This is a genomic window from Pseudomonas sp. 2835 (assembly GCF_050435905.1).
Classification (GTDB): Bacteria; Pseudomonadota; Gammaproteobacteria; order Pseudomonadales; family Pseudomonadaceae; genus Aquipseudomonas.
In genome coordinates, this window is sequence record NZ_JBNDLE010000019.1 from 55,501 (window position 1) to 110,891 (window position 55,391).

Consider the following 55,391-nt stretch of genomic DNA (forward strand, 5'->3'; position numbering starts at 1 on the left):
GAACTGGGTGTAGCCCAGGCCGCCGCGGCTGCTGAACAGGTCGTCCGGGGCGGCGTTTGCGGCCAGGGGGATATCCGGCATTGGCAAGTCATCCTCCCCCGGTGGCAGCGACTTCAGGTAGCTGGCGATGGCCACCAGGTCGGCGTCACTGAAGTGCTGGGTACTGTGATGAATGACGTCGGCCATGTTGCCCGACACCGTGGCAAAGCGGTTCTGCCCGGTCTTGAGCAATTGTACGGTGTCTTCCACGGTCCACAGGTTACGCAGGCTCAGGGCCTGCCAGTGCTCTACGGTTTCACCGGCGAGGAAGTGCTTGCCGCTGCGGCCGGCATCGCTCATGGCCTTCTCCTGGAAGGCGATACCGCGCGGGGTATGGCAGGCACCACAATGGCCCAGGCCCTGCACCAGGTAGGCACCACGATTGAGCACGTCGTCCTTGGCGGCATCGGGCTCGAAGGGCTCGGTGTCGACAAAGGCGAAGTTCCACAGCGACAGGCCCCAGCGCATGTTGAACGGCCAGCTCATGTCCGCTTCCTGGTTGGACTGGCTGATCGGCGTCACGCCCTGCATCAGGTAGGCGTACAGGGCGCGCATGTCCGCTTCGGTCATTTTCGCGTAGGAGGGGTAAGGCATCGCCGGGTACAGGTTGGTGCCGTCCGGGGTAACCCCTTCGCGCATGGCCTTGTCGAACTGCTCGAAGCTGTAGCGGCCGATGCCGGTATCCGGGTCGGGGGTGATGTTGCTCGAGTAGATGGTGCCCATCGGCGTTTTCAGTTGCAGGCCACCGGCCATTTCCGGCGCTTGCGGTGCGGTGTGGCAAGCAATGCAGTCGCCCAGCTGAGCGATGTATTTGCCTCGGGCCAGCAGTTCGCTGTCGGCCGCCACTGCCGGGGGCGGCTCGCTGGCGAGTACGGAGAACGAGAACACGGTCGTGGCCACCAGGGCCAGACGGGAGAAGGCAGATGCCATTGCATTATTCCTTTAGTCACCTGGCCTGGGGTGGTCCCCTGGGCACAGGGCTGCAATCGTTTTTATGGTTCATCAGGCAGAGGCGGGAAACGAAACTTGCCTCAGTTTCGTTGTAAGGGATTTGGCGGTGGGGGCCGTTGATATGGATCAGCGCAGCCGGCTTTGCACCGGCTGCGCGTGCGGATGGCGCGGCGTTACTTGCCCGGCACCAGGGTCAGGCGCTTGTTGCCGTAGGCGCGGTCGAAGTTTTGCGGTTGCAGCGGCAGGCTCATGTAGCGGCCCTTGAACCAGGCATCCAGGCCATCGGTAAAGTGCGGGCTGGCCGGGTTGCCGGACTGGCCGCTGCTGCTTTGCAGTTGCAGAGGTTCGATTTGACCGAAGTCCACTACCATGCGCAGCGACGGTGGTAGTTGCGCATTGAAGTTCTGTCCCCAGGCATAGGGTGCCAGGTTCAGGGTGCTGTGGTCGCCGCCTGTGGCCAGCGGGCCGCGACTGACGGCATCACCCAGGCCATGGAAGGTCGGCACCGGCCAGCGGTACTGGTGCAGCTTGCCCCATTGCCAGGCGCGGTGATCAGTGCCCAGTTGCGCTTCGCCGGCATTGACCGCCGCAGCCAGGCTGCGGGCGAGAATGGCCGGTTTGTCTTCTTTTTGCGCAGTTTTCTGATCGTCCCAGAACGGGCTGTCTTCGCGGCCGAGCAAGTGGTCGGCCTGGGCTGAATAGGACAACCGTGCGTTACCGACGAAGGCCTGCCAGGTCGGGCTGGATTCGGGGCCCAGCTCGTCGAGGAAGGTCAGTTTTGCACTTTCCTGCAGGAACAGTTCATACAGGGCGGCGTCTGCCGAGGTGGTGCTCAGCCGGCCGTCGAAGGCCATCAAACGGGTGTAAGCCTCGCGGGCCTTGGTCCGTTGCTCGGCTGGCAGGGCGTCGATCGCCTGCTTGAGCGGTTGGGCCATGCCGGGGGCTTGGAACATCTTTTTCAGCTTGTCGGCAAACAGCGTGGTCTGGTCGCTCTGCATCATCATCAGGCTACGGCTGTCGTGCTTGCCGTTGCCAGCCAGTTGCGCCAGGCGCTCGGCGCGCTCGGGGTAGTACCAGCTATTGGACAACTGCATGCCGTAGCCTTTGGGTACGCTGCGCTGGTTGGCATTGCCGATCCAGCCCTGGGGCGGGTCCTGGTCGTAGGGGTGGAGCATCGGGTCGGCGTATCCGTCCCAGTCGTAGCGACCGTCCCAGCCTGGCGAAGGCAGCAGGCCCTGGCCTTCACGACGGTTGGGGAAGCGCCCGCTGACCTGCCAGCCGATGTTGCTGGCGTCGGCAAACACGAAGTTCAGCGCCGCAGCGCCAATCTCACGGGTGTTGTCGAAGGCGCGCTCGACATTCTGCGCCCGCGACAGGTTGAAGAACGCATCCAGGCTCTGGTCGCCCTTGAGCTCGGGCATGCGCAGGGCCAGGCCCAGGCTGGCGTTGTGCGGCTGGCCGAGCAGGGTGCCGTGGCGGGTGTCGTACAGGGTTTCACGCAGCGGGCGCTGGCCCTTGATGAAGAAGGTTTCGTTGCGGGCCTGGGCTGGCAGCCATTTGCCGTCGGCCTGGTACATCAGGCGGCTGCCTTCCTTGCGCAGTTTTTCCAGGAACAGGTCCTGGTTGTCGGCCATCACCGCGCTGGCGCTCCAGGCCAGCTTGCCGTTGTAGCCCGAAAGCACCAACGGCAGGCCGGCAATCGACACGCCGGCGACCTGGTATTTGGGCGAACGGATCTGCACCGGGCTCATCGCCCAGGCGCCGAGGCTATCGCTGGCCATCAGGCTCTTGCCGCTGCGGCTGCGCTGCGGGGCAATCGCCCAGTTGCTGGAACCGGCGGTGCCAAGCAGGTTGAGTGCAGCCAGCTGCTCGCTGACTGCCGTTAGTGGCGCCAGGCCCGCAAGCTGGGTGTTCAGGTTCAGGCCTTTGAGCTTGTCGGTTTCGCCCAGCGCCAGCGGTTCGTCAGGGTAGCTTGGCAGCAGCCAGGCCAGTTTGTCGGTACCGACTTTTTGCGCCAGGCCCAGGGCTGCGAGTTCTTCCTGCAGGTTGACCGACTGGCTGAAGTTGTACAGGCAGAAGATCAGCGCCGAGTCTTCGGGCTTCCAGTATTCCGGGCGGTAGCCGCTTTGCGCCAGTGGCGCCGGCAGCTTGTCGCGGTAGCGGAACATGTAAGCGTTGACGCCACGGGCATACACCTCGAAGAAGCGTTTGAGGCGCGGCGAGGCATCGGCATACAGCTGGTTGGCGCTGGCCTTGAGGTTGGCCGCGCGCATCAGGCGGTCGACTTCCAGCACATCGGCACCGGCCATTTCCGCCAGGCGGCCTTGAGCCAGCAGGCGCATGCCGACCATCTGCCCGATACGGTCACCGGCGTGGATATAGCCCAGGGCGAACAGTGCGTCGTGGAAGTTGCTCGATTCGATCAGGGGCATGCCCAGGGCGTTGCGACGCACCGAAACATTCTGCGCCAGGCCTTTGAGCGGCTGCACGCCGGTGCTGGGCAGCACGCTGTCGCGCTGGCCGGCCATTTGGCAGCCGCCCAGGCTGAGCAGCCCGAGCATCGCAGCGGCTACGCCGAACCGGGGGGTAAAAGGGGGAAGGGCTGGCGCGGCCATGATCAGGCTCCTGCAGGGCGTGGCGGTAAAAGGCGCTACGTTAGTGAGCGCGATCACACCATGCAAGCGGGGCGCAGCCTTTATTTTCACCAGCTGACGAGGCGTCGCGCCGGCAGGGGAGCTAGCGGTCGCACCTGCGCGCTGCGCAAGCGCCGACCACTAGCAAAAGGCCGCGATCAGGCGCCGTGGCACTTCTTGAACTTCTTGCTGCTGCCGCATGGGCACGGATCGTTGCGGCCGACGTCCTTCAGGGCGTTGCGCACCGGCTCCTGGTGGCCGTGGTTGCAGTGCGGGCCGTGTACATGGCCATGGTCATGGTCGTGATGATCATGATCGTGGTTGCAGTCAGGGCCATGGACATGGGGTTGCTGGGTCATCTTGGGTTACTCCGGAATAAGATCGCCGGGAATTATCTCACCACTGCGCGACAAGTGCAGGTCGCGGGCGAAGAATAATCCGCTGCTCAGTTCACCTTCCAGGCGATAACGCAACGGGCCTTCGCTGCCTTTGAGCAGTTTGGCCAGGGGTTTGACCTGCTGCCAGAGGTTGGTGCGCACCGGGATCTTGAAGGTGCGCCGCGCGTGCGGGCCGACACTGCGCCACAGACTGGCCTCGCCTTCGGTCAACGGCAGGTCGTTGATCAGCACCTTGTAGCCCAGGTAACGGATGAACAGGCGGCTGTCGTTGGGGTTGTCGACCTGCACATGGAGCACAAACTCCTGCTGCAGCAGGCGCATCTTCACCGGCTCAACCTTGAGCAGGTGCACCTGCGGGTCCTGGTAGTCACTGTCCAGCCAGCTGGCGCAGCCCGCCAGATGCAAGAGCAGAGCGCCGATCAGCAGCAGGCGGGCCATCAGGCTCAGCTACCCAGGTAACTGGAGCAGCACTTCTTGAACTTCTGCCCGCTGTTGCATGGGCAGGGATCGTTGCGCGTGGCCTTGAGGCCGACGGTCGGGTCGATGAAGTACCAGCGGCCGTGGTTCTGGACGAAGGCCGAGCGTTCGCGGTGGCAATGTTCACCGTCGTTGTCGTGCCAGCGGGCGGTAAAGGTCACGAAGGCATGTTCAGGCTTGCCGCCGAACACTTCGGCACCTTCGACCTCAAGGCCCAGCCAGGTGCTCTGCTGGCTCCAGGCTTTGATCGCCTCGCGGTCGAGCCCCGCTTGCTGGACCGGCAGGGTAGTGGCCACCAGGTAGTCGACCAGCCCCAGCACATAGGCGCTGTAGCGCGAACGCATCAGCGTCTGCGCGTCGGGGGCGGGGAGCCCAGCATGATAATGCCCGCAGCAGGTATCGAGCTGATCGCCGCTACCGCAGGGGCAAACCGAGACACTCATTGCTTCACCACCAGTACTTGCCAAAATTTTCCGGGTTGGCCCAGAACTTGGCGTTGAGCCAGTCCGGGACCTGTTTGTATTCACGTAGATCATAGGTGAACAGGTTCAAAACCTGCTCATCCCGTTGGAATTTTTCGCTGGCTTGCAGGGCCAGGGCGAAGAAGTCGGTTTCTTGCCAGCCACAGGCGTTCAGGTCGGCCAGCACGGCCACGCGGCTGGCGTTGAGGTTGCGAATGCCACCGAGCAATTGCAGGCCATCGCGTTTGGGCAGGTGCTCGAGGCAATCGACCAGCAGCGCCAGGTCGAAGCGCTGCGCCGCAAGCTCGGCCGGCAGCGGGCCGGGGCTGGCCACGTCGATCTGCGCCTGCGGATGCGCCTGGGCGAAAGCCTCCAGGGCCGGAAAGCGCTCGCCTATCAATAGCAGGCGCTGCGGCGCATAGCGATCAAGCAGGGCGGCCAGGGCCTGTTGCGGGGTGCGCTGGGAAAAACCGTCAATCATCGGGAATCCTCGGTCAGATAGCTCAAGACTAACGGTCTGGCGGCACTTGGCATAGTGCCGCGGCGCCGCATCATGGCCTATTGCTGGCGGATATCAATGAGGCGGTCTTTACTCCCAGAGCATCGGTTTTGCACCGATTCCCCCCAGGAGATGCAACAAAATGAGCATAGTACGCACAGCATTACCTCTGGTTCTGCTAACCAGCGTGTTGACTGGTTGTGCAGGTTTGCAAAAAACCGACTGGCCGAAGTGTGCTGCCGTCGGGGGCGTAGGCGGCGCAGCCTTGGGCGCTATCGAGAGCTCCAGCTGGGCAGGCTGGGGCGCGCTGCTCGGCGCGGGCATGGCCGCCGGTTATTGCTGGGCCCATGGCGATGGCGATGAAGACGGCGATGGCGTGCCAGACAGCCGCGACAAATGTCCGGGCACACCGCGCGGCGTGCAGGTCGATGCCAACGGCTGCCCACCAGAGCCGGTGGCCGTGGTCGAAGAAGTGGCCGTGGTCAAGGAAGAAGTCATTGTCATCCGCGATGTTCACTTCGAGTTCGATTCGGCCAAGCTGACCGCCGCCGACAAGGAACGCCTCAATACCATCGCCACACGCCTGAAAAACGAAGCGGCGAGCGCGCGTTTGAGCGTCACCGGCCATACCGACAGCAAAGGCTCCGATGCCTATAACCAGAAGCTTTCGGAGCGCCGCGCCCACTCGGTCACCGAATACCTGATCGAGAGCGGCGTGCCACGCGCCAGCTTTGTCTCGGTGCGCGGTGCGGGTGAGACCCAGCCGGTTGCCGATAACGCCACTGCCGATGGCCGGGCACAGAACCGCCGTACGGAAATTCGCATCGAGCGCTGAAGCGCCAGCGGCCTGCGGCTTGAGAAGTACCGCAGGCCGGTCTTTACTCCTGTGTGACCGGTAGAGGCCGGTGACACAGGAGCAATTCTCATGAGTGTTCTCTTCAAGGCCACGCTGCCGGTGCTTCTGGCCGCAAGCCTGCTCTCCGGTTGCGCGACCCACAGCGATGGCAGCGCCCCACTCAATCAAAGGACCTGGCCTATCTGCAGCCTGCTTGGCGGTCTGGTCGGTGGTGGTCTTGGCGCCATCGAAAGCTCAGCCTGGGCAGCCGGTGCCGGTGCTGCCGGCGCAATTGCCGGCGGCCTGATCTGTTATGCCCAGGACGGTGACGAAGATGAAGACGGCGTGTTCGACCGCCGTGACCGTTGCCCTGACACGCCGGCCAACACCCCGGTCAGCCATACCGGTTGCCCGCTGCCGCAATACCCGGTGAGCCAGAAGGCCCCGGAACCTGCACCGACCTCGGAAGTGATCACCCTCAGCGACCAGGGCGCGGTAATGTTCGCCTTTGACTCGGCGCAGTTGACCAGCGCGGCCCAACAACAGCTGCAGGCGCTGACCAGCAAGCTCAATGGTGCCAATGTGGTCAGCGTCAAAGTCATCGGCCATACCGACAGCCAGGGCTCGGATGCCTACAACCAGGCGTTGTCCGAACGGCGGGCGAGCAGTGTTGCCGAGTACCTGATCAGCCAGGGCCTGTCGCCAGCCAAGGTCACCAGCCAGGGCAAGGGTGAAAGCCAGCCTGTCGCCGATAACGACACCGATGCCGGGCGGGCGCAGAACCGCAGGGTGGAACTGCACCTTAATTGACCGAGCCTCTGGCACAAGGAGTGTGTCAGCCGTTACTGTTGCAGGCGATGCCGGGGGGACCTGGCATCGCCACCGAAAAATAACAACGGGGGGCGCCTATGCAAGGTTTACTGGGGCTGGCCAAGGCCCTGACCGTGGTGTTCTGGTGGGTGGTACTGGTGAATCTGCTGATACCGCTGGAGCACCCCTTCCACCTGCTGATCAATGCCGCCGGTGCCGCCCTGCTTGGCCTGCACTTGCTGGAAGTATTGATGTTCAATGGTTGCCTGCGTGAGCGCAGCCATCGTTGGTTCGATCGCTTGCAGATCCTGCTGGTCGGTATTTTTCATGTTCTTTCAATTCCGGCACCCCGCAAGGAAGCTGCTCATGCGTAAATTGATCATTCTGGCTGCGTTGTTCAGCCCCCTGGCCCTGGCCGATGCCATCAGCGTGGCTGCCCATTCAGTGTTGCGCCTGCCAAACAAGGCCAGCGTCGTGCATTTGCAACGCCTGGAGGTTGCTGATTCCGCCACTCTGGTGCTGCCCGCCAGCCTGGTCGATCTCAGGGTCGATGAGTTGCACCTGGGCCGGGAGGCGCGGATTGCCATCGTGCCGGCCGAATCCACCCTGCAGATCGAAGTGAGCCGGGCCCAATTCGCCGAGGGCAGCCAGATTGTTGCCCATGGTGCGCCGGGTACTTATGAGAAAGCGGCAAAGGCTGGGCGCAACCTGGAGTTGCAGCTGCATGAGCTGCAGGCCACGACGTTGGCCATCGATGCCCGCGGTGGTGCGGGTGCGCCGGGTTACGTCGGGCTCGATGGCGCCAACGGCAAGCCGGGGGGCTGCACTTGGGGCCAGGCCAGCCGCGGCGCCAATGGCGATAACGGTGGCAATGGCCATGACGGCGCGCCGGGTGGCCGGGTGCGGCTGGCGTTACCGGCAGGTTTCCCTGCCGAGCGCATCGTGGTCCAGCTTGATGGCGGTGCGCCAGGCGTGGCGGGTGCAGCCGGCAAGCCGGGCGCCGGTGGCGCGAGCAAGGGCTGTCTGGTGTACAGCACCGCAGGTGGCGCGGCAGGCAAACCTGGAGCTGCGGGTCAGCCGGGAGCGGCGGGTGCAGCTGGGGAGTTGATTTTGCAGCGCCTGTAAAAGCACGCGCCGGCCCCTATGGGAGCCGGCCTTGAAGGCGATGGGCTGCAAAGCAGCCCCTTGGCCTGGTTCACCACAGCACCCCACCCGACAACACCACTGCAATCCCCAGCACCAGGTTGATCCCGACCATCCGCCGAATCTTCGCCATTGCCGCCGCACCCGCCGGCCAGTCTTCGGCCTGCACCGCCTGGCGCAGTTCCGGGTACAGCAACGACTGGACACGAAAAAACACGGCAAACATTGCGATCGCACCGCCGATCATCACCTGCACGTGCCGTGGCGTGGTCTCGAAGCTGGCAAAACGCGTGTTGACCATGAACATGCCGCTGATCGCCAGTAACGCGATCGCAATCCATACCCACAGGAAAAAACGCTGAAACACTTCCACCCACAGGCGCAGCCGAGCGGGGCCCTCCAGGGCTGCAACCGCCGCAGGGCGCAGGATCAGCCAGGCAAAGAACATCCCCCCGACCCACACCAGGGCGGCCAGAACATGCAGGCTGTAAGACAGGGCAAAGACGGGCATCGGGATCTCCATTCGGCGCAAAGGGCAATAGCGGGGTATGATAGCGACCCAATCGAAACACTGAAAATTTATCCAGCCCTTCGGGCGCCCGACACCATGATCAGCAACGAACTCAAAACCACGATTCAGGGCGCCTATTCGCGTTTTCTCGAAGCCAAGAGCCTCAAGCCGCGCTACGGCCAGCGCCTGATGATTGCCGAAGTGGCCAAGGTGCTCGGCGATATCGACTGCGACGACGAAGGCCGGCGCGTCGGCGAACCGGCTGTTGTCGCGGTCGAGGCCGGCACCGGTACCGGCAAGACGGTAGCCTACAGCCTGGCGTCGATTCCGGCGGCCAAGGCGGCCGGCAAGCGCCTGGTGATCGCCACCGCCACGGTTGCCCTGCAGGAGCAGATTGTCTTCAAGGACCTGCCCGACCTGATGCGCAACAGCGGTCTGAATTTCAGCTTCGCCCTGGCCAAAGGCCGTGGCCGTTACCTGTGCCTGTCGAAACTCGATGTGCTGCTGCAGGAAGGCCAGGCGCAATCGGCCACTGCCCAGCTGTTCGAGGAAGAAGGCTTCCGGATCGAGGTCGACGAGGCCAGCCAGAAGCTGTTCACCAGCATGATCGAAAAGCTCGCCGGCAATCGCTGGGATGGCGACCGCGACAGCTGGCCCCAGGCTTTGGAAGACCAGGACTGGGCGCGCCTGACCACCGATCACAGCCAGTGCACCGGGCGCCATTGCCCGAACTTCGGCCAATGCACCTTCTACAAGGCCCGTGAAGGCATGGGCAAGGTCGATGTGATCGTCACCAACCACGACATGGTCCTCGCCGACCTGGCCCTGGGCGGCGGCGCCGTGCTGCCGGATCCGCGCGACACCATTTATGTATTCGACGAAGGCCACCACCTGCCCGACAAGGCCATCGGCCACTTCGCCCATTACACCCGTCTGCGTTCGACCGCCGACTGGCTCGAGCAAACCGCCAAGAACCTGACCAAACTGCTGGCCCAGCATCCGTTGCCGGGCGATCTGGGCAAGTTTATCGAGCAGGTGCCGGAGCTGGCTCGCGAAATCAAGGCCCAGCAGCAGTTCATGTTCAGCGCCTGCGAGCAGGTTGCCGATTTCCGCCCGGGCGAAGACATGGAAGGCCGTGAGCGGCCCCGTCATCGTTTCGAAGGCGGGGTGGTGCCCGAGCACATGCGCGAGATGGGCATCGAGCTTAAAAAGGGCTTTTCGCGCCTCAGCGACCTGTTCACCCGCCTGACCGAGCTGCTTAAGGAAGGCATGGATGGCGAGGTCAATATCGGCATCGCCAGCCATCAGGCCGAGGAGTGGTACCCGCTGTTCGGCAGCCTGCTGATGCGCGCCCAGGGCAACTGGGAACTGTGGACCGCCTTCACCGCCGAAGATCCCGAAGACAGCCCGCCCATGGCCCGCTGGCTAACCCTGGCCGAAAGCGGGGCATTGTTCGATATCGAGGTCAATGCCAGCCCGATCCTCGCCGCCGAAATGCTCCGGCGCAACCTGTGGAACGTCGCCCACGGCGCCCTGGTGACCTCGGCGACGCTGACGGCACTGGGCAAGTTCGATCGCTTTCGCATGCGTGCCGGGCTGCCCAAGACCGCGGTCACCAGCGTTGTACCAAGCCCCTTCCATCACGTTGACGCCGGCGTGCTGCGGGTGCCGGACCTGCGCGCGGACCCGCGCGATGCCGCCGCCCACACCGCAGCGATCATTCGCGACCTGCCGGAGCTGGTGGAAGGCTCGCGCGGTTCGCTGGTGCTGTTTTCCTCGCGCAAGCAGATGCAGGACGTGTTCGACGGCCTGGACCGCGACTGGCGCAAGCAGGTGTTCATCCAGGGCAACCTGTCCAAGCAGGAAACCCTCAACAAGCACAAGGCGCGGGTCGATGGCGGTGATTCCAGCGTGCTGTTCGGCCTGGCCAGCTTCGCCGAAGGCGTCGACCTGCCGGGCGCGTATTGCGAGCACGTGGTGATCGCCAAGATTCCTTTCGCCGTGCCGGATGACCCGGTCGAGGCCGCCCTGGCCGAATGGATCGAGGCCCGTGGCGGCAACCCGTTCATGGAGATTGCCGTGCCGGACGCCTCGCTACGGCTGATCCAGGCCTGCGGGCGGCTGCTGCGCACCGAAGAGGATCGCGGCACCATCACCCTGCTTGACCGGCGGGTGGTCACCCAGCGCTACGGCAAGGCTATTCTCAATGCGTTGCCACCGTTTCGCCGGGAAATTTCCTGAAACCCCGGAGCGCAATGCTTCGGGCGTTGTCTATCACTCAGTTCAAGGCCCCATGGGCCCTCAAGGAGAGCTCCAGCCCTATGATTCGCCGCACCTTGCCTGCCGTATTCGCACTGTTGTTCAGCACGCCGCTGCTGGCCGGGCAACAGACGCTGTTCAGCTTCGTTCGCCCGGCCGCCGTGGTCAATGTGGTGACCGAAGATGCCAGCCTGCCGCAGTACAACGCAGAGCAGACGGCCGAGGGCGAGGTGTTGCGCCGGGTGGTGTTCAACCCGGTGCAACAGCCCAAGCTGCGCCTGACCCCGCAGGCCGGGGCCTGGGACTGGTCCAGCGCCACGGCCCTGACCTTGCGTCTGCAAAGCGCCATGGACTGGGCGCTGACCGTCGATGTCACGGTGCAAAGCAGTGATGGCAAGACCCTCACCAGCCGCATCGACCTGCCGGCGGGCCCGGCGCAAACCGTCTACGTGCCGCTCAAGGCCAGCTCGCCGTTGAGCCAGGGCATGCGTGCCGGGCCGCCAATGCCGTGGGTGCATGAGGGCCAGCGGGTATTGCTGACCAGCAGTGCCGGCGAGGTCGATCTCAAGCAGGTGGTCTCGGTGACCTTGTCGATGAACAAGCCCAATGTCGCCCAGAGCATCCTCATCGAGCGTGTCGGTACCCAGGATGACGAGCAAGTGCAAAAGGCCGTGTACACCGGCCTGATCGACGGCTATGGCCAGTCCACCCGCGGCCGCTGGCCGGAAAAGGTCGTCAGCGATGACCAGCTCAAGGCCGCCGCCAGCCGCGAACAGCAGCAGCTCAAAGGCTGGCTGGGCGAACGCAGCAAACTCAAGCTGGACAGGTTCGGCGGTATCACCGAGGGCCCGGCGTTCGAGGCCAAGGGTTTCTTCCGCACGGAAAAACGCGAGGGTCGCTGGTACCTGGTGACCCCCGAAGGCCATCCGTTCTACTCCCTGGGCGTCAATACCGTGGCAGCCGACGGTGGCCGCACCTATGTGGCCGGACGCGAAAGCATGTTCAGTGCGCTGCCTCAAACTGGCGAAGCGCTGGCGCAGTTCTACGGTGAAGGCAACAACAACGACGGCAATGGCTCCGCCCGTGGTCGCAACTTCAACCAGGGGCGCTGGTTCGACTTCTATGCCGCCAACATCGAGCGCAGCCATGGAGCCCCGTGCACGCCGGTGGCGGCCAGCGACAAAGCCCCGGCGGTGGAATGCCCGCCAGCGAGCCTGGACAAACAGCGCTGGCAGGGGCATACCCTCGACCGCCTGCAAGCCTGGGGCTTCAATACCCTGGGCAACTGGAGCGAGCCGACGCTCGGCCAGGCCAACCGCATGCCTTACACCTTGCCGCTGTCGATTGTCGGTGACTACACCAGCATCAGTACCGGCATGGACTGGTGGGGCGGCATGCCCGACCCGTTCGACCCGCGCTTTGCCATGGCCACCGAGCGCGCGGTGGCGATTGCCGCCCGCGACCATCGCGACGACCCCTGGCTGATCGGTTACTTTGCCGACAACGAACTGGCCTGGGCCGCCCCCGGTGACGACCCCAAGGCCCGTTATGCCCTGGCCTACGGTACCTTGCGCCTGACCACCGACGTGCCGGCCAAGCGTGCCTTCCTCAAGCAACTGCGCGACAAGTACCGCAACCAGGCCGGCCTGTCCAAGGCCTGGGGCATCGAGCTGCCAGCCTGGGAACTAATGGAAGACCCAGGGTTCGAACCGCCGCTGCCAAGCCCCGAGCACCCGGAAATCGAGGCCGACTTCAAGTACTTCCAGAAGGTCTTCGCCGAAACTTATTTCAAGACCATTTCCGACTCGCTGAAATGGCATGCGCCCAACCACCTGCTGCTTGGCGGCCGCTATGCCGTGAGCACCCCGGAAGCGGTCGGCGCCTGTGCCGAATACTGCGACGTCATCAGCTTCAACTTCTACACGCCCAAACCGCAGGACGGCTACGACTTCAACCAGCTCAAGGCGCTGGACAAGCCGGTGCTGGTTTCCGAGTTCCAGTTCGGCTCCCGTGACCGTGGCCCGTTCTGGCCGGGGCCGATGGAAGTGGCCAAGGAAGAGGGCAGGGCACCGGCCTACGCCAGCTTCGTCAAGGCCGCGCTGGAGGAGCCGTCGATTGTCGGCGTGCACTGGTTCCAGTACCTCGATCAGCCCGCCAGCGGGCGCCTGCTCGATGGCGAGAACGGCCATTTTGGCCTGGTCGGCATTACCGATGTACCGTTCCAGGGCTTTGTCGACGGCGTGCGCAAGAGCAATCTGCAAACCCAGGAACAGTTCGGTAAAACTCTGGTGACCCCGGAAAAAGCGCCGAAGACGCCCTGACACCTGCTGCCGGGCATGCACCGCCCGGCTTCTGTCTGTTCCCAAATCGTGCGCAGACTGAAACAATGCACAGCCATTTGAGAAGCCGGTTCACGGGAGTTGCTGGGTGCAGATTCAGGGTCATTACGAGCTTAAGTTTGAAGCGGTACGTGAAGCCTTTGCGGCGCTGTTCGACGATCCTCAGGAGCGTGGCGCGGCGCTGTGCATCCAGGTCGGTGGCGAAACCGTCATCGACCTCTGGGCCGGTAGCGCCGATAAAGACGGCGCCGAGGCCTGGCACAGCGACACCATCGCCAACCTGTTCTCCTGCACCAAGATGTTCACCGCTGTGACGGCCCTGCAACTGGTCGGCGAGGGCAAGCTGGCCCTGGATGCGCCGGTGGCACGCTACTGGCCGGAGTTCGCCCAGGCCGACAAGCAATCGATCACCTTGCGTCAGTTGCTCAGCCATCGCGCCGGTGTGCCGGCCCTGCGTGAGTTGATGCCGGCCGAAGCCCTCTACGACTGGCAAGCCATGGTCCAGGCACTGGCTGGCGAGTCGCCGTGGTGGACCCCGGGTACCGCCCACGGCTACGCCGCCATCACCTTTGGCTGGCTGGTCGGCGAGTTGATCCGCCGCGCCGATGGCCGCGAGCCTGGCGAATCGATCGTCGCCCGTACCGCAAGGCCGCTGGGCCTGGACTTTCATATCGGCCTGGGTGAAGAGGACTTCCCCCGTGTTGCGCATATCGCCCGCAGCAAAGGCAACATGGGTGACGAGGCGGCCCAGCGCCTGCTCAAGGTCACTATGCGCGAGCCGCAAGCCCTGTCGACCCGGGCCTTTACCAACCCGCCAGGGATGCTTACCAGCGTCAACAAGCCCGAGTGGCGACGCATGCAGCAACCGGCCGCCAATGGCCACGGTAACGCCCGCAGTCTTGCCGGTTTTTATGCCGGCCTGCTTGATGGCAGCCTGCTGGAGTCGGAACTGCTCGATGAGCTGACCCGTGAGCACAGCCTGGGCCAGGACAAGACTTTGCTGACCCCGACCCGTTTTGGCCTGGGCTGCATGCTCGACCAGCCAAGTGTTGCCAACGCTACCTTTGGTCTGGGCGCGCGCGCCTTCGGCCATCCGGGGGCGGGCGGCTCGGTGGGCTTTGCCGATCCGGAACATGATGTTTCCTTTGGCTTTGTTACCAATACCCTGGGCCCCTATGTGCTCATGGACCCCCGGGCGCAGAAGCTGGTGCGGGTATTGGCCAGCTGCCTTTGATCGGTTAACCCCGGTGAGGCCTGAACCCTTTGGCTATTCTGAATTCAAAGCCCTGCATTGCTGGGCCAAATTTCTTTCATTTTCATGGTGTATCGCTGATGTCTTCGCATAAATCCTTAGCTCTCGCCCTGTGCCTGGCCATGACCGGCTGCGCGCAGCATCCTCAGAAAGACGGGGCCGCAGAGGCTGGCTTCAACTGGTGGCCGTTTGGCTCGGACCAGGTCGTCGACAAGGAAGTTAAGGAAGTTGTGACTGAAAAAGTCGCCAAGGCCGACGTCAAGTCGGAAAACGCCAGCCGCTGGTGGTGGCCGTTTGGTGACGACGACAAGAGCAAGACCGCTGCCGTACCGAAAATCGACCACAAGGCCACTCAGGCCTGGCTGGACAGCTACGAGCCGAAGCTGCGCGAGGCCATCAAGGACAGCAAGTTCGAAGTCGAGCGCCGTGAAGACGTGCTGGTCGTGACCGTGCCGGTCGACAGCTCCTACAATCCGGATCGCCCAGCGATGCTCCTGCCGGTCACCCTCGGGCCGATCACCCGCGTAGCCAAGGTTGTCGAGTCCGACAAGCAAACTGCCGTGCTGGTTCTGGGTCATGCCGACACCAGCGGTGTGGCCGCCGCCAACACCAAACTCAGTCAGGAGCGCGCCGGTTCCGTGGCGGCGATCTTCCGCCTCAGCGGCCTGGAGCGCGATCGCCTGATGCTGCGTGGCATGGGCTCGGAAATGCCGCGTGCGGCCAACGACAGCATTGAAGGCCGCTCCCTGAACCGCCGCGTCGAACTGGTGCTGACGCCGCAGAACACCATGGTCGCCTTGCTCGCCAAGTACAAGCAGCCAACCCCGAGCCCGGCCGAACTGGTTGCTGTACAGGACGCCAAGGCTCCAGCCAAGGCAGCAGCGAAACCGGCTGCCAAGCCTGCGGCCAAGGCGCCAGCGAAAAAAGCCACTGTGGCCAAGAAAGCTGCGCCGGCCAAGGCCGCTGCCAAGAAGCCTGCCGCCAAGCCAGCAGCGAAAAAGGCTGCGGCGCCAGCTGCGAAAAAAGTTGCTGCCAACACCAGCCCTGCGAAGACCAACTGATCGTCAAGGAACGCAGTAATGACCCAGTCCCTGGCCGATATGCGCCGCGATTACACCCGCGATGGGCTGACCGAAGCCCAGGCTCCGGAGCAGCCGTTCGCGTTGTTTCGTCAATGGTTCGATGATGCCCTGAACACCGAGCAGCCGCCGGTGGAAGCCAACGCCATGACCCTGGCGACGGTGGATACCGAAGGCCGACCGCATTGCCGGATCGTTCTGCTCAAGGGCCTGGACGATCAGGGCTTCACCTTCTTTACCAACTACGACAGCGCCAAGGGTCAGCAACTGCTGGCCAACCCCTTCGCAGCCATGACCTTCTTCTGGCCGGCGCTGGAGCGTCAGGTGCGTATCGAAGGCAAAGTGGTCAAGGTCACCCCGCAGGAATCGGACGAGTATTACCAGGTGCGTCCGCTGGGCAGCCGCCTGGGCGCCTGGGCTTCACCGCAGAGCCGGGTGATCGCCGACCGCGCCGAACTCGAGGGCCTGGTCAAGGCCACCGAGCAGCGCTTCAGCGACACTCAGCCACACTGCCCGGAGCACTGGGGTGGTTATCGCCTGCTGCCCGAGCGTATCGAGTTCTGGCAGGGCCGCGCCAGCCGCCTGCACGACCGCCTCAACTATCGCTTGCAGCAAGGCAACTGGCTGCGTGAGCGCCTCGCGCCTTAATCGGCCGGGTAACCGGCGGCCTCGCGTTCCAGCCAGGCCGCCAGTTCACTGCGTTTGACCTTTTGCGCCTTGGCGCTGTCCAGACGTTGTAGCATGAAGGCTTTCTTGCCTTCGTCCTGGCCTGCCAGCGACAAGGCCAGGTCGCGGTCCATCCAGCGCTTGATGCGAACGTAGATCCACCAGTGGAAGTACAGGCCTGCCACGGTGGTTATGACGACGATGAAGTAATCCATGTCTATCCTTGCGCTAGAAGTTTCTACAGGCTGCCCCGATAGCAACAGGCTGTACGGAAGCTGAATGGAAGCAATTTTACCCCGCATCTGTCGTGACAGTCGTCAATGCGCGGAGTCTAATGAGCATCTGTCTTACGGAGATCATCCAATGCGTAAATCTGTTCTGCTGGTGGCAAGCTTCACCACAATGTCGCTGCTGCTTGGTGGTTGTGCCTCGAGCCTGACCGGCGATTCGTACTCCCGTGATGAAGCGCGCCGTGTGCAGACCGTGCGCATGGGCACCATCGAGTCCCTGCGCCCGGTAAAAATCGAAGGGACCAAAACCCCGATCGGCGGCGGTGCCGGTGCCATCGTCGGCGGCGTCGCCGGTAGTGCGGTGGGTGGTGGTCGCGGCAGTATCGTTGCCGCCGTGATCGGCGCCGTGGCCGGTGGCCTGGCAGGTTCCGCGGCCGAAGAAGGCCTGACCCGCACCCAGGGCGTGGAAATCACCGTGCGCGAAGACGACGGCAGCATGCGCGCTTATGTGCAGGCTGTGCAGCAGAACGAGATTTTCCGCGTCGGCGAGCGTGTGCGGATCATGACCGTCGACGGTACCAGCCGCGTTACTCACTGAGTTTTGTATCACCCATTAAAAACCCCGACTCGGCAAAGCCGGTCGGGGTTTTTTATTGCCTTGAGACTCAGGCCGTGACGGGCTTGCGACTCGACAGCGCGGTGATGCCATAGCCGATCAGCGCGGCCAGAATGGAGCCGGTGAGAATGCCCATGCGGTCCATGCCGGCGTATTCGCTGCTACCCGGTACGAAGGCCAGGGAGCCGACGAACAGGCTCATGGTGAAGCCGATGCCGCAGAGAATTGCCACGCCCAGCACCTGGCCCCAGTTGGCACCCGCCGGCAGGGCAGCCATGCCGGCCTTGATCATCACCCAGGCAAAGCCGAACACTCCGAGGGTCTTGCCCAGCAGCAGGCCCACGGCAATGCCCATCGGTACGTGATGAGTGAAGCTTTCAAGGCTGACACCCGCCAGCGACACGCCGGCGTTGGCGAAGGCGAACAACGGCAGGATGCCGTAGGCGACCCAGGGGTGCAGGGCATGCTCCAGGCTCAGCAGCGGCGACGGCTCGGCATTTTTAGTGCGCAGCGGAATGCACAGCGCCAGGGTTACCCCGGCCAGGGTGGCGTGCACGCCGCTCTTGAGCACGCAGACCCAGAGAATCAGGCCGACCACCATGTACGGGCCAAGCTTGACCACGCCCATGCGGTTCATCGCGATAAGCACCACCAGGCAAGCCGCCGCCAGGCCCAGGGACAGGCTCGACAGGGTGCCGGAATAGAACAGGGCAATGACGATGATCGCACCCAGGTCGTCGATGATCGCCAGGGTCATCAGGAACAGCTTGAGTGAAACCGGGACGCGCTTGCCCAGCAAGGCCAGCACGCCGAGGGCGAAGGCGATGTCGGTGGCCATGGGGATCGCCCAGCCAGCCACGGCGGCCGGGTTGTCCTTGTTGAGGAACCAGTAGATCAGCGCCGGTACCACCATGCCGCCAATAGCGGCTGCGCCGGGGAGGACGATTTGCGAGGGCTTGGACAGATGACCGTCGACCACCTCGCGCTTGACCTCAAGGCCGACTAGCAGGAAGAACAGGGCCATCAGCCCGTCGTTGATCCACAACAACAGGGGCTTGGCGATTTTCAGCGCGCCAATCTGGGCGACTACGGGAACATCCAGCAGGCCGTTGTACAGGTACGACAAGGGCGAGTTGTTGATGATCAAGGCCAGGGCAGCTGCAGCAATCAGTAATAGACCGCTGGCAGCTTCCAACTGAAAGAAACGTGTGAAAGTGCTACGCAGGGGCAAGGGCGCTCTCCATCCTGAAGGTTCTGATAGGGGCACACCCTACCCTGAGGTGATATTCTTTAAAACAAAAACTATATTCTTTTTTGTTATAAGCTGTAACCAACTGACGCCATGCAGCCTAGCAGTTGCATTCAATAATTCACCGTGGCTGTATCTGTAGCAATTATCAGAATTTTCCTAACATGTTCTGTAGAACTTCGAACTTTTTGCCCGAGAATCGACCATGACCGATCACCGCCAGTGGGCCCGTGAAGCCATCCGCATTATCGAGGCGGACTTCCAGCGCAGCGCCGATACCCACCTGATCCCGCTGCCGCTGCCTGGCTTTCCTGCGGTCGAGCTGTATTTCAAGGATGAGTCGAGCCACCCTACCGGCAGCCTCAAGCACCGGCTGGCGAGGTCGTTGTTTCTCTATGCTTTGTGTAATGGCTGGTTGCGCCCGGGCGCACCGGTGATCGAGGCGTCCAGCGGCTCGACGGCGATCTCCGAGGCCTATTTCGCGCGTTTGCTCGGGCTGCCCTTCATTGCCGTGGTTCCGGCCAACACTTCGCAGGAAAAGATCGCCCAGATTGCCTTCTACGGTGGCCAGAGCCACCTGGTGCAGGATCCGACGCAGATCTACGCCGAATCCGAGCGCCTGGCTCGGGAAAGTGGCGGACACTTCATGGACCAGTTCACCTATGCCGAGCGCGCTACTGATTGGCGGGCGAACAACAACATCGCCGAGTCGATCTTCGCCCAGATGCGCTTCGAGCAATTCCCCGAGCCGAGCTGGCTGATTTCCAGTCCGGGCACGGGCGGCACCACCGCCACCCTCGGCCGCTACGTACGTTACCGCCAGCACGCCACCCGGGTGTTGTGCGCCGATGCCGAGCGCTCGGTGTTTTTTGACTGCTACAAGACCGGTGACCGTTCCCTGCGCCTGGACTGCGGTTCGCGCATCGAAGGCATCGGCCGGCCGCGGGTCGAGGCGTCGTTTCTGCCACAGGTGATCGACGCCATGGTCAAGGTGCCGGACGCCCTGTCACTGGCGGCCATGCACTACCTGGCGCAGCGCCTGGGGCGGCGTGTTGGCGGTTCCAGCGGTACCAACCTGATCGGCGCCCTGGCGGCGGCGCAGCAAATGCGCGCGGCGGGGGAGGCCGGGTCGATAGTGGCGATCCTCTGTGACGGCGGCGATCGCTACGCCACTACGTACTATGATCAGGACTGGTTGAGCGGGCAGGGGTATCAGCTTGAGGGGATGATTGCGGCGGTGACGGCGTGTGTCGAGCGCGGTGAAGCGTTGCCGGAGTCGGTGTTGCGCGAGGGGGTATGAAGGCAGGGCTGCTCGCCAGCTCCCACAAATCAGGTCCTTGTGGGAGCCGGCGTTGCCGGCGATTGCTTTGCTGCGGTATGAATCAGTCCTGCAGGCCGAGCATGCTGCGCGCCACCGCTTCCGCAATGCGAATCCCGTCGACACCCGCCGACAGGATCCCGCCGGCATAACCAGCACCTTCACCCGCCGGGAACAGGCCCTTGAGGTTCAGGCTCTGCATGCTGGCATCACGGGTGATGCGCAGCGGCGATGAGGTACGGGTTTCGATCCCGGTCAACACTGCGTCTGGCAGGTTGTAGCCCTTGATCTGCCGGTCAAAGGCCGGCAATGCTTCGCGAATGGCTTCGATGGCAAAATCCGGCAGGCTCGGGGCCAGGTCGCCCAGGTTTACGCCCGGTTTGTAGGATGGCTCGACACTGCCGATGGCAGTGGACGGCCGCCCGGCGACGAAGTCACCGACCAGCTGCGCAGGCGCCTGGTAGTTGCTGCCACCCAGTACGTAGGCGTGGGCTTCGAGTTTTTCTTGTAGCTCGATACCGGCCAGCGGGCCGCCTGGGTAGTCCTGCTCGGGGGTAATGCCGACGACAATACCGGAGTTGGCGTTGCGCTCGTTACGCGAGTACTGGCTCATGCCGTTGGTGACCACCCGGCCCGGCTCGCTGGTGGCGGCAACCACGGTGCCGCCCGGGCACATGCAGAAGCTGTAGACCGAACGGCCGTTCTTGGCGTGGTACACCAGTTTGTAGTCGGCGGCACCGAGTTTCGGGTGGCCGGTATACTTGCCCAGGCGCGCCTGGTCGATCAGCGACTGCGGGTGCTCGATCCGAAAGCCGATGGAGAACGGCTTGGCTTCCATGAACACGCCACGGGCGTGCAGCATGCGGAAGGTGTCACGGGCACTGTGGCCCAGGGCCAGGACCACGTGACGCGAGTGCAGCTGTTCGCCACTTTCGAGGACCACGCCATTGAGCTGGCCGTCGTCCATCAGCAGGTCGGTGACCTTCTGCTCGAAGCGCACTTCGCCACCCAGCGCCTGGATCTCGTGACGCATGTTCTCGACCATGCCGGTCAGGCGGAAGGTGCCGATGTGCGGCTTGCTGACGAAGAGGATCTCGTCCGGCGCACCGGCTTTGACGAATTCGTGCAAAACCTTGCGGCCGTGGTGCTGCGGGTCCTTGATCTGGCTGTAGAGCTTGCCGTCGGAGAAGGTCCCGGCGCCGCCTTCGCCGAACTGCACGTTCGACTCAGGGTTGAGCACGCTTTTACGCCACAGGCCCCAGGTGTCCTTGGTGCGCTGGCGAACTTCCTTGCCGCGCTCGAGGATGATCGGCTTGAAGCCCATCTGCGCCAGCAGCAGGCCGGCGAAAATCCCGCACGGGCCGAAGCCGACCACAATGGGACGCTCCTGCAGGTCGGCAGGGGCTTGGCCAACCACTTTGTAGCTGACATCCGGGGCGATATTGACGTTGTGATCGTCGGCGAACTTTTGCAGCAGTTCGGCTTCGTTGCTCACCTGCAGGTCGATGGTGTAGATGAACAGCAGCTCGCTGTTCTTCTTGCGCGCATCGTAGCTGCGCTTGAACAGGGTGAAGTCCAGCAGTTGCTCGTCGCTGATCCCAAGGCGTTGCACGATGGCCTCGCGCAGGGCTTCATCAGGATGATCCAGCGGCAGCTTCAGTTCGGTGATTCGTAACATGGCAGGGTCCAGTATCCCGGCCATGAACGGCCGGCGGCTTTACACAAATCGCCAAGTATAAGCTGTTCGCCGCCTTTGCAGGCAGGTTAAACGCAGGCGCCGATGATCAGTCGTTGCGCGAGCCGCCGTAGAAGGCGCAGCCACGCAGGGTCTGGCCGTCCACCCGCAGCTCGGCGCTCAGGTGTTGGACGCTGCCGGTGGCGCTGTCGACGCAGCGTTGCGGGGCGACCCAGAGTTCGACTTTCTGGCCGTTGGCTTCGGTACTCAGACTGAAGCGACCGTCGGGCAGTTGTTCTTCCAGGTAGGGCACGGCCAGCGATGGCTTGCCGAGGCGCTCGAGGACCATGCCCTTGCCGCCGGCCTTGAGGTTCCAGTCCGGCTCATGGCCGCTGGCGCGCAGGGTCAGGCGCTTGAAGTTGGGGTCGCTGCAGGCGCTGCTGGAGTGTTCGACGCGATACAGGCGCTGCACATTCAACTGGCCGTCGTTGCCAGCCTTCTGGCTGGCCGACAAGGTACCGCGTACGTCGGCGAACAGGGTGCCGGGGGTTGCCGCCAGTGCGGAGGCTTCCTGCAGCAGGCCGGTATTGCCGCTGTCATTGACCGCAAAGCGACGGGTTTCTTCGCAGGGCTTGAACAGCAGTTGTCCGCCCTGGGCAGTCAGTTCGCCCTGCATCCGGGTCTGGCCTGCGGTAGAGGCGGCTTGCGGTTTTTCAGCCAGCATCTGGCAGCCGGCAAACAGCGGCAACAAGGCGACAAGCAACAGCGAAGGGGCGGCACGCATCAAGCAAACTCCAGCATCTCGAGCAAAAGGTGCCGCCACGTTACGCAGGCTGGTCGCCGATCACAAGGCCTTAGCCAACCTGGTAGGTCTGGCCGGTCTGCAAGCCTTCGACGCTTTTGGCATAGGCCAGTGCCACGTCGGCGGCTGGCACCGGTTTGAAGCCGCGGAAATACGGCGCATAGGCCGGCATGGCCTCGACCAGTACGTTGGGGCTGATGGAGTTGACCCGCAGCCCCCGCGGCAATTCGATGGCGGCGGCCTTGACGAAGGCATCGAGGGCACCGTTGACCAACGCGGCCGAGGCGCCGGAGCGAATCGGGTCGCGGTTGAGGATACCGCTGGTAAAAGTGAACGAGCCGCCGTCATTAATGAACTCACGGCCGATCAGCAGCAGGTTGACCTGGCCCATGAGCTTGTCGTTCAGGCCCAGGGCGAAGTGCTCCGCGCTCATTTCTTCAAGGGCCGCGAAAGTGACGTTGCCGGCGGCGCAGACCAGGGCGTCGAAGCGGCCGGTTTGCTCGAACAGGCGGCGAATCGAGGCGCTGCCGCTGATGTCCACCTGGTAGTCGCCGCTGCTGCGGCCGATGCGCAGCACTTCATGACGTTGCTCCAGCTCTTTGGCAACCGCCGAACCGATGGTACCGCTGGCGCCGATCAACAGGATTTTCATTGAGCCTTTCCTCCTGGGTTGAGAAGACAAGGCTCAAGTCTAGGGTGGATTTTTCTGCAGATAAGCGTGCTAATAGGCAACCTTTGGTTTTCATGTGGAAACAATCCATGAGCGACCTCGATGACCTGGCGGCCTTTGCCGTGCTGATGGATGCCGGCAGCTTTACCTTGGCCGCGCAACAACTGGGCTGGAGCAAGGGGCAGTTGTCCAAGCGCATCAGCGCCCTTGAAGCCAGCCATTCGGTAAAGTTGCTGCACCGCACCACACGGCGGCTGAGCCTGACCGCTGCCGGGGCCATGTTGCTGCCCCAGGCGCAGGCACTGGTGCGGCAGATGGAAGGGGCGCGGCAAACCCTGGCAATGCTCAAGGATGAGCTGGCGGGACCGGTGCGGATCACTGTGCCGGTGTCGTTGGGCGAGACGTTTTTTGAAGGATTGCTGCTGGAGTTCGCCACTCGCTACCCCGACCTGCAAGTGGAGCTTGAGCTGAACAACGGCTACCGCGACTTGTTGGGCGATGGATTCGACCTGGCGATTCGCACCGAAGTCCAGGACGACGCCCGCCTGGTCGCTCGTCCGGTTCTGGCCATGCAAGAACTGACCTGTGCCAGCCCGGCCTACTTGCAGCGCCATGGCGAACCGTCAGTGCCGAGCGAGTTGAGCAGCCATCGCTGCCTGCTCAACAGCCATTACAGCGGCCGCGAAGAGTGGTTGTATCACCAGCAGCACGAACTGTTGCGGGTACAGGTGGCGGGCAGCTTTGCCAGCAATCATTACAGCTTGCTGAAAAAGGCGGCACTGCTGGGCGCCGGGGTCGCTCGATTGCCGTCCTACATGTTGCATGCAGAGCTGGCTGACGGCCGTTTGCAGTGGCTGCTGCGCGAGTATGAGACGCGCAGCGTGCCGTTGTTCCTGGTGCACCCTTATCAGGGCGGGATGCCCCAGCGGGTCCAGGTGCTGGCCGATTACCTCATGGCCTGGTTCAGGCGCAGCAGCCAGGCATTGCGGACCCTGTAGGCGTTACATCTTGTCGTCGGTCATTTCGTTTTTCATCATTTTGTCGTTTTCCATCTTCTTGTCCTTGCTCATGTCCATGTCCATTTTCTTGTCATCGGCCATTTTCTTGTCCATTTTCATGTCCTTGTCCATGCTGGCTTCCTTGCTCATTTTCATGTCGTCAGCCGCGTGCACAGCAGGCAGGAAGGCCAGGCTCGAGCCCAGGGAGAGGATGAGGGCGGCGGCACTGAGGGTCTTGTTCATGATGAGGCTCCAGTAATAAGAGGAGGTAAGAGCCAGTGGTTCTGGCTCACCTGCAGCACTAGAGTCCCTTGCCGTGGAGGTGTTACAGCGGGCAAGAAAAAAGGCCCGAAGGCCTTTTTTCATTTGTGGCATATAGCGTCTGCCCTCAACCGCCCAGGTAGGCGTCGCGGACTTTCGGATCGGTCAGCAGCGCTTCACCAGTACCTTCCATCACCACCCGGCCGTTTTCCAGCACATAGGCACGGTCAGCGACTTTCAGCGCCTGGTTGGCGTTCTGTTCGACCAGGAACACCGTCACACCGTCGCGGCGCAGTTGCTCGATGATGTCGAAGATCTGCTGGATGATGATCGGTGCCAGGCCCAGCGATGGCTCGTCGAGCAGCAACAGCTTGGGCTTGCTCATCAGCGCCCGGCCGATGGCGAGCATTTGCTGCTCGCCGCCGGACATGGTGCCGCCGCGCTGGCTGAAGCGCTCCTTCAGGCGCGGGAACAGTTGCAGGACCTTGTCCATCTGCTCCTGGTAGTCGCCCTTGTTAGTGAAGAAACCGCCCATGGCCAGGTTTTCCTCCACGGTCAGGCGGGCGAACACGCGTCGGCCCTCAGGCACCACGGCGATGCTCTTGCGCATGATGTGCGAGGACGGCTGGCCGACCAGCTCTTCACCCAGGTAGCGGATGCTGCCGCTGTGCGCCTGCGGCGAGCCGCAGAGGGTCATCAGCAGGGTCGATTTGCCGGCGCCGTTGGCACCGATCAGGGTGACGATCTCGCCCTGGCGGATCTCGACGTTGACGCTGTGCAGTGCCTGGATCTTGCCGTAGAAGGTGGAAACGTTTTCGAATTGCAGCATTTACGCTTCCCCCAGGTAGGCTTTGATCACTTCAGGGTTGTCGCGGATCTGTTCCGGCGTACCGTCGGCCAGGGGCGTGCCCTGGTTGATCACCACGATGTGGTCGGAGATGCTCATGACCAGCTTCATGTCGTGCTCGATCAGCAGCACGGTGACGTTGTGCTCTTCACGCAGCACGCCGATCAGCGCCTTGAGGTCCTCGGTCTCTTTCGGGTTGAGGCCTGCCGCTGGTTCGTCGAGCATCAGGATCCGCGGGCGGGTCATCATGCAGCGGGCGATTTCCAGGCGCCGTTGCTGGCCGTAGGCCAGGGTGCCGGCGGTACGGTTGGCGAACTCGGTGAGGTTGACCTTGTCCAGCCAGAACTGCGCGAAGTCCATGGCTTCGCGCTCGCTGCGGCGAAAGCCCGGGGTCTTCAGCAGGCCGGCAAAGAAGTTGGTGTTCAGGTGCCGGTGCTGGGCGATCAGCAGGTTCTCCAGGGCGGTCATCTCTTTGAACAGACGCACATTCTGGAAGGTCCGTACCACGCCCTTGCGGGCGATCTCGTGGCCGGCCAGGCCCTGGATCGGCTGGCCGTCGAGCAGGATGCTGCCGGCGCTCGGCTTGTAGAAACCGGTCAGGCAGTTGAACACCGTGGTCTTGCCGGCACCGTTCGGGCCGATCAACGCCACCACCTGTTTTTCCTTGACGGTCAGGGCCACGCCGTTGACCGCCAACAAGCCGCCGAAGCGCATGCTCAGGCCGCTGACTTGCAGAATTTCGCGGCTCATCGACGCAGCTCCATATGTGGACGTTGCATAGGCAGCAGGCCTTGCGGACGCCAGATCATCATCAACACCATCAGCGCACCGAACATCAACATGCGGTATTCGCTGAATTCACGCATCAGCTCAGGCAGCAGGATCATCACGATGGCCGCGAGGATCACGCCCAGTTGCGAGCCCATGCCGCCGAGCACGACGATGGCGAGGATGATGGCCGATTCGATGAAGGTGAACGACTCCGGTGTCACCAGGCCTTGGCGAGCGGCGAAGAAGCTGCCGGCGAAACCGGCAAAGCATGCGCCCAGGGTGAATGCCGAGAGCTTGATGATGGTCGGGTTCAGGCCCAGTGCGCGGCAGGCAATCTCGTCTTCACGCAGGGCTTCCCAGGCGCGACCGATCGGCATGCGCAACAGCCGGTTGATCACGAACAGCGCCAGCAACGCCAGCAGCAGTGCCACCAGGTAGAGGAAGATCACCTTGTTGATCGAGTTGTACTGCAGGCCGAAAAACTCGTGGAAGGTCTGCATGCCCTCAGCGGCCTTGCGTTCGAAGGTCAGGCCGAAGAAGGTCGGTTTCTCGATGTTGCTGATCCCGTTGGGGCCACCGGTAAGGCCGGTGAGGTTACGCAGGAACAGGCGGATGATTTCACCGAAACCCAGGGTCACGATGGCCAGGTAGTCACCGCGCAGTCGCAGTACCGGGAAGCCGAGCAGGAAGCCGAAGGTCGCCGCCATCAGGCCGGCGATCGGCAGGCAGATCCAGAAGCTCAGGCCGTAGTAGTGTGACAGCAGGGCGTAGCTGTAGGCGCCGACGGCATAGAAGCCGACATAACCCAGGTCAAGCAGGCCAGCCAGACCGACCACGATGTTCAGGCCAAGGCCCAGCAACACGTAGATCAGAATCAGGGTGGCAATGTCGACTGCGCCGCGCGAGCCGAAGAACGGCCACACCAGCGCAACCATGATCAGACCGATGATTATCCAGCGCTGGGTCTTGGGCAGGGTCAGGAAGTTGCTCATGGCCGGCGAGGTCAACTTACGGCCCGAACGGCGGCTGGTTGCCGCGCTCCACTGCTTGTCGAACAGCACGCGCAAGAACATCAGCACCGAACACACGGCGATGACCGTGAGGGTGAAAGGCCCCTGGCTGTGAACAATCAGGTTGATGCCGTCGATGCTGAGCTTCAGGCCAAGCACCGGGAAGGCGACCGCCCAGACCAGCAAGGCGCTGAAAAACGCCTGTTTAAGATTTTTGTTCATACTTTTTCAACCTCCGGACGGCCGAGAATGCCGGTCGGACGGAACAACAGCACCAGAACCAATAGGCCGAATGCCACGACGTCCTTGTATTGGTCACCGAAGATATCGGCGCCAAAGGCTTCAGCCACCCCCAGCACCAGCCCGCCGAGCATGGCGCCCGGAATGCTGCCGATGCCGCCCAATACCGCCGCGGTAAAGGCCTTCAGGCCCACCAGGAAACCGGCGTTGGGGTTGATCACCCCGTACTGCATGCTCAGCAGCACGGCCGCCACGGCCGCCAGGGCGGCACCGATGACGAAGGTCAGGGCGATGATGTTGTTGGTGTTGATGCCAAGCAGGTTGGCCATCTTGATGTCTTCGGCACAGGCCCGGCAGGCCCGGCCCAGACGCGAACGGGAGATGAACAGGGTCAAACCGGTCATGGCCACCAGGGTGACAACGAAAACCAGGATCTGCATGTAGGAGATCAGCACTTCCTCTGCGCCGCCCGGGCCGAAGGAGATACTCCCAGGGATCAGGTTGGGGATGGACTTGTCCTTGGAGTCCTGGGATAGCAATACGGTGTTTTGCAGGAAAATCGACATACCGATGGCAGAAATCAGCGGGATCAACCGGTTGCTGTTACGCAACGGACGGTAGGCGACCCGTTCGATACTGTAGCCATAGGCACTGGTAACGAAGATCGTGGCGACGAAGGCGACGGTCATCAATATCGGCAGTGAATCGATACCCATCATGGCCAGCCCGGCAAGGGCGATGAAGGCCACGTAGGAACCGATCATGTACACCTCGCCATGGGCGAAGTTGATCATTCCAATGATGCCGTAAACCATTGTGTAGCCAATGGCTATCAAGGCATAGGTGCTGCCAATGGTCAGGCCATTAACCAGCTGTTGGAAGAAGTGATAGATCTCAGGCATTACAGCGCTCCTAAAAACCTGATACGCATTTCACTGGAGGGGATGCCCCCGGCCCGGTCTTGTGGTCTTGGCCACTTCGGCACAGGCAACTGCCAGCGAACCGCTGGTGACGGTTTTAAGATTTTCAGGTGAACCTGCTCCCGGATCGCGGGAATCAGGCCCATGAACCTCGTAAAACAAAGCCCACTGCTCGCACAGTGGGCTTGTAGTCATATAGTCAGACGGGATTACTGAGGAGAAACTTCGGTTTTAGGTTTGCCGAAATGCCATTCGTAGACCACGAATTTGAAGTCTTTCAGGTCGCCTTTGGCGTCGTACGACAGGTCACCGGTCGGGGTCTTGAAGGTGCCGGCGTGGATGGCGGCAGCCACTTTGTCGGTGTCTTCGGACTTGGCCGCCTTGATGCCTTCGGCGATCAGCTCGACAGCCGAGTAGGCCGGGAACACGAACGGACCGCTTGGGTCTTTGCCGTCGGCCTTGATGGCATCGGCGATTGCCTTGTTCGCAGGATCGGCGTCGAAGGATTTCGGCAGGGTCACCAGCAGGCCTTCGGAAGCGCCTTGGGCGATCTGCGAAATGGAGTCGTTGCCGACACCTTCAGGGCCCATGAACTTGGCGCTCAGGCCTTTCTCCTTGGCTTGGCGCAGGATCAGGCCCAGCTCCGGGTGGTAGCCGCCGTAGTAGACGAAGTCGACGTTGGCTTGCTTGAGCTTCTGGATGATCGAGGAGAAGTCCTTGTCGCCGGCGTTCAGGCCTTCGAAGACGGCAACCTTGACGCCTTTGCCTTCGAGGGTGGTTTTGACCGCGCTGGCGATGCCTTCACCGTATTGCTGCTTGTCGTGCAGCACGGCAACGATTTTAGGTTTGACGTGGTCGGCAATGTAGTTGCCGGCTGCCGGGCCCTGGGCGCTGTCCAGGCCGATGGTACGGAAGATCAGCTTGTAACCGCGGGAGGTGATTTCCGGGCTGGTAGCAGCCGGGGTGATCATGATCACGCCTTCGTCTTCGTAGATGTCGGACGCAGGCTGGGTGGAGCTGGAGCACAGGTGGCCGACCACGTACTTGACGCCGTCATTGACCACTTTGTTGGCGACTGCCACGGCCTGTTTAGGGTCGCAGGCGTCATCGTATTCTTTGGCTTCAAGCATCTTGCCGTCGACGCCGCCCTTGGCGTTGATGTCCTTGATGGCCTGTTTTGCACCGATGAACTGCATGTCGCCGTACTGAGTGACCGGGCCGGTTTTCGGGCCGGCGATGCCGATCTTGATGGTATCGGCTGCAAACGAATGGCTGGCAACCCCGGCCAGAACCATTGCGGCAAACAGTTTGGAAATCTGCTTAGTAGCCTTACTCATAGTGCTCCACTCATTCTGTTGTAATTTTTATAGTCCTGGCGGCCAGAGCTTGAGGACCGGATCAGGTTCCATGTGAGGCGACGCCTCGTCATGGACCCGGATAACCCCCGGATCGGCCCTGGCAACTGTACCGGTACAGTGTAGAGCGCTGCTTTGTCGCTTGAAAAGCAGGCCCGCTGGGGCAAAAACCAGGGGTGTCGCCTAATCGACAGAAAGTTATAGAAAAACGCCGTTGTTTTGCCAGTTTCTCTGGTCAATCCGGGGCATTTACCACCTTGTCGATCAATTACTTATTTTGAAACTGGGTTTTTCTGCAAAAATACCGACCTTTATCGCGGTCGAATTATTTCTGGTAGGAACCCATGACAGATCAACCAAGCACCCTCTATGCCAAATTGCTCGGCGAGACAGCAATAATCGAGTGGAAAGCGCTGGAGCGTTTTTGGGCCAAGGGTGACCTGATTTGGGTCGAGCCGACCCTGGACCTGATCGATGTTGCACAGGCAATGGCCGAAAACCGTAGCGAAAGCGTCGCTGCATGGCGTAATGCTGGCACTGTCGGAGCGGTGACTGCAGAGCAGGCACTAGACCTTCAGAGCCGCGATCCAGAGATCTGGGCCGTGGTGGTCTCGCCGTTTATTGTGATTCAGGAAAAGACCAACGGCTGATCGCGCGCCAAAATGGTGCGTGAAAATGCACAGCGAGATGGTGTTGGTGCGCGGGACTGTTCAGCCGGGGTGGCTGTTGGTAACAGTTCGGTGTGCCGAGACAGTGCGGTAACAGTCTGTTCGCGGGGCAAGCCCGCTCCTACGGGTATAGGAGCGGGCTTGCCCCGCGATGCTTTCTAATCAGTAATCCACTTTACCGGTATGACTGTTCAACGAAATCACCCGGGTCTTGCCAATGCGGTGACGGTATATTTCACGCAGGTATTTCACCGCTTTCTTCACGCATTCGCGTGACAGCCGGATGTCATTGATCGAGACGAACTTGCTCTTGTCGTTGATCAGCTCGCGGTACTTCTTCTCGTACATCGGTTTGATCGCGTACCAGTTGGTGTCGAGGATCTTCGCCGGGTTCTCGAATTCGTTGAGCAGGTCATCGATGCGGTCTTCATCGAAGGCGTCGCTGGTGATGAATTCGAGGATGGCGTTGTCCAGGGTGTCGTCAAAACGGTACGGGTTACGCGCAAAGCAGCGCTTGATGAAGGCCACGATCAGGGTCAGGAAGTCGTCGGACAGGCACGGGCTCTTGGCGATCAGGGTGGTCAGCGAGAGGTTGGCCGAGGCGCCTATCACCAGTGCGTAGCGCTTGAGCGTGGTGTTGGGGAACAGGCTGTTGAGGTGAGTCTTGAGCCGGTTCAGGTCCATGTACGACAGCTTGTAGTCCTTGGGCAGCGACACGATCGACACCACCGACGAGCAGTTCTTGAAAAAATGCAGGTCGTGCAGCGCCGCCGCGTCGTAGCCGGAGGCCTGGTACTGCTCCAGGGCGGCGCGGTAGCGGCGGGACTCGATCGGCAGCAGGCTGATGCCTTCGATCGCCTGGGTCACCTTGTTGAAGTGCGGCAGGTCGATGGAGCGGAAGAACAGGTCGTCGATGTTCAGTCGCGGCTGCTCTTTCTCGAACACTTTGAATTTGTCCGAACTGGGTGATGGCTGTTCCGGTACCACCGATTCTGCGTAGGCGATGGCCACGGGGCCTGCCAGGCTCATGAACAGGTCATTGGCGTCCAGGCGGATGGTTTCGCCGATGTCGATGCCGGCACGACGGAAGTAGTTCTGGTCGTAGTCGGTGGTCACCGCCTGGGCGGTGAGGATGTTGAAGATCTGCTGGGAGATGTACTGGTTGGCGTGCTTCTCCATGGCATTGACGTCGATGTTCTGGATGTTGCCGTCATCGTTCTCTTCGGCGTAGCGCATGATGTCGTTGGAGATCAGCATCATTGCGTTCCACGGGCGGATGCGGCCCATGACGCTGGCTTCGCTGCTGTCTTCATTGTCGAAGTTGTACGAGAAATCCCATTCTTCAGACAAGTATTTGCACAACAGCCGGCCGGCGTTGATGTGCAGGGCTTCGGACATCTCGCTGCGGTGATCGGAAATGTTCGGCAGCACGCAGATGCCGCTGGTGAAGATTGGCTCGAAGACGAACGAATGGCCACTCTTGCCGTCATTCTCGTCGGCAGGCTTGGTGTCGAAAGTCTTGTTCATGTACGAGTACTGCTGGGCCAGGCCGAACTCCGAGGCCATGCCCGAGCCGGTACCACCACCGGCGCTGAAGATGTAGAAATACAGCCGTGACTGGTTGGCCTTGATCCCGCAGGAGTCGATCAGGTACGAGTGGATCAGTTTCCAGTCGGCGCTGGAGAAGCGATGGGTTTCCTTGTTGAGGATGATCTTGGCCAGGTACTGGCCGAGGATCGGCGCGTTACCGGCGCCACCGGCATGGACTTCCGACAGGTCCATGATCTTCATCTTGCTGTAGTCACGGATAAACCCGCTCTTCTCGCCCTTGCGCGAGAAACGGATGCGTCCGGCGATGTCCTTGTCGAGGTCGCCGAGCATTACCAGGGGCTCTACCAGGAACACCGGCTTGCTGCCCTTGTTCTGCACCAGGCGCAAGTTGTTGCGAATCCAGCGTGCCGGGCTGTAGTTCGGTTCGCTGCCGGTGCGGTCGTCGTTATTGAATTCGTTGAGGTAGAAGGTCCTGGCGTTGTATACAAGTTCTGCCACATCCAGGGCGATGTTCGAGCCACAACGGCCCAGGCCGATCAGGCACACCGAAGGGAACTGCTGGTCCAGGCGCAGCTGAGTGTCGTCTTCGACATGCACGCTGGGCGGGAACACCAGGTCGCGCAGGCCGTCGAGGTTGTCGAGGATGCGCTGGATATCGGTTTCGGTGAAGTACAGGTACTGCTGCGGGTTAAGCGCCCGCGGGCTGTAGTAGCTCGAGCCGGGAGCGCTGTACGCGGGAGTGGGTGAAGTCAGCTCGGAAACCGCGTTGGCAGAAGTAGTCTTGGAGGTCATTTTGCGCCATTTGCCTGGGGGTGGGTGGCTGTTCTAGTAGGTAGCATAGAGCCATCACTGGATGAGGTTCGCGACTGTATCAGTGCGCATTTGGCGTGAGCGATAGGGGTTAACCCTATGCCTGTGTAGGAGTTTTCCTTGCCACGCCTGCAAACTGAATCGTCCGATCAGTCAACTTCTTTAATCTGTCTGGAGCTGTACATGAGCACTGCACGTCCTTCGTTGGGGTTTGCCGGTATCGGTCTGATGGGCTTGCCCATGTGTCGGCGGCTGTTGGTGGCGGGTTATCCGCTGACGGTGTGGAACCGCTCGGCGGACAAATGCGCCGAGCTGGTCAAGGCCGGCGCCCGCCAGGTGGAGACCCCGGCCGAGCTGTGCCAGCACGCCGATGTGCTGATGCTGTGCCTGGCCGACACGGCGGTGGTGCGCGAGGTGGTGTTCGGCGAACAGGGCATCGTTACCGGCGGCAAGCCGGGCCAGTTGCTGGTGGATTTCTCCAGCCTCGAACCGACTGCCACCCGCGAGATGGCCAGCGAGCTGGCGGCCAAGACCGGCATGAGCTGGCTCGATACGCCGGTTTCCGGTGGCACTCCGGGCGCCGAAGCCGGCACCCTGGCGATCATGGCCGGTGGCGAGGCTGCAGACCTTGAGCGCGTGCGCCCGGTGCTATTGACCCTCGGCCAGCGCGTGACCCACATGGGACCGGTTGGGGCCGGGCAGGTGACCAAGGCCTGCAACCAGATGATCGTTGCCTGCAATGCGCTGGTGATTGCCGAAGTGGTGGCGCTGGCCGAGCAATCGGGCGTCGACGCCAGCCTGATCGCCGAGGCCCTGGCCGGAGGTTTTGCCGACTCCAAGCCACTGCAGATTCTCGCTCCGCAAATGGCCGCAAGCCGCTTCGAGCCGGTGAAGTGGCACGTGCGCACCTTGCTCAAGGACCTGGATACCGCAGTGAAATTTTCCCGTGAACAGGGTTCGTCGACGCCGATCAGTGGCCTGGCCGCGCAATTGATGCGCTTGCACGGTAGTCAGGGCTATCTGCAAAAAGATCCGGCGACACTGATTGATCTGTACCGGCGTAAGGATTGATGCTGCTCAGCGCCTGTTCATGGCGCTGGTTGAGCTCGCCGAGCACCGGTCGCAGTTCACCCAGCGGCACGGGCCGGCTGAGCAGGTAACCCTGGAGGAAATCGCAGCCCTGTTGGGCGAGAAACTGGTACTGCTCGATGGTTTCGACGCCTTCGGTGATCACCTGCAGGTGCAGGGTGTGCGCCATGACGATGATTGCCTGGACGATTTCCATGTCCTGGCGGCAACGCGGTACATCCTGAATGAACGAGCGATCTATCTTCAGGGTGTCCAGCGGCAGGCGCTTGAGGTAGGCCAGTGACGAGTAACCGGTGCCGAAGTCATCGATCGACAGCGACACGCCCTGGGCGCGGATGCGCTTGAGCAGGGCGATGGTGTTGTGAATGTTGCCCATCAGCGCGTTTTCGGTAACTTCCAGCTCAAGCTGGCGCGCCGGGATACCGGCCTGGCGCAGGGCATCTTCGACTTCCTGGGCCAGTTCCTCGCGGGCCAGGGTCAGCGCCGAGCAATTGACGGTCACCTTGAGGCCGTCGTAACCGTGGCGGTTGAGCTGGGCCAGGTCTTCGCAGGCATGGCGCAGTACCCAGAGGTCGAGTTCGGCGATCAGGCCGTTGGCTTCGGCAATGCCGATGAAGCGGTCCGGGCTGAGCAGCCCGTGCTGTGGATGTTGCCAGCGCACCAGGGCTTCGAGTTTGGCCACCTGGCCGCTGTGCAGGTCGAAAATTGGCTGGTAATGGATACGCAGGCCGCGTTCTTCGAGCAGGGCAATACGCAGCTCTTCTTCAAGTTGCAGCTCAAGGGTTGCGCGGGTTTTCAGGTTGCTGTTGAAGAAGTTCAGGTTGTTGCGCCCACAACCCTTGGATTGATACAAGGCCAGGTCGGCGTTTTTCAAAAGCTCGTCACAACTGCGGCCATCATCGGGGAACACGCTGATACCGATGCTGGTGGTCATGACCATGCGTCGCCCGGCCAAGTCGATTGGCTCTTTCATCTTCTGCATGATGCGCTGGGCCAGGTGCCGGGCTTCGTCGCGGCTGTGCAGGGCGGTAAGAATGCAGAATTCGTCGCCGCCAAAGCGGGCGACCACATCCTGGCTGCGGGTGGCAGTCTTGATATGCGCGGCAATCACCTTGAGCAACTCATCGCCAGCGTCATGGCCGAGGCTGTCGTTGATGCGCTTGAAATGGTCGATGTCGAGGAACATTACCGCCAGCATGCCGTCATTGGCGGTTTGCTCGGCGAGGCGCTCGGCAAACACCTGGTTGAAGCCGCGGCGGTTGACCAGGTTGGTCAGGGCATCGTAATGGGCGGCCTGCTGCAGGGACACCCGGGCCTGATCCAGCTGGCTGAGCAGCACGTTGACCCGGCGCAGGTCGTGCTCCTTGCTTTGCAGCTTTTTGTCCGAGAGCGCGGCACTGATGCTGCTGGCGCTGATCAGCAGGGTGATAAAGGCGATGGTCAGGCTCAGTTGCAGGCTGTTGTCGCTGGCCGGCAGCGACAGCGGGGTGTCAGGCGCAAGCACCAGGGTCAGGGCCGCCATGCCCAGCAGATGGGTGCCGACAATCCCGCCAGCCATCAGCAGGCTGGCGGCGTATTTCATCAGCTGGTAAAGGGTACCGCTGCCATTGCGTAAATAACGGGCGAACAGCAGTGCGGCGAGGCTTGTGGCGATGGCGGCGGCGACAGAGGCGGCGAACAGGTCGGGGCGATAGAACTGCTGGGCGCTGGAGCGCATGGCGGCCATGCCGGTGTAGTGCATGGCGATGATCCCCAGGCCAAAGCACACCGCCGCTTGCAGGTAATGGCGTGGTAGCAGCTCCTGGCGGCCCAGGGTATTCATGGCCATCCAGCCGGCCAGCAGCATGATCAGCAGCGAGGCGCCGGTCAGGGCAACGTCGTAGTGAACCTCCAGCGGCGTTTGCAGGGCCAGCAAGCTGACAAAGTGCATGGCCCAGATACCGCCAGCCAGGCAGCAGGCTCCGAGCAGGCGCCATTGGCGCTGGGCGGCGGGTTGTTCGACATGGCTCAGACGCTCGGCCATGTCGAGGGTGGCGAAGCTGCCGGCACAGGCGATCAGAAACGCAAGCAGCACCAGGTAGGGGTTGTGCCTGCAATCGAGTAGGATCTGTCCGGTTGCCGGAAGTTCGGCGAGCATTTGCAGCCCCAGCCACTCCATAGCATGCCTCTTTTTCGAGTGTGCACTCGTCCCCCGATAGCCCGCTTGGAGACCGTTGTGCAGGAGTATAGGAACTCAGCATTAGTCCATCCTGAATAATGGCAAATTGATTCCTACGATTTGGTCATTGAGGCAATAGCGCCCGGTTCTAAAACTGCAAATGGTTACAATTACCCGATATCAGTCCGGTCAATGGTGGCAGACAGATCGCCAAGTGCCCTCTAGATTCAGTTCGGCGTGCTGGAAAGCCCCGAACAATAATAACGAGGGACTGATCGATGCAGAGCTCCACTCAAGCGGCGAACGCCTGGCGAATCCTGTTCCTGCTGTTTCTGGCCAACCTGTTCAACTTCTTCGACCGCACCATTCCCGCCATCATCATCGAGCCGATCCGCCTGGAGTGGCACCTGAGCGACTTTCAGATCGGTTTGATCGGTACCGCCTTTACCCTGGTCTATGCGATTGCCGGCCTGCCGCTGGGGCGCATGGCCGACAATGGTTCACGCAGCAAACTGATGGGCTGGGGGCTGATGGCCTGGAGCGGGCTGACGGCGGTCAATGGCATGGTCGGCAGCTTCTGGAGTTTTTTGCTGGTGCGCATGGGCGTGGGCATCGGTGAGGCCAGCTATGCGCCGGCTGCCAACTCGCTGATCGGCGACTTGTTCCCCGCCGAGAAACGCGCGCGGGCCATGGGCATTTTCATGCTCGGCCTGCCGCTGGGCCTGTTGCTGGCGTTCTTTACCATCGGCGCAATGGTGCAGGCCTTTGACAGTTGGCGGGCGCCGTTCTTCATCGCGGCGGTGCCGGGGCTGTTGCTGGCGCTGTTCATGTTCATGATCCGCGAGCCGGCGCGCGGCGCGGCGGAATCGGTGGCGATCTCCCAGGCGCCGGTGGACAGGCCGTTGCGTCGGGTGCTGAGCGTACCGACCTTCTGCTGGCTGGTGCTCGCAGGCCTTACTTTCAACTTCGCCACCTACGCCTGCAACTCGTTCATGGTGCCGATGCTGCAGCGCTACTTTTTACTCTCGCTGCAGCAGGCGGCGGTGGCCACCGGGGTGATCGTCGGCCTGACCGGCCTGGTGGGCCTGACCCTCGGCGGCTGGATTGCCGACAAGGTGCATCAGCGCTTTGCCAACGGGCGCTTGCTGTTCGGTGCCTTGAGCATGTTGATTGCGACCCTGGCCACTGCCTGGGCATTGCACGCCGGGCGGATCGAGATTGGGGTGTTCGTGGCGGTGTTCGGGGGCGGCTGGCTGTTTGCCTACAACTTCTATACCTGTGTCTACACCGCGATTCAGGACGTGGTGCAACCGCGGCTGCGGGCGACGGCGATGGCGCTGTTCTTTGCCGGGCTTTATCTGCTTGGCGGCGGCCTGGGGCCGGTGGTGGTGGGGGCGCTGTCGGACCATTTCGCCGTGGCGGCAATGCAGGCCGCGGGGGCCGTGCAGATGAGCGAGGCGTTCAAGGCTGAAGGCCTGCACGGGGCGATGTACCTGATCCCGGTGGCGTTGATGCTGACGCTGGTGTTCCTGCTGCTGGCGTCGCGGTGCTTTAGCCGGGATGCGCAGAGGATGCGCGAGGGGATGGTGGCTGATAGTGAGGAGGCAGCGGGCAAGCTTGCACAGGCCTGAGGGACCTCATCGCCAGCAAGGCTGGCTCCCACAGGGTTCGATCTTTGCCAACAGATCCTGTGGGAGCTGGCTTTGCCAGCGATGAATACGACGCGGTTTATCCGGCCACCAGCACCCGAATCGCTTCCAGGCGCAGCGCCGCTTTTTCCAGCATCGCCAGGCCTTGTTCACGCTGCTTGCGCAGGGCGTCGATTTCGCTGTCGCGAACGGTCGGGTTGACCGCTTGCAGCGCAATCAGGCGCGCCAGCTCTTCGTCGGTTTCCGCCGCCAGGCGGCGCTGCGCTTCGGCGACACGTTCGGCATGGCGCGGCATGATCTTGGCTTCGCCGCCGTTGATCCGCGGTGCCAGCACGTCGCGCTGGGCCTGGATGAACTTGTTGGCGCTGGCCTTGGGCACGCTTTCAAGCTGGTCGTTGAGGGTCTCGAAGGACACCCGCGAAGCCAGGTCGTTGCCATTGGCGTCGAGCAGGCAGCGCAGGGCTGCCGGTGGCAGGTAACGGCCCAGTTGCAGGGCGCGCGGGGCAACCACTTCACTCACGTACAGCAACTCCAGCAGCACGGTGCCGGGCTTGAGTGCCTTGTTCTTGATCAGCGCCACCGAGGTGTTGCCCATCGAGCCGGACAGCACCAGGTCCATGCCGCCCTGAACCATCGGGTGCTCCCAGGTGATGAACTGCATGTCTTCACGGGACAGCGCCTGGTTGCGGTCGTAGGTGATGGTCACGCCTTCGTCATCGCCCAGCGGGAAGCTGGCGTCGAGCATTTTTTCGCTCGGCTTGAGGATCAGGGCGTTTTCCGAGTGGTCTTCGCTGTCGATGCCAAACGCGTCGAACAGGGTTTCCATGTAGATCGGCAGGGCGAACTGGTCGTCCTGCTCAAGGATCGCCTCGACCAGCTCCTGGCCTTCACCGGCGCCACCGGAGTTGAGCTCCAGCAGGCGGTCGCGACCGCTGTGCAGCTCGGCTTCGAGGCGTTCGCGCTCGGCGCGGGCCTCGTCCACCAGCGCTTGCCACTCATCGTCGTCACCGCTTTCGAGCAGCGGCAGCAGGCGCGGGCCGAACTGGTGCTGCAGGGCGTTGCCGGTCGGGCAGGTATTGAGGAAGGCATTCAGGGCCTGGTGGTACCACTGGAACAGGCGCTCTTGCGGGCTGTTCTGCAGGTGCGGCACGTGCAGTTCGATCGTGTGCTTCTGGCCGATCCGGTCCAGGCGGCCGATACGCTGCTCGAGCAGGTCCGGGTGGGCTGGCAGGTCGAACAGCACCAGGTGATGGGCGAACTGGAAGTTGCGGCCTTCACTGCCGATTTCCGAACAGATCAGCACCTGGGCGCCGAACTCTTCGTCGGCGAAGTAGGCGGCGGCGCGGTCGCGCTCAAGGATGCTCATGCCTTCGTGGAATACCGTCGCTGGAATACCGGAACGCACGCGCAGGGCGTCTTCCAGGTCCATGGCGGTTTCGGCGTGGGCGCAGATCACCAGGACCTTGACCCGCTTGAGCATCTTCAGGGTGTCGATCAGCCAGTCGACCCGTGGGTCGAAGCGCCACCAGCGCTCTTCTTCGCTGCCTTCGCTTTGGGACTGGAAAGCAACCTCCGGATACAACTCGGCGTGCTCGCCCAGCGGCAGCTCCATGTACTGGTCGGGGTTGGGCAGCGGGTAAGGGTGCAGGTTGCGCTCAGGGAAACCCTGGACCGCGGCGCGGGTGTTGCGAAACAGCACGCGGCCAGTGCCGTGGCGGTCGAGCAGCTCGCGAATAAGGCGGGCGCTGGCCTGGGTGTCGCCATCGTTGACCGCAGCCAGCAGGGCTTCGCCTTCGGCACCGAGGAAACCTTCGATGGTGGCGTGGGCCTTGGGCGACAGGCGGCCTTCGTCGAGCAGTTCCTGGACCGCTTCGGCTACCGGGCGATAGTGTTCGCTTTCGGCGCGGAAGGCGGCCAGGTCGTGGAAACGGTTCGGATCGAGCAGGCGCAGGCGCGCGAAGTGGCTGTCCTGGCCCAATTGCTCCGGGGTCGCGGTCAGCAGCAGTACGCCGGGGATGACCTCGGCCAGTTGCTCGACCAGGGCGTATTCCGGGCTGACCTGGTCTTCATGCCAGACCAGGTGGTGCGCCTCGTCGACCACCAGCAGGTCCCAGCCGGCGGCAAACAGCGCGTCCTGGGCTTTTTCGTCTTCGGTCAGCCATTCCAGGGCGACCAGCGCCAGCTGGGCATCTTCGAAGGGGTTGCTGGCATCGCTTTCGATAAAGCGCTCGGCATCGAACAGCGCAACCTGCAGGTTGAAGCGCCGGCGCATTTCCACCAGCCACTGGTGCTGGAGGTTTTCCGGGACCAGGATCAGCACGCGGCTGGCGCGACCCGAGAGCAGCTGGCGATGGATCACCAGGCCGGCTTCGATGGTCTTGCCCAGGCCTACTTCGTCGGCTAGCAGTACCCGCGGGGCGATACGGTCGGCCACTTCACGGGCAATGTGCAACTGGTGGGCGATCGGTTGGGCGCGAGTGCCGCCCAGGCCCCAGAGTGACGACTGCAGCTGGCGACTGGTGTGCTCAAGGGTGTTGTAGCGCAGCGAGAACCACGGCAACGGGTCGATCTGCCCGGCGAACAGGCGGTCGCTGGCCAGGCGGAACTGGATGAAGTTCGACAACTGGGTTTCCGGCAGGGTACGCCCCTGGTTCTGGGCGTCGAGGCCGTGATAGACCAGCAGGCCGTCGACATCCTCGACCTCGCGCACGGTCAGCTTCCACCCTTCGAAATGGGTGATCTGGTCGCCAGGCGAGAAGCGCACCCGGGTCAGGGGCGCATTGCGCAGGGAGTACTGGCGGGTGTCGCCAGTGGCCGGGTAGAGCACGGTCAACAAGCGGCCGTCCTGTGCCAGAACGGTCCCCAGACCTAGCTCGGCTTCGCTGTCGCTGATCCAGCGTTGCCCCGGTTGATACTGCTGCGCCATACTGCCTGACTCCCGCCATGAAAAAGCCGACTATCTTAACGGATAGCTCTGTGCAGACCAAAGAGTCTAGCAACTTCATCGACGAAAACCGCTGTCGCCATTGAGGGCCCGATACAGCCATGCCGATCTCCAACCCGTTGTTCATCCGAACGCTGGCCGTGGCGGGCGTGCTTCTGCTGGCTGCCTGCGACAAAAAAAGTTTCGAAATACTGGCGCCGATTCCCGCTGCGCAACTCGAGGCCCTGGGCGTGCAATCGCCGGTGCAGAGCGTGCATTACCACGACCGTGAGGGCGAAGGCCTGCTGGTGCTAAGCCGCAACGACGATCAGGTTAGCGATGAAGAGACCGATCAGGACGTCGACCGCGTGGTGCTCACGACGACGCTTTACGAACGCCAGGGCGATGACAGCTTCAAGCCGCGCTGGAAGATCGAGAACGAGACCACCTGCGCCGGGCTCGACCTGGATGTCGGCTTTTATACCGACGTCAGCGGCGTCAGCGACCTCAACAAGGACGGCCTGGCCGAGCTGACTGTCGCCAGCCACGCGTTTTGTGGCGGCGGTGTCGACCCCCATGAGCTGCATGTCGAGTTGCGCGAAGGCCAGGCCAGCTATGCTATCAATGGCCAGTCGCTGATCGCGATCGAAGGTGAGGAGCCGTATGGCGGCGAGCGCGAAGACAGCCCCTCGCTCAAGGGCGCGCCGCAAGTGTTGCGCGAGCACTTGAACGAAGTCTGGAACAACGTGCTCAAACGCCCGTGGAGCGAGGCCCAACCGGCCCCGGCAGACGAAGAAGACGATCGCTAGCCGGCAACTGTGAAGCCCCCCACACATTTTACCGGCTCTCGCTCAAGGCCCTTGGCTATCAGCCGACACACTGGCGACAGGAGATCATCCCATGCTGCCGCCCCTTATCCCGCTCAGCGCTGCACCCGTGACGCAACAACTGGACCCGGTCAAGCCGACGCCAGACATCAAGCCCGTGGTCCCGGCGCAGCCAACCTCCAGCGACAGCGCCATCGACCTCAAGCAGCGTGACCCGGAGCAGGCAGCGATCCTGTTGCGCGAAGAGCAGCGCCGCCACCAGCGTCGGCGCCAGTCGAGCCAGGATGAAGCGTTGTACCAGGCACTGCCCGGCGATGAAGTGAATGCCGACAACACCGTGCCGGTGGCGCCATTGATGGGTGAGCAGCCGCGCCAGGGGCTGCTGGTGGACATCGAAGTCTGAGGATACAAGCGCTACTGGTCAGCGCCGGCTGCAGCCTTCATGATTGCAGCACTGCAGTCAGCTTCCGAGCCCACCATGAGCCAAGACGACAACCTGATCGACCTCGGTGCCGAACGTGCACGCCGGGTCCACGACCTCAATGAAAAGCGCCTCAACGAAGTTCGCCAGGCGTTCGAGCAAGCCATGCCGCTAGGCAAGGCAAAGAAGAAAAAGCCCAAGGGCAAACCCAAGAAGCGTTGAAAACTTGATGCAGGTCAAGCCTGCACCCGCCTTGCGCGCCCGGTTCCGGGCGCTATTGACCTCGGTCAATTTCCTCCCCCGACCCATTCGTTACCTTAAGCCCATCGGACAGGTTCAGGCGAATGGAGGCCGACATGTTCTTCGATAATGTGGTTATCGCTGGAGTGGTGACGGTCGGTCTGATGCTGATGTTCTTCGTCGGATTCGGAATTTTCATCTGGAAAGACTCGAACAAGCGCAAAGAGCGCTGATCCTTTTCAGTCACGAGCACGCAAGGCATTTAGGGCGACTTCGGTCGCCCATTTTTTTTGTCTGGAGAAAAAACCTTTCAGCACCTCTGGACTATCAATAGTTAGCTAGCTAATAATTAAGCCCTGAACTTCTTGCTTCAACCTGACTATCTTTACAACACCGTCGTTCAAGGTGCGTCCCGTGCCCATCACGTTGCAGGCCCTGCTGGCGCCAAACAAATCCGCTGTGCAATTTGCCCTCAAGACCCTGCTTGGCGGTGGCCTGGCCCTGTGGCTGGCGCTGCGCTGGGGCCTTGAGCAGCCGGCCTGGGCGCTGATGACAGCGTTCATCGTCGCCCAGCCGCTGTCGGGCATGGTGGTGCAGAAGGGCCTGGCGCGGCTGCTCGGCACCCTGGTGGGCACGGTCATGTCGGTGCTGTTCATCGGCGCCTTCGCCCAGACACCATGGCTGTTTCTGTTTGCCCTGGCCTTATGGCTGGCGCTGTGTACCGCCTGCTCGACCTTGCTGCGCAGCGCCTGGGCTTATTCGTTCGTGCTGGCCGGCTACACCGTGGCGATCATTGCCCTGCCGGCCATCAACCACCCGCTGCTGGTGTTCGACCAGGCGGTGGCGCGCTGTACCGAGATCTGCCTGGGCATTGTCTGCGCCACCGCCACCAGCGCCTTGCTCTGGCCCATGCGGGTCGAGCAGCAGTTGAGCGGGCAGGCACGCCAGGCCTGGCAAAGCGGGCTGCAGGCCGCCAGTGCCGCCTTGAGTGGGGAAGAGCAGGGGCGCAAGGGCTTGCTGGAGATTCTTGGGCGTATCGTTGCCGTTGATTCCCAGCGCGAGCATGCCTGGTTCGAAGGCAGCCTCGGCCGTCAGCGCGGCCGGGCGGTTCGTGGGCTGAGCCAGAAGCTGCTGGTGCTGTTGCGGATTTCCCGTTCGGTGCGCCGGCAATGGCGGCAACTGGATGAACAGCAGGCTCAGCACATGGCGCCGTGGCTCGAAGAGGTCCAGGCACTGTTGGCCAACCCCGATCAGGCCAGCCTGTTGCTGTTGCGCCAGCGCGTTTGGGATGCGGCCCACGATGAGCAGATCAGCTCCGCCGAACACTACTGCCTGGCGCGCCTGACCTTGCTGCTGGACAACGCCATGGCCGCGACCCTTGCCCTGCGCGGTGTAGAGGAGGGCAAGCCGGCCGCCGATGTGCCCGACAGCCTGGCCGCCCACCGCGATGTGTCGCTGGCCCTGCTGTTCGGCTCGCGCAGCGCGCTGGCCTTTCTGGCCATGGCCAGCTTCTGGCTGGCCACTGCCTGGCAGGCCGCCCCCGGAGGGCTAGTGCTGACTTGCGTGGTCTGCAGCCTGTTCGCCAGCCGCGAAAATGGCGCGCAGATCGGCATGAGCTTTTTGCGCGGGATCCTCCTGGCGATACCGGTGGCGTTCGTGGTCGGGCAAATCCTCCTGCCAGAGCTCAGCGGCTTTGCCATGCTCTGCCTGGCCATGGGCGTGCCGTTGTTCTTCGGCGCCCTGGGCATGGCCAATCCGCGAATTGGCGCCACCGCTACTTCTTATTGCCTGCACTTTATCGTGCTGGTGGCGCCGCTCAATGTCATGAGTTTCGATGTCGCCACCTTCTTCAACAGTGCCCAGGCCATGCTCATGGGCGTCGGCGCCGCGGTGCTGGCATTCAAGCTGCTGGTGCTGCGCAACCCAGCCTGGCACGGCAAGCGGCTGCGCGCTGCGACCCAGAGCGACCTGGTGCGCCTGACTCGCCGCGACCTGCGCGGCGCCGACACCTGGTTCGGCGGGCGCATGGCCGATCGTTTGCTGCAACTGGCCCGGCATTACGGTGCTTTGCCCGAGCAGGAACGTGGGCGCTGGGATGATGGCCTGCACGGCCTGGATATCGGCGATGAGCTGCTGCACCTGCGCATGTGCCTGGCGGTCGCCCAGGCGCCAGTGGCGGCGGCCGAGCGCCAGTACCTGCAACAACTGGAATCGGTATTGGCCAGCGGCCCGGCCCCGGGGCGTGGCCAGCGTCTGGACGCAGCCAGCGAGCAGTTCATCGAAGCGCTGCACAGCGTACCTTCGAGTGATCCGTTGCGCCTGGCCATCGGCGCCGTACTGCAATTGCAGAAAAGCTGGGGCAAGTGGTGCCGTCGACAGGAGGAAATCCATGGGCTTGCGTGAATGGGCGCTGGGCGGTGTATTGCTCAGCCCGTTTCTACTGTATGTGCTGTTGGCCCTGCTGCTGACCGGGGGGGTGCGCCTGCTGTTGCGCTATACACCGTTGGGGCGCTGGGTCTGGCATGAAGCGTTGTTCGACTGCGCGCTGTTCGTTTGTATTCTGACCCTGGTGACCCACGTGCTGGGGCCGTTATAAGGAGTGTGACCATGCGTGCTGCTGTACGTATCGCAGTAACCCTGTGCCTGGTGGCGGTGGCGATTTTTGCCGGCTGGAAGCTCTGGCAGTACTACATGCTCACGCCCTGGACCCGTGATGCGAAGATTCGCGCCGACGTGGTGATCATTGCCCCGGATGTGTCCGGCTGGGTGCGTGAACTGAAGGTGCACGACAACCAGCAGGTCAAGGCCGGCGAACTGCTCATGTCGATCGACCGTGATCGGTTTGAAGCGGCCCTGGACAAGGCCAATGCCGTGGCCGAAACCCGCCAGCAGCAATTGCGCCTGCGTGAACACGAAGCCTCGCGTCGCGCCGCCCTGGGGCCCCAGGCGATCAGCGCCGAGTTGCGCGAAAATGCCCAGATCAACGCCGCCGTTGCCCGTGGCGAGCTGCGCGAAGCGCTTGCCGAGGTCAAGGTTGCGGCCATCAACCTGGCGCGCAGCCAGGTCAAGGCGCCGCGCAGCGGGCACATCACCAATCTGCGCCTGGCCGAAGGCAACTACGTCAATGCCGGGCAGTCGGTGATGGCTCTGGTGGACGACTCGACCTTCTACGTCCAGGCCTATTTCGAAGAAACCAAGCTGCCGCGCATTCGCGTGGGCGACCCGGTCAAGGTCTGGCTGATGAGCGCTGGCGAACCGATGCAGGGGCATGTCGAGAGCATCAGCCGCGGTATCACCGACCGCAACGCCAACCCTGACAGCCAGTTGCTCGCCGAAGTCGAACCGACCTTCAACTGGGTGCGCCTGGCCCAACGCATTCCGGTGCGGATCAAGCTCGACCAGGTGCCCGAAGGGGTCAACCTGAGCGCTGGCATGACCGCCAGCGTGCAGGTACGTGAGGACCAAGTGCAGCGTTGAGCGCTTAGAGGAGCGTACCGCCGGACACTTCCAGGCGCTGACCGGTAATCCAGCCGCCGCCATCGCTGAGCAGCAGGGCAACCGCAGCGCCGATATCGACCGGCAGGCCGACCCTGCCCAGGGCGGTGTTAGCGGCGATAAAGTCATTGACCTCGGTGTTGTCGCGTACCACGCCGCCGAAATCGGTTTCGATCGCCCCCGATGCCGGTGTCATTGCTCTACGCCGGGCAACTACACCTGCCGCAACGGGTGCGGGCATTCATGGGCTGGCTGGTGCAGTTGATTCAGGCACAACTCGATCCAGTGGCAGGCGGAAGGTAAACAGCGTACCGGCCTCAGCGCTCGATACCACCTCCATGCGCCCGCCGTGGGCCAGGGCAATCTGGTTGGCGATATACAGGCCCAGGCCCAGGCCCGGTTGCGGTGCATCGTCACGGGGCCGCGAGAAGGGCTGGAACAACTGGCCCATCACCTGCGGCGCAATGGGCTCGCCCAGGTTGTGTACGCCGAGAACGAACACCTGCTCGCGGATATCGGCCATGACATCCACCGGGCTGTCGGCCGCGCCGTGGGTAAGGGCGTTGGCGATCAGGTTGGACAACAGCTGGGTGACTCGTTCGCGGTCGCAGTGCATCCCACCGAGATCACCGATGTTCAGCCGAATCAGGCGCTGCGGATGCACCCGTTGCAGCTCCGAAGCCACGTGGCTGAGGGCTTCGGCCAGGTCCGGGCAGGGTTGGACGTTGATCATGATGCCGTTGCCCAGGCGGCCGCGGGCAAAATCCAGGACATCACGTACCAACTGGTTGGCACGCCGCCCGCAGGTCAGGATGTGCTGGGCGATGGCGCGGCTTTTTTCATCCTGCAGGCGCTGGCTGAGCAGTTCCGCCCCGGCGGTAATGGCAAATAACGGGTTGCGCAGGTCATGGCCGAGCACGGCGATGAACTGTTCGCGCAAGTCGGCGATGGCCCGTTCTTCTTCCAGCGCCTGCTCGGTTTGCTGGGCGCTCTCTTCGCTTTCGATCTGGATCGACAGCACCCGGGCGAAGGACTCCATCATCGGCTGGATGGCGCTGCCCTTGAGTTCGGCGGGTAGCGGGTCGAGGGCGCAGATGGTGCCGAAGAAGCTGCCGTCGGTGCGAAACACCGGCACCGAAATATAACTTTCGAACTTGTAGATGCGCGGGGTGTGGTGGTTGCAGTACCGCTCGTCTTCGCTGGCCTTGTCGATCACGATGGTCTGGTGGCTGGCGCGGATTTCATGGCACAGGGTGGTGATCAGGTCCAGCTCGCCGCCGACCTCCAGGCCAAAGCCCAGCGAGTCGAGTACCGCACAGGCCGTCCAGCTGCTGTCGGTGACCCGGGCAACGGCGGCGAAGCGCATGCCGGTGGTCTCGCAGATTACCTGCAGGATGGCCGGTACTGCGTTGATTCGGCTGATCGTGGCGATATCGGAAGTGACGGCGGTGCTCATGAATCATCCACGTTCGCTGACTACAGGGAGGCGTTGAGAAAGATAAGTCTAGCGAGCAACTGCCCCTTGGGTAAAAAAATCCTTTACCGAATGCGATGAATTTCCATTAACCTTGGCCCCGAGTTGCCCAGCAGAGCGCAACCCCTCTCGCCCAGCGTGCCAATCCCCTTTTCAAGTGAGGTTTGACATGCACATCACATCCCAGGACATCTGCGCCGCCGCCGACCAGCTCAAGGGCTTTGTCGGTTTCCACCGCAAGCTTGGCAAGCACATCGTGCGCTTCAGCGAAGACTCGTTCGGTATGGACGTGGCTGATGACAGCATCACCCCTAGCAACGAGTTCGTCTGGCAGGCCGCCGAGGGCGAGGTCATGACCTTGAGCCGCGCCTTGATCGAGATCCTCTTGGCGCAGAACGTCGATGAAAGGCTCAATGTTACCGAGCCGCTGCGGGTCTACCTGCGCCGCAAGGATTTGCCTGAGATCGCCGCGCAGCGAAGGCTTCAGGCCTGAGTGGCCGCATCGCCGGCCTTGCCGGCGATGCTTTTCAACTATGCGCTGCCCAGACCGGCGCGACTCGCCCGCGCCATGGCAGCGCCTGCTCCAACTGCCCGGCCAGGCTCAGCAACAAGCGCTCACCTGCAGCCCCTGCAGTAAACTGCATACCCACCGGCAAGCCGCTGGCCCGATCCTGATACAACGGCAGCGACATCGACGCTGTGCCGCAAATGTTGGCCAGGGCGGTGAAGGGCGAGTGGTTGAACACCCGGTGCATCCAGGCCAATCCATCAAGCTGCTCCTGGCCGGCGTTATAGACACCAATGACCGGCGGCAACTGGCTCAGGGTCGGGCTCAGCAACAGGTCAAAACGCTTGAAGAACCCGCCTAGTTGCCGGCTGACCTGGTTGCGCTGGTCCAGCGCCGCTAACAGGTCAGTCGCCGACAACGCCTGGCCATAACGCTGCAGCGCCAGGGTTGCCGGCTCCAGCCAGTCAGCGTCGAGCGGGCGCCCCGTTTCGCTACTCAGGGCATCCAGCCAGGCTGCGGTATTGCTGGCCCAGAATCGCGCGTTCATCTCGACGAAAGCATCCCACGACAGGCCGATGTCCAGGTCTACCTGCTCGCACTGGTGGCCAAGACTTTCAAGGGTGCGGACCAGGTCCTGCAGCGCCTCGACCATCAGCGGGTCGCTGCGCTGGCCATTGAGCGGATGCAGCTGCACGGCAATTTTCAACGGGCGGGGCGCTTGCTTGAGCGCATTCAGGTAACTCTCTTGTGCGGGCGCCAACTGGAACGGGTCACCCGGTTCTGCCCCGGCCATGCAATCGAGCAGCAGGGCGCTGTCGCGCACCGAACGGCTGAGCACACCCTGCACTGCCAGGCCGTTCCAGGCCTCGTCCATGAACGGCCCCATGGAAATCAACCCGCGGCTGGGCTTCAAGCCAAACAAGCCGCAGGCTGCAGCCGGCACCCGGATCGAACCACCGCCATCGGTGGCATGGGCCACCGGCACCATGCCGCTGGCTACCGCTGCTGCCGAACCGCCGCTGGAGCCACCGGCGCTGCGGTTGAGGTCCCAGGGATTGCGAGTCGGGCCGCACAGGCGCGATTCGGTGGTGGTGCTGATCGCCAGTTCCGGGGTGGTGGTGCGCCCCAGGGTGACCAGCCCGGCCCGGCGAAAACGCTGCATCAGGAAGGAATCGGCAGAGCTGCCCGTGCCTTGTGCCAGGCGACTGCCGAATTCGTGGGCACGGCCGCGCATGCTGATCGCCAGGTCCTTGAGCAAAAACGGTACGCCATGCAACGGGCCGTCAGCGCAGGATGGCAGCGGTTCGTCGCACCAGTGCTCGGCCAGGGCATTGACCTTAGGCTCGACATTGGCGATAGCCTGCTGCGCCGCCGCATGTACTTCACTGACACTGACTTGTCCGTGGGCAATCAGCTCGGCCAGGCCGATGGCATCGAATTGCACATATTCACTCACCTTCATTGCGCACTCCCGTGACAATTGACGATAAAATACCGATGGGTATCGAGCGATACTCATGAGTATAGAGTGATACTGATTAGTATCGTCGTCAACTGGAGTCTGCCCATGCGTTCGCAACGAATCGCCCGCTTGCCCCCGCGCGAGCGGGTCCTTGATGCCGCCCACGAGCTGTTTTTCAACGAGGGCATCAGCCGCGTAACCGTCGATGCCATTGCCGCGAAGGCAGAAACCACCAAGATGACCGTGTACCGCCATTTCGAATCCAAGGACGTGCTGGTGCTGGAGTGGTTGCGCTTGTTGATGGCCGAATATGACGAGCTGTGGGCGCGTCTGGCCGAACAGTTCAACGGCCAGCCGGCGCGGCAGATCCTCGGATTTGCCGAATTTCTGGTCCAGGAACCTCTGCTGTCTTCGCACCGTGGCTGCGCCTACACCAACACCCTGGCTGAACTGCCGGTGTGCGACAGCCCGGCGCGCGAGTTGATCGAGGCGCACAAACGCCGGCAGGCGGCACGCCTGGTGCGCTTGTGTGAAGAGGCCGGGATGGCCGAGCCTGCGCAGGCGGCATTCGAGTTGACCTTGCTGCTTGAGGGGGTACAGATCGTGGCGCAGAACAAGGGCTTCGACCAGGTCGGCCCGAACCTGCTCAAGCTGGTACGGGCGCGGCTGGGGTTACCCGCAGCCTAAGAGACATCGGCGCGGCTGTTTTCGCCAGATTGCAGCAGCGCCTCGAAAGCCAGTTTGTCGATCGGTTTGCTCAGGTAGTAGCCCTGCACCTCGTGGCATTGCTCCTTGCCCAGGGCCTTGAGTTGCTGCTCGGTCTCCACCCCTTCGGCGGTCACGGTCAGGCCCATGGCCTTGCCCAGGTTGATGATCGCCTGCACCACGGCGCGGTCGTTGCCATCGCTGCTGAGCCCGGCAATAAAGCGCTTGTCGATCTTGATGCTGTCGAACGGGTAGGTGCGCAGGTAGCCCAGCGATGAGTAACCGGTGCCGAAGTCATCCATGTTCAGGCGCACGCCCAACTCCTTGAGCGCGTTCATGGTGCCCAGCGCGCCTTCGATATCATTGAGCATCACGTTCTCGGTGATCTCCAGCTCCAGGCGCTGGGCCGGGAAGCCGGTCGCGACCAGAATCTCGTGAACATCCCTGACCACATCGCTGCGCGAAAACTGCGCAGGCGACAGGTTGACCGAGACCAGCAGGCCGGCGGGCCAGTTGCGTGCGGTTTCGCAGGCTTCGCGCAGCACCCAGCGGCCCAGGGGCACGATCAGGTCGGTCTGCTCAGCCAAGGGGATGAAAGTGTCCGGGCCCAGCAGGCCTTCGATTGGATGCTGCCAGCGCACCAAGGCCTCAACCGAGACGATCTCGAGGGTTTCGAGGCGGTAGCGGGGCTGGTAGTGAAGGATGAACTCGTTGTTTTTCAGCGCCTTGCGCAAGTCGTTTTCCAGTTGGCGACGGTACTGGATCTGCTCGTTCATCTCCGGCGAGAAGTAGCGCCAGGTGTTCTTGCCTTCGGCCTTGGCCTGATACAGGGCGATGTCGGCGCAGCGGATCAGTTCGCCGGCATCGAAGCCCTGCAGGCGGGTTTGCGCCACACCGAGGCTGGCGCCGATATGCAGGGCCTGTTCTTCGAAGTAGATCGGCTGGTGCAGGCTGTCGATCAAGCGCCCGCAAAAACGATCGATTTCGTTGCGACTGTCCATGTCGTTCATCACCAGCACGAACTCGTCGCCGCCCAGCCGCGCAACCAGGTCGCCGTCACGGGTCGATTCGCGCAGGCGTGCGGCTACCTCAAGCAATACTGCGTCGCCGGCGGCGTGGCCGAGGGAATCGTTGATCGGCTTGAAACTGTCCAGGTCAAGCAGCAACAAGGTCAATGGAGTGGCGTCCTGACCCTTGAGCAACGCCTGGTCAAGAAAGCGCGAGAGCTTGTTGCGGTTGGCCAGGCCAGTCAGTGCGTCGTGCATCGACAGATGCTGGATACGGGCATGGGCAGCCACTTCATCGGTAATGTCGCTGGCGGTGCCGCGATAGCCGACCCGCTTGCCATCGAACACAATCGCGCGCGCCGAGACCCTGCAGAAGCGCACCTGGCCGGTATGGTCGCGGTAGGCGCAGCGCAGGTTGGCGACCTGCTGCGAGTCGGAATCGGCCTGGTTGTCGAGCCACTGGATCAGCGGCGTGGTCTCGCAACTGAGCAACTGGTTAAGCGGTTGGCCCAGCCAGTCCTCGCTCTGAAATCCGGTCACGGCGACGAAGCGCTGGGACAGGTAGCTGAGGCGGTGATGGCGGTCGGTTTCCCAGATCCAGTCCGAAGCCGCCTCGGCCACTGCGCGAAAGCGTTGCTCGCTGGCCTCCAGCGCCTGGTTGCTGGCCTGCAGACGGCGCAGGTTGGCGTCGATTTCCCGTGAGGTGCGCAGGGCATAGCGGAAGAAGTACACCATCAGCAGGCCAAGCACGAGCATGGCGCCCAGCAGCGGCGGCAGGACTGCCCAGAGCAACTGGTCGCCGGGGCGTGGGGTGATCCAGTCTAACCGGTAGCCGGTGTCGCCGAGCATCAGGCTGGGCTGGTCCGCCAGCGGCGCGCCGGCTTTTTCGATGTGCATGCCCTTGAGCCCGACGCCGTTGCCCAGGCGGGTGAGTTTGTCCGGGGTCAGTTGATCGACGAAGAGCATCACCGAGGTGGTTTGCGGGTCGATGCTCAACACTTCGTCATCCGGGCGAATGGCGGCAGCCACCAGCACGGCGGGCCAGCCGTTGAACAACACATGCTCGGTGATCTGCTGGCGTTCGGCAGCCACGTTGCGCGCCTTGGCGATGATCGGTGCCAGTGGGTTCTCTATATAGGTGCCTGCCGGCGCCTTGCTCAACTGTCCCTTGAACAGGGCGTATTTGGTGCTCTGGTCATCGACGACGAACACCCCTTCATAGCCACTGGCGGTGTACAGCGAATCGCCGACGTTTTTCTCTTCATACGCCCAATGCAGATCGGGGCTGCCATTGAGGTGATCGTAAGCGGCGTTCCACACTGCATAACTGGAGAGGAACTGGCGGGATGATTGCAGGCGCTGGTCCAGGGCTTTATGGGCGTAAAAGCTGCTTTTTTCCTGCTCGTTGGCATTGAGCGTGCTGGCAATGTTGAACAGCGCTCCCAGGGCGATCAGGCAGGCCAGGGCGAACAGCGCAGCGATAGCGGCAATGAGCTTGCGCGTCTGCAGGCTGGGGCGCTGGCTGGTTGGCGGAGCATCGGCAATCCTGTCCATACGCGGGCTGATCCTTTATGAAGCTGCATCCCTGCGGCCGGGCCGCAAGGACGAACGTTCAGTCAGGATAGGCCAGCTTCAGCGCGCTGAGGTCCGAATGGGCGAAATTGACCTGGTTACGCCCGGCTTTCTTCGCGCAATACAGGGCTTTATCAGCTTCATTGAGCCAGGCTTCCGGATCGGGCAGGGCCTCGTTGCAGCTGGCCAGGCCGATACTCAGGCTGATGCGCAGCTCCGGCAACTGCGGATTGCGGTAGCTGCCGACCCGCTCGCGCAGGCGTTCCATGGCCTGGGTGGCGTGTTCGAGGCGAGTGTCGGGGAGGATCACGCAGAATTCGTCACCGCCATAGCGCCCGGCCAGGTCATCCTCGCGCAGGGTGCGTTTGAGCTCGTTACTCAATTGGTGCAAGACGCAATCACCGACCACATGGCCGTAGGTGTCATTGATGGCCTTGAAATGGTCGATGTCGATGATTGCGATCACCGCTTCACGGCGTTGCTGCTGGCAGATCTGGAATTTGAGCTGCAGCAGGTCTTTCCACGAGCCGTGATTGAGCAGGCCGGTAAGGCTGTCGGTGCGGCTCAGGGCGCTGAGCCTGCGCTTGTGTTCGGACAGCTTCATTGCCAGGCGATAGCAGACCCAGCCAACCGCCATGGGGTAGAGGGTGAGCATCGGCAGGCAGGCATAGACTTGCAGGGTGGTTGCGTGCAGTTGCAGCCCGGGGCCGAACAGGGCAATCGACACCAGCATGCCCAGGCCCTGGATCAGCAGGCCCTTGAAGAACAGACGCTGGCCGCCGGCTGCGAAGTTGTTCATGGCCATCATTGCCAGGATGGTCACGCTGGGCAACGGATTGAACTGCAAGGTGGCGGTCCAGAACCCGCCCATCAGCGAGTCCAGTAGCAGGTTACGGTATTCAGCGTGGTACGGGACGTTGGCGCGCAAGGCAAATTGATAGGCCAGGTGCGGCCAGAGCAGGCCGTTGAACAGCAGCAAACCCCACACCCATGACGGCACAGGCAGGCTGGAAATCCCGGCCATTACGCTGAGCATGCCGATCCCCAGGCCGATGATGCGCGGCAGGTAGATCCGTTTTACAAATGAAAGTCCCTTGCCGCTTTTCTTTTCCATCATGGATGCTGGTCTGTTCCGGGGCGCCGTTTATCGCATAATTGCTGTCAATATTGTTGAACAATCGCAGGCTGTTGAAAAATGGCCTTACAAGCCATTTCACGGTTGATGCAATCACTGTGAGGTACCATGAAACTTACCTTCATCCTTGGAGTGTTTCTGCTCATGGCCCCACTGACTCCCCAGGCCGGTGAACCGGCGCAACGCCAGGATGGGCGCTATCGCAACCAGGCACAGTTGCCCCAGGACGGGGTAATGAAAAAACTGCGCATCGGCCTCAAGTACCTGTTCCTGAAAAAGCCCGCCGATACCCGCCCCAGTGTCAGCATCGCCGTGCAGCCGCTGAGCCGCCTGCAGTTGCTTGAAGCCCCGGACCACAGCGTCTGGCGTCTGGGGCATTCCACGGTACTGCTGAAACTGCGCCAGCGCTTCTTCATTACCGACCCGGTGTTCGCCGAACGGGCCTCGCCAGTGCAGTGGGCCGGCCCCCGGCGCTTTCATCAACCGCCGCTGAAACTCGACGAGCTGCCGCCGTTAACCGCGGTGATCCTCTCCCATGACCACTTCGACCACCTCGACGAGCAGGCCATACGCCAACTGGCCGATAGCGCCGAGCACTTCATCGCACCCTTGGGTGTGGGCGATATTCTGATCGGCTGGGGCGTGCCGGCGGATAAGGTCAGGCAGCTGGATTGGTGGCAGGAAACCAGCGTTGAAGGCGTGCGATTTGTCGCCACCCCGGCGCAGCATTTTTCCGGTCGTGGCCTGTTCGACAGCAACAGTACCTTGTGGGCTTCGTGGGTGATGATAGATGACCAGCTGAAAGTGTTCTTCAGTGGCGATACCGGCTATTTCGACGGCTTCAAGGAGATCGGCAAGCAGTTCGGACCCTTCGACCTGACCCTGATCGAAACCGGCGCCTATAACGTCAACTGGCCCGACGTACACATGCAGCCCGAGCAGAGCCTGCAGGCGCACCTTGACCTGCGCGGGCGCTGGTTGCTGCCGATCCATAACGGTACCTTCGACCTCTCGACCCACAGTTGGCATGAGCCCTTCGACCGTATCCTGGCCCTGGCCAATGCGGCCCAGGTGCCATTGAGTACGCCGCAGATCGGCGAGCGGGTCAGCATCGAACAGCCGCATAGCGGGCCGGCCTGGTGGCAGCCCAAGCCACAACGAGAGCTGCGCAAGGGCGGCGAACGGGTGCTGGCAACGCGAGAGCCCTAGGGTTTCTTGCCTGTCGGTGGTTGTTTCTGCGGCTCGCGGCGGGGCAGGGCGGAGGGCGGCTTGCCGCTATCGCTGCGCACCTGGGCGTGGCTGATCAGAGCGAATATAAAGCTGCCGCCAATGATGTTGCCGATCAGGGTCGGCGCGGCGAAGTCCAGCCAGAATGCCGCCCAGCTGACTTCTCCGGCCCACACCAGGTAGGACACTTCCACCGAGCCTACGACGATATGGGTGAAATCCCCCAGGGCCATCAGGTAGGTGATCATCAGGATGATCCAAACCTTGGCGCTCTCCATCGACGGGATCATCCACACCATGGTGGCGATCATCCAGCCCGAGATGATGCCCTTGGCAAACATCTGGTTCAGGTCGTTTTCCATTACCTTGCGGCCGACATCAAGAAAGGCGACGTCGGTCTTGCTGTCGAAGATCGGCAGGTTGAGCATCACGTAGGACACCAGGATGGTCCCGGCCAGATTACCCAGCAACACGACCGACCATAACCGCAGCAAGCGGCCGAAATTGCGCAGGCTCGGCTCGGTCATTACCGGCAGCACCGCGGTCAGGGTGTTTTCGGTAAAGAGTTGCTGGCGGGCGAGGATCACTGCGAGAAACCCGGCCGAGTATCCGATGCTGGCAATCACCTGGCTGCTGTCGCCCTCGGGCAGGCGCGAATAGAACAGCCCCATGGCCATCAGCGAAAGGCCCATGGTCAGCCCGGCGGCCAGTGCCGACCAGAACAGCGCAGCGATAGTACGCTCCAGTTCCTGGTCACCCTGGTAACGAATGATCTCGTGCAATACCGCCGCGCGGGGAGGCTGGTTGTGGCTGACTTCCTGCTCTTCGTCCGCAGACAGGCCCGGGGTCTTGCCGCTTTGCGCTTCACTCATGGCGGTGGCTCATCTAATAGGGATGTCTTATCTACAGATCAACGCCGCTTTGAATAGTTGCCTGCTTCTATAAAGGACGGTAGCTGCAAGCTACAAGCTGCAAGCTACAAGTTGAGCGCGGTGCTGCTGCTTTTACTTGCAGCTTGCAGCTTGTGGCTTATAGCCAAAACGCCCCCGCTGAAACAAAGTTGAAATAAACCCTTGACGCCCCCGCGGATGTGTCTATAATTCGCCCCACTTCCGGCGCAGTCGGAACTGAAAACTCCTTGAGTTTCAAAGAGTTA

General features: G+C 62.4%; 51 protein-coding genes and 1 pseudogene (1 of these 52 running past the window's edge). 25 read left to right on the forward strand and 27 right to left on the reverse strand.

Translation table 11 applies throughout. The features are described 5' to 3' along the window. The 6 genes from ABIE20_RS22235 to ABIE20_RS22260 all read right to left on the reverse strand — a co-directional run. Positions 1-969, reverse strand: the 5' portion of a protein-coding gene (locus tag ABIE20_RS22235) for a c-type cytochrome (protein WP_429507356.1). 1,071 nt of this gene lie to the left of the window's left edge; 969 of the gene's 2,040 nt are visible here — the first part of the coding sequence; it begins with the start codon at positions 967-969; the stop codon falls past the left edge of the window. Positions 970-1,163: 194 nt separating this feature from the next. Next, complete coding sequence (locus ABIE20_RS22240) at positions 1,164-3,605, reverse strand: penicillin acylase family protein (RefSeq protein ID WP_429507357.1); 2,442 nt, start codon at positions 3,603-3,605, stop codon at positions 1,164-1,166. A gap of 176 nt (positions 3,606-3,781) precedes the next feature. Next, positions 3,782-3,982 (reverse strand): SEC-C metal-binding domain-containing protein, encoded by a 201-nt coding sequence (locus tag ABIE20_RS22245; protein WP_010221064.1) that lies wholly within the window; start codon positions 3,980-3,982, stop codon positions 3,782-3,784. 6 nt (positions 3,983-3,988) lie between these two features. Then, the gene (locus ABIE20_RS22250; protein ID WP_429507359.1) at positions 3,989-4,459 is read right to left on the reverse strand and encodes an LEA type 2 family protein; all 471 of its coding nucleotides are present in this window, start codon (positions 4,457-4,459) and stop codon (positions 3,989-3,991) included. A 5-nt stretch (positions 4,460-4,464) separates the two neighbouring features. Continuing rightward, positions 4,465-4,941, reverse strand: a complete 477-nt coding sequence (locus ABIE20_RS22255) for a YchJ family protein (protein WP_429507361.1) — start codon at positions 4,939-4,941, stop codon at positions 4,465-4,467. Positions 4,942-4,945: 4 nt separating this feature from the next. Further along, positions 4,946-5,440, reverse strand: coding sequence for a DUF6231 family protein (locus tag ABIE20_RS22260; protein ID WP_429507362.1), 495 nt, complete (start codon positions 5,438-5,440; stop codon positions 4,946-4,948). A gap of 160 nt (positions 5,441-5,600) precedes the next feature. Between ABIE20_RS22260 and ABIE20_RS22265 the strand changes: the two genes are divergently transcribed. From ABIE20_RS22265 to ABIE20_RS22280, 4 genes are all read left to right on the forward strand, one after another. After that, positions 5,601-6,293, forward strand: a complete 693-nt coding sequence (locus tag ABIE20_RS22265; RefSeq protein ID WP_429507363.1) for an OmpA family protein — start codon at positions 5,601-5,603, stop codon at positions 6,291-6,293. Between the two features lie 90 nt (positions 6,294-6,383). After that, complete coding sequence (locus tag ABIE20_RS22270) at positions 6,384-7,103, forward strand: OmpA family protein (RefSeq protein ID WP_429507365.1); 720 nt, start codon at positions 6,384-6,386, stop codon at positions 7,101-7,103. Positions 7,104-7,201: 98 nt separating this feature from the next. Next, positions 7,202-7,477: a DUF1145 domain-containing protein gene (locus ABIE20_RS22275; RefSeq protein ID WP_038999146.1), complete on the forward strand. Its 276-nt coding sequence runs from the start codon at positions 7,202-7,204 to the stop codon at positions 7,475-7,477. Beyond that, positions 7,470-8,228 (forward strand): collagen-like protein, encoded by a 759-nt coding sequence (locus tag ABIE20_RS22280; RefSeq protein ID WP_429507367.1) that lies wholly within the window; start codon positions 7,470-7,472, stop codon positions 8,226-8,228. Before ABIE20_RS22275 ends, ABIE20_RS22280 begins: the two co-directional genes overlap by 8 nt. Positions 8,229-8,298: 70 nt before the next feature. On the opposite strand, the gene ABIE20_RS22285 is transcribed toward ABIE20_RS22280, so the two are convergent. Next, positions 8,299-8,757: a CopD family protein gene (locus ABIE20_RS22285; protein WP_429507368.1), complete on the reverse strand. Its 459-nt coding sequence runs from the start codon at positions 8,755-8,757 to the stop codon at positions 8,299-8,301. A 96-nt stretch (positions 8,758-8,853) separates the two neighbouring features. On the opposite strand from ABIE20_RS22285, the gene dinG reads away from it, so the two are divergent. The 5 genes from dinG (at position 8,854) to pdxH (ending at position 16,334) form a co-directional block, all read left to right on the forward strand. After that, positions 8,854-10,998 carry an ATP-dependent DNA helicase DinG gene (gene dinG, locus ABIE20_RS22290; RefSeq protein ID WP_045197794.1) on the forward strand — a complete coding sequence of 715 codons (2,145 nt, stop codon included), beginning with the start codon at positions 8,854-8,856 and terminating at the stop codon, positions 10,996-10,998. Between the two features lie 80 nt (positions 10,999-11,078). Next, positions 11,079-13,337 (forward strand): beta-agarase, encoded by a 2,259-nt coding sequence (locus ABIE20_RS22295; RefSeq protein WP_429507369.1) that lies wholly within the window; start codon positions 11,079-11,081, stop codon positions 13,335-13,337. 106 nt (positions 13,338-13,443) lie between these two features. Then, complete coding sequence (locus tag ABIE20_RS22300) at positions 13,444-14,589, forward strand: serine hydrolase domain-containing protein (protein ID WP_429507370.1); 1,146 nt, start codon at positions 13,444-13,446, stop codon at positions 14,587-14,589. 98 nt (positions 14,590-14,687) lie between these two features. Beyond that, positions 14,688-15,668, forward strand: a complete 981-nt coding sequence (locus ABIE20_RS22305) for an OmpA family protein (RefSeq protein WP_429507372.1) — start codon at positions 14,688-14,690, stop codon at positions 15,666-15,668. An 18-nt stretch (positions 15,669-15,686) separates the two neighbouring features. Next, positions 15,687-16,334: a pyridoxamine 5'-phosphate oxidase gene (gene pdxH / locus ABIE20_RS22310; protein ID WP_429507374.1), complete on the forward strand. Its 648-nt coding sequence runs from the start codon at positions 15,687-15,689 to the stop codon at positions 16,332-16,334. On the opposite strand, the gene ABIE20_RS22315 is transcribed toward pdxH, so the two are convergent. Continuing rightward, a complete protein-coding gene (locus tag ABIE20_RS22315; RefSeq protein ID WP_045197806.1) occupies positions 16,331-16,567 on the reverse strand; it encodes a hypothetical protein in 237 nt (78 codons plus the stop codon). The genes pdxH and ABIE20_RS22315 overlap by 4 nt on opposite strands. Positions 16,568-16,715: 148 nt before the next feature. Here ABIE20_RS22315 and ABIE20_RS22320 point away from each other — a divergent pair, with 148 nt between their 5' ends. Continuing rightward, a complete protein-coding gene (locus ABIE20_RS22320) occupies positions 16,716-17,180 on the forward strand; it encodes a glycine zipper 2TM domain-containing protein (RefSeq protein ID WP_010221079.1) in 465 nt (154 codons plus the stop codon). Positions 17,181-17,247: 67 nt separating this feature from the next. On the opposite strand, the gene nhaA is transcribed toward ABIE20_RS22320, so the two are convergent. After that, positions 17,248-18,429 carry a Na+/H+ antiporter NhaA gene (gene nhaA, locus ABIE20_RS22325; protein ID WP_429507376.1) on the reverse strand — a complete coding sequence of 394 codons (1,182 nt, stop codon included), beginning with the start codon at positions 18,427-18,429 and terminating at the stop codon, positions 17,248-17,250. Between the two features lie 223 nt (positions 18,430-18,652). On the opposite strand from nhaA, the gene ABIE20_RS22330 reads away from it, so the two are divergent. Further along, on the forward strand, positions 18,653-19,747 hold the full coding sequence (locus ABIE20_RS22330; RefSeq protein ID WP_429507377.1) for a PLP-dependent cysteine synthase family protein: 1,095 nt from the start codon (positions 18,653-18,655) through the stop codon (positions 19,745-19,747). A gap of 82 nt (positions 19,748-19,829) precedes the next feature. On the opposite strand, the gene ABIE20_RS22335 is transcribed toward ABIE20_RS22330, so the two are convergent. The 3 genes from ABIE20_RS22335 to ABIE20_RS22345 form a co-directional block, all read right to left on the reverse strand. Then, a complete protein-coding gene (locus ABIE20_RS22335; RefSeq protein ID WP_429507378.1) occupies positions 19,830-21,443 on the reverse strand; it encodes an NAD(P)/FAD-dependent oxidoreductase in 1,614 nt (537 codons plus the stop codon). 106 nt (positions 21,444-21,549) lie between these two features. Further along, positions 21,550-22,224 (reverse strand): COG3650 family protein, encoded by a 675-nt coding sequence (locus ABIE20_RS22340; protein WP_429507380.1) that lies wholly within the window; start codon positions 22,222-22,224, stop codon positions 21,550-21,552. Between the two features lie 70 nt (positions 22,225-22,294). Further along, positions 22,295-22,894, reverse strand: a complete 600-nt coding sequence (locus ABIE20_RS22345; protein ID WP_429507381.1) for a short chain dehydrogenase — start codon at positions 22,892-22,894, stop codon at positions 22,295-22,297. Positions 22,895-23,001: 107 nt separating this feature from the next. Between ABIE20_RS22345 and ABIE20_RS22350 the strand changes: the two genes are divergently transcribed. Beyond that, the gene (locus tag ABIE20_RS22350; protein WP_429507382.1) at positions 23,002-23,910 is read left to right on the forward strand and encodes a LysR family transcriptional regulator; all 909 of its coding nucleotides are present in this window, start codon (positions 23,002-23,004) and stop codon (positions 23,908-23,910) included. 3 nt (positions 23,911-23,913) lie between these two features. Here ABIE20_RS22350 and ABIE20_RS22355 read toward each other — a convergent pair whose 3' ends face one another. The 6 genes from ABIE20_RS22355 to ABIE20_RS22380 form a co-directional block, all read right to left on the reverse strand. Then, positions 23,914-24,153 (reverse strand): hypothetical protein, encoded by a 240-nt coding sequence (locus ABIE20_RS22355; RefSeq protein ID WP_429507384.1) that lies wholly within the window; start codon positions 24,151-24,153, stop codon positions 23,914-23,916. 145 nt (positions 24,154-24,298) lie between these two features. Further along, on the reverse strand, positions 24,299-25,000 hold the full coding sequence (locus ABIE20_RS22360; protein WP_429507386.1) for an ABC transporter ATP-binding protein: 702 nt from the start codon (positions 24,998-25,000) through the stop codon (positions 24,299-24,301). Further along, positions 25,001-25,768, reverse strand: coding sequence for a high-affinity branched-chain amino acid ABC transporter ATP-binding protein LivG (livG, locus tag ABIE20_RS22365; protein ID WP_429507388.1), 768 nt, complete (start codon positions 25,766-25,768; stop codon positions 25,001-25,003). It lies immediately after the preceding gene. Beyond that, on the reverse strand, positions 25,765-27,021 hold the full coding sequence (locus ABIE20_RS22370) for a high-affinity branched-chain amino acid ABC transporter permease LivM (RefSeq protein WP_429507390.1): 1,257 nt from the start codon (positions 27,019-27,021) through the stop codon (positions 25,765-25,767). The genes livG and ABIE20_RS22370 overlap by 4 nt, the downstream gene beginning before the upstream one ends. Beyond that, positions 27,018-27,941, reverse strand: coding sequence for a high-affinity branched-chain amino acid ABC transporter permease LivH (livH, locus tag ABIE20_RS22375; protein WP_028943524.1), 924 nt, complete (start codon positions 27,939-27,941; stop codon positions 27,018-27,020). Before livH ends, ABIE20_RS22370 begins: the two co-directional genes overlap by 4 nt. Before the next feature lie 227 nt (positions 27,942-28,168). Further along, entirely contained in the window at positions 28,169-29,296 is a 1,128-nt protein-coding gene (locus tag ABIE20_RS22380) for a branched-chain amino acid ABC transporter substrate-binding protein (protein WP_429507393.1), read from the reverse strand. A gap of 362 nt (positions 29,297-29,658) precedes the next feature. On the opposite strand from ABIE20_RS22380, the gene ABIE20_RS22385 reads away from it, so the two are divergent. After that, positions 29,659-29,964: a DUF2288 domain-containing protein gene (locus tag ABIE20_RS22385; RefSeq protein WP_045197829.1), complete on the forward strand. Its 306-nt coding sequence runs from the start codon at positions 29,659-29,661 to the stop codon at positions 29,962-29,964. A 180-nt stretch (positions 29,965-30,144) separates the two neighbouring features. Here the strand turns inward: ABIE20_RS22385 and ABIE20_RS22390 are convergent, their stop codons facing one another. Then, entirely contained in the window at positions 30,145-32,325 is a 2,181-nt protein-coding gene (locus tag ABIE20_RS22390) for a hypothetical protein (protein ID WP_429507394.1), read from the reverse strand. Between the two features lie 201 nt (positions 32,326-32,526). Between ABIE20_RS22390 and ABIE20_RS22395 the strand changes: the two genes are divergently transcribed. Next, the gene (locus tag ABIE20_RS22395) at positions 32,527-33,414 is read left to right on the forward strand and encodes an NAD(P)-dependent oxidoreductase (RefSeq protein WP_429507395.1); all 888 of its coding nucleotides are present in this window, start codon (positions 32,527-32,529) and stop codon (positions 33,412-33,414) included. Here ABIE20_RS22395 and ABIE20_RS22400 read toward each other — a convergent pair. Continuing rightward, entirely contained in the window at positions 33,314-35,590 is a 2,277-nt protein-coding gene (locus ABIE20_RS22400; protein ID WP_429507396.1) for a putative bifunctional diguanylate cyclase/phosphodiesterase, read from the reverse strand. The genes ABIE20_RS22395 and ABIE20_RS22400 overlap by 101 nt on opposite strands. Positions 35,591-35,868: 278 nt before the next feature. Here ABIE20_RS22400 and ABIE20_RS22405 point away from each other — a divergent pair, with 278 nt between their 5' ends. After that, positions 35,869-37,221: a spinster family MFS transporter gene (locus tag ABIE20_RS22405; RefSeq protein ID WP_429507397.1), complete on the forward strand. Its 1,353-nt coding sequence runs from the start codon at positions 35,869-35,871 to the stop codon at positions 37,219-37,221. 97 nt (positions 37,222-37,318) lie between these two features. Here ABIE20_RS22405 and rapA read toward each other — a convergent pair whose 3' ends face one another. Beyond that, entirely contained in the window at positions 37,319-40,165 is a 2,847-nt protein-coding gene (gene rapA / locus ABIE20_RS22410) for an RNA polymerase-associated protein RapA (RefSeq protein ID WP_429507398.1), read from the reverse strand. A 119-nt stretch (positions 40,166-40,284) separates the two neighbouring features. Here rapA and ABIE20_RS22415 point away from each other — a divergent pair, with 119 nt between their 5' ends. The 7 genes from ABIE20_RS22415 (at position 40,285) to ABIE20_RS22445 (ending at position 45,127) form a co-directional block, all read left to right on the forward strand. After that, a complete protein-coding gene (locus ABIE20_RS22415; RefSeq protein ID WP_429507400.1) occupies positions 40,285-40,971 on the forward strand; it encodes a M949_RS01915 family surface polysaccharide biosynthesis protein in 687 nt (228 codons plus the stop codon). A gap of 91 nt (positions 40,972-41,062) precedes the next feature. After that, positions 41,063-41,392: an aspartate-semialdehyde dehydrogenase gene (locus ABIE20_RS22420; RefSeq protein ID WP_429507401.1), complete on the forward strand. Its 330-nt coding sequence runs from the start codon at positions 41,063-41,065 to the stop codon at positions 41,390-41,392. Between the two features lie 75 nt (positions 41,393-41,467). Beyond that, entirely contained in the window at positions 41,468-41,632 is a 165-nt protein-coding gene (locus tag ABIE20_RS22425) for a hypothetical protein (RefSeq protein ID WP_095162293.1), read from the forward strand. A gap of 134 nt (positions 41,633-41,766) precedes the next feature. Beyond that, positions 41,767-41,883: a cytochrome c oxidase subunit CcoM gene (ccoM, locus tag ABIE20_RS22430; protein WP_038999736.1), complete on the forward strand. Its 117-nt coding sequence runs from the start codon at positions 41,767-41,769 to the stop codon at positions 41,881-41,883. A gap of 181 nt (positions 41,884-42,064) precedes the next feature. Further along, a complete protein-coding gene (locus tag ABIE20_RS22435) occupies positions 42,065-44,053 on the forward strand; it encodes an FUSC family protein (protein WP_429507403.1) in 1,989 nt (662 codons plus the stop codon). Beyond that, entirely contained in the window at positions 44,040-44,246 is a 207-nt protein-coding gene (locus ABIE20_RS22440) for a DUF1656 domain-containing protein (protein WP_429507405.1), read from the forward strand. Before ABIE20_RS22435 ends, ABIE20_RS22440 begins: the two co-directional genes overlap by 14 nt. 11 nt (positions 44,247-44,257) lie before the next feature. Next, on the forward strand, positions 44,258-45,127 hold the full coding sequence (locus ABIE20_RS22445; RefSeq protein ID WP_429507406.1) for an efflux RND transporter periplasmic adaptor subunit: 870 nt from the start codon (positions 44,258-44,260) through the stop codon (positions 45,125-45,127). A gap of 4 nt (positions 45,128-45,131) precedes the next feature. On the opposite strand, the pseudogene ABIE20_RS22450 reads toward ABIE20_RS22445, so the two are convergent. Beyond that, a pseudogene (locus ABIE20_RS22450) lies at positions 45,132-45,332 on the reverse strand (SDR family oxidoreductase); the annotation flags it as partial. A 54-nt stretch (positions 45,333-45,386) separates the two neighbouring features. Then, a complete protein-coding gene (locus ABIE20_RS22455) occupies positions 45,387-46,601 on the reverse strand; it encodes a GAF domain-containing sensor histidine kinase (protein ID WP_429507408.1) in 1,215 nt (404 codons plus the stop codon). A 187-nt stretch (positions 46,602-46,788) separates the two neighbouring features. On the opposite strand from ABIE20_RS22455, the gene ABIE20_RS22460 reads away from it, so the two are divergent. Continuing rightward, a complete protein-coding gene (locus ABIE20_RS22460) occupies positions 46,789-47,112 on the forward strand; it encodes a DUF2025 family protein (RefSeq protein WP_429507409.1) in 324 nt (107 codons plus the stop codon). 34 nt (positions 47,113-47,146) lie between these two features. Here the strand turns inward: ABIE20_RS22460 and ABIE20_RS22465 are convergent, their stop codons facing one another. Next, complete coding sequence (locus tag ABIE20_RS22465; RefSeq protein ID WP_429507411.1) at positions 47,147-48,589, reverse strand: amidase; 1,443 nt, start codon at positions 48,587-48,589, stop codon at positions 47,147-47,149. A 105-nt stretch (positions 48,590-48,694) separates the two neighbouring features. Between ABIE20_RS22465 and ABIE20_RS22470 the strand changes: the two genes are divergently transcribed. After that, positions 48,695-49,276 (forward strand): TetR/AcrR family transcriptional regulator, encoded by a 582-nt coding sequence (locus tag ABIE20_RS22470; protein WP_429507412.1) that lies wholly within the window; start codon positions 48,695-48,697, stop codon positions 49,274-49,276. On the opposite strand, the gene ABIE20_RS22475 is transcribed toward ABIE20_RS22470, so the two are convergent. Both ABIE20_RS22475 and ABIE20_RS22480 read right to left on the reverse strand, forming a co-directional pair. Then, positions 49,273-51,855, reverse strand: a complete 2,583-nt coding sequence (locus tag ABIE20_RS22475) for a bifunctional diguanylate cyclase/phosphodiesterase (protein ID WP_429507414.1) — start codon at positions 51,853-51,855, stop codon at positions 49,273-49,275. The genes ABIE20_RS22470 and ABIE20_RS22475 overlap by 4 nt on opposite strands. A 58-nt stretch (positions 51,856-51,913) precedes the next feature. Continuing rightward, positions 51,914-52,987, reverse strand: coding sequence for a diguanylate cyclase (locus tag ABIE20_RS22480; protein ID WP_429507421.1), 1,074 nt, complete (start codon positions 52,985-52,987; stop codon positions 51,914-51,916). Positions 52,988-53,116: 129 nt separating this feature from the next. Here ABIE20_RS22480 and ABIE20_RS22485 point away from each other — a divergent pair, with 129 nt between their 5' ends. Continuing rightward, positions 53,117-54,217 (forward strand): MBL fold metallo-hydrolase, encoded by a 1,101-nt coding sequence (locus ABIE20_RS22485; RefSeq protein WP_429507415.1) that lies wholly within the window; start codon positions 53,117-53,119, stop codon positions 54,215-54,217. On the opposite strand, the gene ABIE20_RS22490 is transcribed toward ABIE20_RS22485, so the two are convergent. After that, positions 54,214-55,107, reverse strand: coding sequence for a formate/nitrite transporter family protein (locus tag ABIE20_RS22490; protein ID WP_429507416.1), 894 nt, complete (start codon positions 55,105-55,107; stop codon positions 54,214-54,216). The two genes, ABIE20_RS22485 and ABIE20_RS22490, sit on opposite strands and share 4 nt — an antisense overlap. Between the last annotated feature and the right edge of the window lie 284 nt (positions 55,108-55,391).

Coding starts and splice junctions, on each gene's coding strand:
- ABIE20_RS22250 (WP_429507359.1), bottom strand. CDS start 4,459: ATGGCCCGCCTGCTGCTGATCGGCGCTCTGCTCTTGCATCTGGCGGGC.
- ABIE20_RS22240 (WP_429507357.1), bottom strand. CDS start 3,605: ATGGCCGCGCCAGCCCTTCCCCCTTTTACCCCCCGGTTCGGCGTAGCC.
- ABIE20_RS22440 (WP_429507405.1), top strand. CDS start 44,040: ATGGGCTTGCGTGAATGGGCGCTGGGCGGTGTATTGCTCAGCCCGTTT.
- ABIE20_RS22245 (WP_010221064.1), bottom strand. CDS start 3,982: ATGACCCAGCAACCCCATGTCCATGGCCCTGACTGCAACCACGATCAT.
- ABIE20_RS22485 (WP_429507415.1), top strand. CDS start 53,117: ATGAAACTTACCTTCATCCTTGGAGTGTTTCTGCTCATGGCCCCACTG.
- ABIE20_RS22460 (WP_429507409.1), top strand. CDS start 46,789: ATGCACATCACATCCCAGGACATCTGCGCCGCCGCCGACCAGCTCAAG.
- ABIE20_RS22340 (WP_429507380.1), bottom strand. CDS start 22,224: ATGCGTGCCGCCCCTTCGCTGTTGCTTGTCGCCTTGTTGCCGCTGTTT.
- ABIE20_RS22405 (WP_429507397.1), top strand. CDS start 35,869: ATGCAGAGCTCCACTCAAGCGGCGAACGCCTGGCGAATCCTGTTCCTG.
- ABIE20_RS22305 (WP_429507372.1), top strand. CDS start 14,688: ATGTCTTCGCATAAATCCTTAGCTCTCGCCCTGTGCCTGGCCATGACC.
- ABIE20_RS22445 (WP_429507406.1), top strand. CDS start 44,258: ATGCGTGCTGCTGTACGTATCGCAGTAACCCTGTGCCTGGTGGCGGTG.
- ABIE20_RS22335 (WP_429507378.1), bottom strand. CDS start 21,443: ATGTTACGAATCACCGAACTGAAGCTGCCGCTGGATCATCCTGATGAA.
- ccoM (WP_038999736.1), top strand. CDS start 41,767: ATGTTCTTCGATAATGTGGTTATCGCTGGAGTGGTGACGGTCGGTCTG.
- ABIE20_RS22275 (WP_038999146.1), top strand. CDS start 7,202: ATGCAAGGTTTACTGGGGCTGGCCAAGGCCCTGACCGTGGTGTTCTGG.
- ABIE20_RS22390 (WP_429507394.1), bottom strand. CDS start 32,325: ATGACCTCCAAGACTACTTCTGCCAACGCGGTTTCCGAGCTGACTTCA.
- livH (WP_028943524.1), bottom strand. CDS start 27,941: ATGCCTGAGATCTATCACTTCTTCCAACAGCTGGTTAATGGCCTGACC.
- ABIE20_RS22380 (WP_429507393.1), bottom strand. CDS start 29,296: ATGAGTAAGGCTACTAAGCAGATTTCCAAACTGTTTGCCGCAATGGTT.
- livG (WP_429507388.1), bottom strand. CDS start 25,768: ATGAGCCGCGAAATTCTGCAAGTCAGCGGCCTGAGCATGCGCTTCGGC.
- ABIE20_RS22370 (WP_429507390.1), bottom strand. CDS start 27,021: ATGAACAAAAATCTTAAACAGGCGTTTTTCAGCGCCTTGCTGGTCTGG.
- ABIE20_RS22420 (WP_429507401.1), top strand. CDS start 41,063: ATGCTGCCGCCCCTTATCCCGCTCAGCGCTGCACCCGTGACGCAACAA.
- ABIE20_RS22285 (WP_429507368.1), bottom strand. CDS start 8,757: ATGCCCGTCTTTGCCCTGTCTTACAGCCTGCATGTTCTGGCCGCCCTG.
- ABIE20_RS22425 (WP_095162293.1), top strand. CDS start 41,468: ATGAGCCAAGACGACAACCTGATCGACCTCGGTGCCGAACGTGCACGC.
- ABIE20_RS22295 (WP_429507369.1), top strand. CDS start 11,079: ATGATTCGCCGCACCTTGCCTGCCGTATTCGCACTGTTGTTCAGCACG.
- ABIE20_RS22415 (WP_429507400.1), top strand. CDS start 40,285: ATGCCGATCTCCAACCCGTTGTTCATCCGAACGCTGGCCGTGGCGGGC.
- ABIE20_RS22470 (WP_429507412.1), top strand. CDS start 48,695: ATGCGTTCGCAACGAATCGCCCGCTTGCCCCCGCGCGAGCGGGTCCTT.
- ABIE20_RS22395 (WP_429507395.1), top strand. CDS start 32,527: ATGAGCACTGCACGTCCTTCGTTGGGGTTTGCCGGTATCGGTCTGATG.
- ABIE20_RS22270 (WP_429507365.1), top strand. CDS start 6,384: ATGAGTGTTCTCTTCAAGGCCACGCTGCCGGTGCTTCTGGCCGCAAGC.
- dinG (WP_045197794.1), top strand. CDS start 8,854: ATGATCAGCAACGAACTCAAAACCACGATTCAGGGCGCCTATTCGCGT.
- ABIE20_RS22350 (WP_429507382.1), top strand. CDS start 23,002: ATGAGCGACCTCGATGACCTGGCGGCCTTTGCCGTGCTGATGGATGCC.
- ABIE20_RS22455 (WP_429507408.1), bottom strand. CDS start 46,601: ATGAGCACCGCCGTCACTTCCGATATCGCCACGATCAGCCGAATCAAC.
- ABIE20_RS22465 (WP_429507411.1), bottom strand. CDS start 48,589: ATGAAGGTGAGTGAATATGTGCAATTCGATGCCATCGGCCTGGCCGAG.
- ABIE20_RS22260 (WP_429507362.1), bottom strand. CDS start 5,440: ATGATTGACGGTTTTTCCCAGCGCACCCCGCAACAGGCCCTGGCCGCC.
- ABIE20_RS22490 (WP_429507416.1), bottom strand. CDS start 55,107: ATGAGTGAAGCGCAAAGCGGCAAGACCCCGGGCCTGTCTGCGGACGAA.
- ABIE20_RS22360 (WP_429507386.1), bottom strand. CDS start 25,000: ATGCTGCAATTCGAAAACGTTTCCACCTTCTACGGCAAGATCCAGGCA.
- rapA (WP_429507398.1), bottom strand. CDS start 40,165: ATGGCGCAGCAGTATCAACCGGGGCAACGCTGGATCAGCGACAGCGAA.
- ABIE20_RS22385 (WP_045197829.1), top strand. CDS start 29,659: ATGACAGATCAACCAAGCACCCTCTATGCCAAATTGCTCGGCGAGACA.
- ABIE20_RS22265 (WP_429507363.1), top strand. CDS start 5,601: ATGAGCATAGTACGCACAGCATTACCTCTGGTTCTGCTAACCAGCGTG.
- ABIE20_RS22320 (WP_010221079.1), top strand. CDS start 16,716: ATGCGTAAATCTGTTCTGCTGGTGGCAAGCTTCACCACAATGTCGCTG.
- ABIE20_RS22345 (WP_429507381.1), bottom strand. CDS start 22,894: ATGAAAATCCTGTTGATCGGCGCCAGCGGTACCATCGGTTCGGCGGTT.
- ABIE20_RS22280 (WP_429507367.1), top strand. CDS start 7,470: ATGCGTAAATTGATCATTCTGGCTGCGTTGTTCAGCCCCCTGGCCCTG.
- ABIE20_RS22400 (WP_429507396.1), bottom strand. CDS start 35,590: ATGGAGTGGCTGGGGCTGCAAATGCTCGCCGAACTTCCGGCAACCGGA.
- ABIE20_RS22480 (WP_429507421.1), bottom strand. CDS start 52,987: ATGGAAAAGAAAAGCGGCAAGGGACTTTCATTTGTAAAACGGATCTAC.
- ABIE20_RS22315 (WP_045197806.1), bottom strand. CDS start 16,567: ATGGATTACTTCATCGTCGTCATAACCACCGTGGCAGGCCTGTACTTC.
- pdxH (WP_429507374.1), top strand. CDS start 15,687: ATGACCCAGTCCCTGGCCGATATGCGCCGCGATTACACCCGCGATGGG.
- ABIE20_RS22330 (WP_429507377.1), top strand. CDS start 18,653: ATGACCGATCACCGCCAGTGGGCCCGTGAAGCCATCCGCATTATCGAG.
- ABIE20_RS22475 (WP_429507414.1), bottom strand. CDS start 51,855: ATGGACAGGATTGCCGATGCTCCGCCAACCAGCCAGCGCCCCAGCCTG.
- ABIE20_RS22255 (WP_429507361.1), bottom strand. CDS start 4,941: ATGAGTGTCTCGGTTTGCCCCTGCGGTAGCGGCGATCAGCTCGATACC.
- ABIE20_RS22355 (WP_429507384.1), bottom strand. CDS start 24,153: ATGAACAAGACCCTCAGTGCCGCCGCCCTCATCCTCTCCCTGGGCTCG.